At 72.4% G+C, this 57671-nt stretch carries 54 protein-coding genes and 3 tRNA genes (2 of these 57 running past the window's edge); 20 read left to right on the top strand and 37 right to left on the bottom strand.

The window, feature by feature from the left end; genetic code table 11:
• The 3 genes from AC0HI0_RS35970 to AC0HI0_RS35960 form a co-directional block, all read right to left on the bottom strand.
• Positions 1-143: the 5' portion of a CsbD family protein gene (locus AC0HI0_RS35970; RefSeq protein WP_480927933.1), read on the bottom strand. The gene continues 73 nt to the left of window position 1, outside the view; 143 of the gene's 216 nt are visible here — the first part of the coding sequence; the start codon lies at positions 141-143; its stop codon lies beyond the left edge, outside the window.
• Positions 144-236: 93 nt separating this feature from the next.
• A complete protein-coding gene (locus AC0HI0_RS35965; protein ID WP_480927932.1) occupies positions 237-695 on the bottom strand; it encodes a nucleoside deaminase in 459 nt (152 codons plus the stop codon).
• Positions 692-1180 (bottom strand): tRNA adenosine deaminase-associated protein, encoded by a 489-nt coding sequence (locus AC0HI0_RS35960; protein ID WP_480927931.1) that lies wholly within the window; start codon positions 1178-1180, stop codon positions 692-694. Before AC0HI0_RS35960 ends, AC0HI0_RS35965 begins: the two co-directional genes overlap by 4 nt.
• Positions 1181-1269: 89 nt before the next feature.
• Between AC0HI0_RS35960 and AC0HI0_RS35955 the strand changes: the two genes are divergently transcribed.
• Positions 1270-2505, top strand: a complete 1236-nt coding sequence (locus tag AC0HI0_RS35955; protein WP_480927930.1) for a M20 metallopeptidase family protein — start codon at positions 1270-1272, stop codon at positions 2503-2505.
• 78 nt (positions 2506-2583) lie between these two features.
• Here AC0HI0_RS35955 and AC0HI0_RS35950 read toward each other — a convergent pair whose 3' ends face one another.
• Positions 2584-3390, bottom strand: coding sequence for a GrpB family protein (locus AC0HI0_RS35950; protein WP_480927929.1), 807 nt, complete (start codon positions 3388-3390; stop codon positions 2584-2586).
• Positions 3391-3467: 77 nt separating this feature from the next.
• Here AC0HI0_RS35950 and AC0HI0_RS35945 point away from each other — a divergent pair, with 77 nt between their 5' ends.
• The 4 genes from AC0HI0_RS35945 to AC0HI0_RS35930 all read left to right on the top strand — a co-directional run bounded on the left by AC0HI0_RS35945 (position 3468) and on the right by AC0HI0_RS35930 (position 9391).
• Entirely contained in the window at positions 3468-4424 is a 957-nt protein-coding gene (locus tag AC0HI0_RS35945; RefSeq protein WP_480927928.1) for a prephenate dehydrogenase, read from the top strand.
• 10 nt (positions 4425-4434) lie between these two features.
• Complete coding sequence (locus AC0HI0_RS35940; RefSeq protein ID WP_480927927.1) at positions 4435-6207, top strand: fibronectin type III domain-containing protein; 1773 nt, start codon at positions 4435-4437, stop codon at positions 6205-6207.
• 56 nt (positions 6208-6263) lie between these two features.
• Entirely contained in the window at positions 6264-8078 is a 1815-nt protein-coding gene (locus AC0HI0_RS35935) for a fibronectin type III domain-containing protein (protein WP_480927926.1), read from the top strand.
• A gap of 131 nt (positions 8079-8209) precedes the next feature.
• A complete protein-coding gene (locus tag AC0HI0_RS35930; protein WP_480927925.1) occupies positions 8210-9391 on the top strand; it encodes a thiolase family protein in 1182 nt (393 codons plus the stop codon).
• A gap of 1108 nt (positions 9392-10499) precedes the next feature.
• On the opposite strand, the gene AC0HI0_RS35925 is transcribed toward AC0HI0_RS35930, so the two are convergent.
• The 4 genes from AC0HI0_RS35925 to AC0HI0_RS35910 all read right to left on the bottom strand — a co-directional run bounded on the left by AC0HI0_RS35925 (position 10500) and on the right by AC0HI0_RS35910 (position 14462).
• The gene (locus AC0HI0_RS35925) at positions 10500-11096 is read right to left on the bottom strand and encodes a putative glycolipid-binding domain-containing protein (RefSeq protein ID WP_480927924.1); all 597 of its coding nucleotides are present in this window, start codon (positions 11094-11096) and stop codon (positions 10500-10502) included.
• 23 nt (positions 11097-11119) lie between these two features.
• Positions 11120-11293, bottom strand: a complete 174-nt coding sequence (locus AC0HI0_RS35920) for an antitoxin (RefSeq protein ID WP_480927923.1) — start codon at positions 11291-11293, stop codon at positions 11120-11122.
• Between the two features lie 340 nt (positions 11294-11633).
• Positions 11634-12827, bottom strand: coding sequence for a thioester domain-containing protein (locus tag AC0HI0_RS35915; protein ID WP_480927922.1), 1194 nt, complete (start codon positions 12825-12827; stop codon positions 11634-11636).
• 423 nt (positions 12828-13250) lie between these two features.
• The gene (locus AC0HI0_RS35910) at positions 13251-14462 is read right to left on the bottom strand and encodes a DNA cytosine methyltransferase (protein WP_480927921.1); all 1212 of its coding nucleotides are present in this window, start codon (positions 14460-14462) and stop codon (positions 13251-13253) included.
• Positions 14463-14547: 85 nt separating this feature from the next.
• On the opposite strand from AC0HI0_RS35910, the gene AC0HI0_RS35905 reads away from it, so the two are divergent.
• Positions 14548-15294 (top strand): hypothetical protein, encoded by a 747-nt coding sequence (locus AC0HI0_RS35905; protein WP_480927920.1) that lies wholly within the window; start codon positions 14548-14550, stop codon positions 15292-15294.
• A 26-nt stretch (positions 15295-15320) separates the two neighbouring features.
• Here the strand turns inward: AC0HI0_RS35905 and AC0HI0_RS35900 are convergent, their stop codons facing one another.
• Positions 15321-16751, bottom strand: a complete 1431-nt coding sequence (locus AC0HI0_RS35900; protein WP_480927919.1) for a hypothetical protein — start codon at positions 16749-16751, stop codon at positions 15321-15323.
• Positions 16752-16901: 150 nt separating this feature from the next.
• Complete coding sequence (locus AC0HI0_RS35895; protein WP_480927918.1) at positions 16902-17114, bottom strand: hypothetical protein; 213 nt, start codon at positions 17112-17114, stop codon at positions 16902-16904.
• Positions 17115-17231: 117 nt separating this feature from the next.
• On the opposite strand from AC0HI0_RS35895, the gene AC0HI0_RS35890 reads away from it, so the two are divergent.
• A complete protein-coding gene (locus AC0HI0_RS35890; protein WP_480927917.1) occupies positions 17232-18071 on the top strand; it encodes an NAD-dependent epimerase/dehydratase family protein in 840 nt (279 codons plus the stop codon).
• 41 nt (positions 18072-18112) lie between these two features.
• Here AC0HI0_RS35890 and AC0HI0_RS35885 read toward each other — a convergent pair whose 3' ends face one another.
• Genes AC0HI0_RS35885 through AC0HI0_RS35875 form a run of 3 tightly spaced genes read right to left on the bottom strand, consistent with a single transcriptional unit; the run spans position 18113 to position 20016 of the window.
• A complete protein-coding gene (locus AC0HI0_RS35885; RefSeq protein ID WP_480927916.1) occupies positions 18113-18877 on the bottom strand; it encodes a hypothetical protein in 765 nt (254 codons plus the stop codon).
• A complete protein-coding gene (locus AC0HI0_RS35880) occupies positions 18864-19175 on the bottom strand; it encodes a hypothetical protein (RefSeq protein ID WP_480927915.1) in 312 nt (103 codons plus the stop codon). Before AC0HI0_RS35880 ends, AC0HI0_RS35885 begins: the two co-directional genes overlap by 14 nt.
• A gap of 1 nt (position 19176) precedes the next feature.
• Positions 19177-20016, bottom strand: a complete 840-nt coding sequence (locus tag AC0HI0_RS35875; protein WP_480927914.1) for a hypothetical protein — start codon at positions 20014-20016, stop codon at positions 19177-19179.
• Positions 20017-20250: 234 nt separating this feature from the next.
• On the opposite strand from AC0HI0_RS35875, the gene AC0HI0_RS35870 reads away from it, so the two are divergent.
• On the top strand, positions 20251-20565 hold the full coding sequence (locus AC0HI0_RS35870) for a hypothetical protein (protein WP_480927913.1): 315 nt from the start codon (positions 20251-20253) through the stop codon (positions 20563-20565).
• Here the strand turns inward: AC0HI0_RS35870 and AC0HI0_RS35865 are convergent.
• The gene (locus AC0HI0_RS35865) at positions 20448-21344 is read right to left on the bottom strand and encodes a ribonuclease Z (protein ID WP_480927912.1); all 897 of its coding nucleotides are present in this window, start codon (positions 21342-21344) and stop codon (positions 20448-20450) included. The two genes, AC0HI0_RS35870 and AC0HI0_RS35865, sit on opposite strands and share 118 nt — an antisense overlap.
• A gap of 17 nt (positions 21345-21361) precedes the next feature.
• Between AC0HI0_RS35865 and AC0HI0_RS35860 the strand changes: the two genes are divergently transcribed.
• The gene (locus AC0HI0_RS35860; protein WP_480927911.1) at positions 21362-22186 is read left to right on the top strand and encodes a serine hydrolase domain-containing protein; all 825 of its coding nucleotides are present in this window, start codon (positions 21362-21364) and stop codon (positions 22184-22186) included.
• Between the two features lie 51 nt (positions 22187-22237).
• Here AC0HI0_RS35860 and AC0HI0_RS35855 read toward each other — a convergent pair whose 3' ends face one another.
• The 6 genes from AC0HI0_RS35855 to AC0HI0_RS35830 all read right to left on the bottom strand — a co-directional run bounded on the left by AC0HI0_RS35855 (position 22238) and on the right by AC0HI0_RS35830 (position 27189).
• A complete protein-coding gene (locus AC0HI0_RS35855) occupies positions 22238-23218 on the bottom strand; it encodes an NAD(P)-dependent alcohol dehydrogenase (protein WP_480927910.1) in 981 nt (326 codons plus the stop codon).
• Positions 23215-23439 carry a helix-turn-helix transcriptional regulator gene (locus tag AC0HI0_RS35850; protein ID WP_480927909.1) on the bottom strand — a complete coding sequence of 75 codons (225 nt, stop codon included), beginning with the start codon at positions 23437-23439 and terminating at the stop codon, positions 23215-23217. Before AC0HI0_RS35850 ends, AC0HI0_RS35855 begins: the two co-directional genes overlap by 4 nt.
• 5 nt (positions 23440-23444) lie before the next feature.
• Positions 23445-23864, bottom strand: a complete 420-nt coding sequence (locus AC0HI0_RS35845) for a hypothetical protein (protein WP_480927908.1) — start codon at positions 23862-23864, stop codon at positions 23445-23447.
• Between the two features lie 156 nt (positions 23865-24020).
• Positions 24021-25418 (bottom strand): S8 family serine peptidase, encoded by a 1398-nt coding sequence (locus AC0HI0_RS35840; protein ID WP_480927907.1) that lies wholly within the window; start codon positions 25416-25418, stop codon positions 24021-24023.
• A gap of 336 nt (positions 25419-25754) precedes the next feature.
• Complete coding sequence (locus AC0HI0_RS35835; protein WP_480927906.1) at positions 25755-26207, bottom strand: hypothetical protein; 453 nt, start codon at positions 26205-26207, stop codon at positions 25755-25757.
• A 109-nt stretch (positions 26208-26316) separates the two neighbouring features.
• Positions 26317-27189, bottom strand: coding sequence for an AraC family transcriptional regulator (locus AC0HI0_RS35830; protein WP_480934462.1), 873 nt, complete (start codon positions 27187-27189; stop codon positions 26317-26319).
• Positions 27190-27362: 173 nt separating this feature from the next.
• On the opposite strand from AC0HI0_RS35830, the gene AC0HI0_RS35825 reads away from it, so the two are divergent.
• A complete protein-coding gene (locus AC0HI0_RS35825) occupies positions 27363-28442 on the top strand; it encodes an aldo/keto reductase (protein ID WP_480927905.1) in 1080 nt (359 codons plus the stop codon).
• A gap of 243 nt (positions 28443-28685) precedes the next feature.
• The gene (locus AC0HI0_RS35820; RefSeq protein WP_480927904.1) at positions 28686-29576 is read left to right on the top strand and encodes an alpha/beta hydrolase family protein; all 891 of its coding nucleotides are present in this window, start codon (positions 28686-28688) and stop codon (positions 29574-29576) included.
• 309 nt (positions 29577-29885) lie between these two features.
• Here AC0HI0_RS35820 and AC0HI0_RS35815 read toward each other — a convergent pair.
• The 7 genes from AC0HI0_RS35815 to AC0HI0_RS35785 all read right to left on the bottom strand — a co-directional run bounded on the left by AC0HI0_RS35815 (position 29886) and on the right by AC0HI0_RS35785 (position 35927).
• Positions 29886-29961: transfer RNA gene (locus AC0HI0_RS35815), tRNA-Arg, on the bottom strand.
• Between the two features lie 39 nt (positions 29962-30000).
• A tRNA-Ser gene (locus AC0HI0_RS35810) sits at positions 30001-30089 on the bottom strand.
• A gap of 163 nt (positions 30090-30252) precedes the next feature.
• Positions 30253-32226: an acetoacetate--CoA ligase gene (locus AC0HI0_RS35805; protein WP_480927903.1), complete on the bottom strand. Its 1974-nt coding sequence runs from the start codon at positions 32224-32226 to the stop codon at positions 30253-30255.
• Positions 32227-32307: 81 nt separating this feature from the next.
• Positions 32308-33075 (bottom strand): ESX secretion-associated protein EspG, encoded by a 768-nt coding sequence (locus tag AC0HI0_RS35800; RefSeq protein WP_480927902.1) that lies wholly within the window; start codon positions 33073-33075, stop codon positions 32308-32310.
• Complete coding sequence (locus AC0HI0_RS35795; RefSeq protein ID WP_480927901.1) at positions 33072-34391, bottom strand: PPE domain-containing protein; 1320 nt, start codon at positions 34389-34391, stop codon at positions 33072-33074. Before AC0HI0_RS35795 ends, AC0HI0_RS35800 begins: the two co-directional genes overlap by 4 nt.
• Positions 34388-35029 carry a hypothetical protein gene (locus AC0HI0_RS35790; protein ID WP_480927900.1) on the bottom strand — a complete coding sequence of 214 codons (642 nt, stop codon included), beginning with the start codon at positions 35027-35029 and terminating at the stop codon, positions 34388-34390. The genes AC0HI0_RS35795 and AC0HI0_RS35790 overlap by 4 nt, the downstream gene beginning before the upstream one ends.
• 214 nt (positions 35030-35243) lie before the next feature.
• Positions 35244-35927 (bottom strand): dienelactone hydrolase family protein, encoded by a 684-nt coding sequence (locus AC0HI0_RS35785; RefSeq protein WP_480927899.1) that lies wholly within the window; start codon positions 35925-35927, stop codon positions 35244-35246.
• Between the two features lie 118 nt (positions 35928-36045).
• On the opposite strand from AC0HI0_RS35785, the gene hisC reads away from it, so the two are divergent.
• A complete protein-coding gene (gene hisC, locus AC0HI0_RS35780) occupies positions 36046-37113 on the top strand; it encodes a histidinol-phosphate transaminase (RefSeq protein ID WP_480927898.1) in 1068 nt (355 codons plus the stop codon).
• Here the strand turns inward: hisC and AC0HI0_RS35775 are convergent, their stop codons facing one another.
• Positions 37114-37863, bottom strand: a complete 750-nt coding sequence (locus tag AC0HI0_RS35775; protein WP_480927897.1) for a sulfite exporter TauE/SafE family protein — start codon at positions 37861-37863, stop codon at positions 37114-37116.
• A gap of 466 nt (positions 37864-38329) precedes the next feature.
• On the opposite strand from AC0HI0_RS35775, the gene AC0HI0_RS35770 reads away from it, so the two are divergent.
• The gene (locus AC0HI0_RS35770; protein WP_480927896.1) at positions 38330-39313 is read left to right on the top strand and encodes a patatin-like phospholipase family protein; all 984 of its coding nucleotides are present in this window, start codon (positions 38330-38332) and stop codon (positions 39311-39313) included.
• Positions 39310-41769, top strand: a complete 2460-nt coding sequence (locus AC0HI0_RS35765) for a serine/threonine-protein kinase (protein ID WP_480927895.1) — start codon at positions 39310-39312, stop codon at positions 41767-41769. Before AC0HI0_RS35770 ends, AC0HI0_RS35765 begins: the two co-directional genes overlap by 4 nt.
• A gap of 103 nt (positions 41770-41872) precedes the next feature.
• Here the strand turns inward: AC0HI0_RS35765 and AC0HI0_RS35760 are convergent, their stop codons facing one another.
• The 5 genes from AC0HI0_RS35760 to AC0HI0_RS35740 form a co-directional block, all read right to left on the bottom strand.
• Positions 41873-44707, bottom strand: coding sequence for a hypothetical protein (locus AC0HI0_RS35760; protein ID WP_480927894.1), 2835 nt, complete (start codon positions 44705-44707; stop codon positions 41873-41875).
• Between the two features lie 474 nt (positions 44708-45181).
• Entirely contained in the window at positions 45182-45436 is a 255-nt protein-coding gene (locus tag AC0HI0_RS35755) for a hypothetical protein (protein WP_480927893.1), read from the bottom strand.
• Positions 45437-45491: 55 nt separating this feature from the next.
• The gene (locus AC0HI0_RS35750; protein WP_480927892.1) at positions 45492-45701 is read right to left on the bottom strand and encodes a hypothetical protein; all 210 of its coding nucleotides are present in this window, start codon (positions 45699-45701) and stop codon (positions 45492-45494) included.
• Between the two features lie 481 nt (positions 45702-46182).
• Positions 46183-46267: transfer RNA gene (locus AC0HI0_RS35745), tRNA-Ser, on the bottom strand.
• A 20-nt stretch (positions 46268-46287) separates the two neighbouring features.
• Positions 46288-46758, bottom strand: a complete 471-nt coding sequence (locus tag AC0HI0_RS35740; RefSeq protein WP_480927891.1) for a MarR family winged helix-turn-helix transcriptional regulator — start codon at positions 46756-46758, stop codon at positions 46288-46290.
• Positions 46759-46893: 135 nt separating this feature from the next.
• Between AC0HI0_RS35740 and AC0HI0_RS35735 the strand changes: the two genes are divergently transcribed.
• Together AC0HI0_RS35735 and ypfJ are read left to right on the top strand one after the other, a co-directional pair.
• Positions 46894-48615, top strand: coding sequence for a bifunctional metallophosphatase/5'-nucleotidase (locus AC0HI0_RS35735; protein ID WP_480927890.1), 1722 nt, complete (start codon positions 46894-46896; stop codon positions 48613-48615).
• A 643-nt stretch (positions 48616-49258) separates the two neighbouring features.
• The gene (gene ypfJ, locus AC0HI0_RS35730) at positions 49259-50170 is read left to right on the top strand and encodes a KPN_02809 family neutral zinc metallopeptidase (RefSeq protein WP_480927889.1); all 912 of its coding nucleotides are present in this window, start codon (positions 49259-49261) and stop codon (positions 50168-50170) included.
• A gap of 105 nt (positions 50171-50275) precedes the next feature.
• Here the strand turns inward: ypfJ and AC0HI0_RS35725 are convergent, their stop codons facing one another.
• Both AC0HI0_RS35725 and AC0HI0_RS35720 read right to left on the bottom strand, forming a co-directional pair.
• Positions 50276-51811, bottom strand: a complete 1536-nt coding sequence (locus tag AC0HI0_RS35725; RefSeq protein WP_480927888.1) for a M28 family metallopeptidase — start codon at positions 51809-51811, stop codon at positions 50276-50278.
• Positions 51812-51874: 63 nt separating this feature from the next.
• Entirely contained in the window at positions 51875-52522 is a 648-nt protein-coding gene (locus AC0HI0_RS35720; RefSeq protein WP_480927887.1) for a GNAT family N-acetyltransferase, read from the bottom strand.
• Between the two features lie 57 nt (positions 52523-52579).
• Here AC0HI0_RS35720 and AC0HI0_RS35715 point away from each other — a divergent pair, with 57 nt between their 5' ends.
• Entirely contained in the window at positions 52580-53551 is a 972-nt protein-coding gene (locus AC0HI0_RS35715) for an NAD(P)H-quinone oxidoreductase (protein ID WP_480927886.1), read from the top strand.
• Between the two features lie 69 nt (positions 53552-53620).
• On the opposite strand, the gene AC0HI0_RS35710 is transcribed toward AC0HI0_RS35715, so the two are convergent.
• On the bottom strand, positions 53621-54262 hold the full coding sequence (locus AC0HI0_RS35710; RefSeq protein ID WP_480927885.1) for a class I SAM-dependent methyltransferase: 642 nt from the start codon (positions 54260-54262) through the stop codon (positions 53621-53623).
• An 11-nt stretch (positions 54263-54273) separates the two neighbouring features.
• Positions 54274-55473: a cysteine desulfurase-like protein gene (locus AC0HI0_RS35705; RefSeq protein ID WP_480927884.1), complete on the bottom strand. Its 1200-nt coding sequence runs from the start codon at positions 55471-55473 to the stop codon at positions 54274-54276.
• Between the two features lie 211 nt (positions 55474-55684).
• Between AC0HI0_RS35705 and AC0HI0_RS35700 the strand changes: the two genes are divergently transcribed.
• The 3 genes from AC0HI0_RS35700 to AC0HI0_RS35690 form a co-directional block, all read left to right on the top strand.
• Positions 55685-56236, top strand: a complete 552-nt coding sequence (locus tag AC0HI0_RS35700) for a GNAT family N-acetyltransferase (RefSeq protein WP_480927883.1) — start codon at positions 55685-55687, stop codon at positions 56234-56236.
• Positions 56237-56301: 65 nt separating this feature from the next.
• The gene (locus AC0HI0_RS35695; protein ID WP_480927882.1) at positions 56302-56832 is read left to right on the top strand and encodes a bacterial proteasome activator family protein; all 531 of its coding nucleotides are present in this window, start codon (positions 56302-56304) and stop codon (positions 56830-56832) included.
• A 98-nt stretch (positions 56833-56930) separates the two neighbouring features.
• Positions 56931-57671, top strand: the 5' portion of a protein-coding gene (locus AC0HI0_RS35690) for a class I SAM-dependent methyltransferase (protein WP_480927881.1). It continues 135 nt past the right edge of the window; 741 of the gene's 876 nt are visible here — the first part of the coding sequence; its start codon is at positions 56931-56933; its stop codon lies off the right edge, out of view.

Genomic DNA, 57671 nt, shown 5'->3' with positions numbered 1-57671 from the left:
CCGGCTTCCTTGGCCTCGCCCACGGTCTGGTCCTTCTTGCCGGAGTCCTCCAGGCTCTCGTTGCCGGTCACGTGACCGAGCTTCTCCTTCGCCTCGCCGATCAGCTGCTCGGCCTTGTCCTTGGCCTGGTCGAAAACGCCCATGGCGGCCTTCCCCTTCCCGACAAGTGGTCCTTCCACCGGTGGGATGCCTCGTCCGAACGGCCTATAACGCAGATGTGATGGGCGTCACATCCCTCACCTCTCGGCGAAGAAGGCTTCCAGCAGGGCGGCGCACTCGTCGGCCAGCACGCCACCGACCACCTCGGGCCGGTGGTTGAGCCTGCGGTCGCGCACGACGTCCCACAGCGACCCCACCGCACCGGTCTTGGGCTCCCACGCCCCGAACACCACCCGATCGACCCTGGCCAGCACCAGCGCGCCCGCGCACATCGTGCACGGCTCGACGGTCACCGCGAGCGTGCACCCGCCCAGCCGCCACCCGTCGCCGAACACCGCCGCCGCCGCCCGCAGCGCCAGCACCTCGGCGTGCGCGGTCGGGTCGCCGGTCGCTTCCCGCGCGTTGCACGCCCGTGCCAGCTCCGCCCCGTCCGGGCCGAACACGACGGCACCGATCGGCACGTCGCCGGTCAGCGGCGCGAGCCGGGCGACCTCGACGGCCGCCCGGACGAGATCCTGGTCCGCCACGCCGGTCACGCCTGGATGGTGTCCAGCAGCTTGGTGAACTCGTCGCCGAACCCGCAGCGCTGCGCGATCATCTGCAACTGCTCGTCCGGGTAGAGGTCGACCTCGTCCACGATCACCTGGAGTTCGTGCTGCGGCATCCCGAGATCGGCGAGGACGGCCAGGTCGCCCTCGGGCCACAGCTCCTCGTCCTCCTCGTCGGGCGGGTCGACCCGCAGCAGGTCCAGCACGTCCGCCGCGATGTCGTAGTCCAGCGCGGCCGCCGCGTCGGACAGCAGCAGCGACACCCCGCCGGGCACCGGTCGCAGGACTATGAAGAATTCGTCGTCCACCGCGAGCAGTCCGAAGACGGCACCTGTGGAGCGGAGTTGACGCAGTTCCGTGATCGCCGCGTCCAGCTCGGACAGCGCCGAGCTGTCCATCCTGCTGCACCGCCAGCGGCCGTCCTCCCGAACCACCGCGACAGCGAAGCCGTTGACCGGCTCCTGGTGTGCCATGTGCACACCGTAGGGCCACCGGACCGCACCCGGTAGCACGGGGGCCTCGGGCGGAGGCAGCAGGGGCTTTCCGATGCCACTATCGAGGGATGAGCACAACTCTGCCGAACGCACAGACGAGCGCACCCGAGCCCCGGTTCACCGGGCTGGTGGAGGCGGCACGTGCACTACAGCCCAGGACGGTCGCCTTGCGCCGGCAGATCCACCGCCACCCCGAGCAGGGCCTCGACCTGCCCGCGACGCAAGCGGCGATCCAGCACTCGCTGGCGGGTCTGCCGCTGGAGATCACCACCGGCAAGTCCAGCACGTCCCTGGTCGCGGTCCTGCGCGGCGCGAAGCCGGGGCCGACGGTGCTGCTGCGCGGCGACATGGACGCGCTGCCGCTGCAGGAGGAGACCGGCCTGGAGTACGCGTCGGAGACCGCGGGCTCGATGCACGCGTGCGGGCACGACACGCACGTCGCGATGCTGGCCTCGTCGGCCCGGCTGCTGTCCTCCCGGCGCGAGGCGCTGACCGGCCAGGTCGTGTTCATGTTCCAGCCCGGCGAGGAGGGGATGCACGGCGCGAAGCACATGCTCGACGAGGGCGTCCTGGACGCCGCCGGCACGCCCGTGGAGAAGGCGTTCGCCCTGCACATCACCTCGACGCTGCAATCCGGCGTGGTGGTCTCGCGCCCCGGCCCGACGATGGCCTCGGCGGACACGTTCCACGTCACCGTCACCGGGCGCGGCGGCCACGGCGCGATGCCGCACGACGCCGTCGACCCGATCCCGCCGGCCGCCGCGCTGGTCGGCGCGCTCCAGACGATGGTCGCCCGCCGGGTGAGCGTGCACCAGCCGGCCGTGGTGTCGGTGACCAACATCAAGGCCGGCACCACGACCAACATCATCCCGGAGACGGCCCTGGTCGAGGGCACCGTCCGGACGTTGAGCGAGGACACCAGGGCGCTGGTGCACAAGGAGCTGCAGCAGGTCTGCGAGCACGTCGCCGCCGCGCACGGCTGCACGGCGCGGGTGCAGATCATCCCCGGCTACCCGGTGACGGTGAACGACACCGAGGTCGGCCCGCACGTGCTGGACATCACCGCCGCCGCCCTCGGCAACCGCTGGGCGGCCCCGATGGACGATCCGCTGATGGGCGCGGAGGACTTCTCCTACGTGCTGCAACGCGTGCCGGGCGCGATCTCGTTCCTCGGCGCGTGCCCGCGCGGCGTGGAGCTGGCCCAGGCCGAGCCGAACCACTCCAACCGGGTGCTGTTCGACGAGGCGGCGATGGAGCACGGCGTGGTCGTCTACACCGCGTTCGCGCTGGACGCCCTGCGCTGATCCGCCGGCCGGGCCCGGCACCGGGGGCGCGGTTCGCGCCGCGTCCCCGGGTCGGGGCTGGTCAGGGTTCGTCGCCGGTCAGGGCAGGTCGGCGAAGAAAGCGGACTTGGCACGGGTGTAGTCGTCGTAGTCGTCGCCGCTCCCGTGCTCGCGTGCCGAACGCTCCTTCATCTCCTGGTACGCGCGCCGCACGGCCGGGTCGGCGCGCAGCAGGTCGCGGAACCGCACGGTGTCGGCCCACCAGGGCGCGCCGACCAGCCGGACGTGCAGGATGGTCGGGCCGACCGGGTCCGGCCGCACGTACAAGCGTTTGCGGTACGCCTCCGGCGGGGCCAGGCCGGGCTGCCGCTCGTAGTCGCGGTGCACGCCCGGCGCGTCCGGCCGCACGCCGGTCGGCGGCCGGAAACCGGCGGTGGCGAGCAGTTCGTCCACCGGTGAGCCCTCGACGGGCAGCGCGGTCACCCCGACCTGCAGGTCGATGAACGGCTTCGCGCGCAGCCCCGGCACGGCGGTCGAGCCGATGTGGTCGTAGGTCCAGCCGTCGTCGTGCGCGCGCAGGCCCGCCCGCAGCCGGTCGAGCAGCCGCCGCGCCACGACCGGCAGGTCCGGGTCGTGCTCGTGCAGCACGGGCGGGCCCGGCCGGACGTCCCGCAGGCCGGCCCACCACAGCGCGAACGGCTCCACCCGCCGCGCCCACAACCGCAGCACGGCCGGCGCGTCCGGCGTGACCACGGCGTCCGCCGCCGGGTCGGGCCGGGTGCCGACCACGAGCGCCACCGGGCCCGGCCGCGCCACCACCGCCACGTCCACCAGGCCCGCGCCGTAGCCCGCCAACAGCCGGGCGGTCTCCGCCGCGCCCGGTCCGGACAGCACCTCCACCTTCATGCCGTCAGGACGTCCGCGCACCGGCGGCGGTTGCCGCGCGGGCCGGGATCGGGTGCCGCCGCCGGCAGGATGTCCCCGTGCGTGACGTGTGCGTGGTCGGACTGGGGTTGATCGGCGGCTCGGTGCTGCGCGCGGCAGCGGCGGCGGGCCGGGCCGTGTGGGGCGCGACGGCGTCCGAGCAGGACGCGGAGGTCGCGCGCGGCGACGGGTACGCCGTGACGGGCCTCGCCGAGGCGCTGGACCGGGCGCGCGAGCAGGACGCCTTGGTCGTGGTGGCCGTGCCGCTGCCCAACGTGGAGGACGTGCTGCGCGCGGTGCCCGCCGGCGCGCGGCTGACCGACGTGGTCAGCGTGAAGGGGCCGGTGCGGGACCTGGTGGCGCGGCTCGCCCCCGGCGCCCGGTACGTCGGCGGCCACCCGATGGCGGGCACGTCGTCGTCCGGCTGGGCGGCCGGCCGGACGGACCTGTTCCGCGACGCCGCGTGGGTGGTGTCGGCCGAGGACGGGACGGACGTGGACGTGCTGACCGACGTGATCGGGCTCGCGCTGGCCACCGGGGCGCACGTCGTGCCGGCCACCGCCGACGAGCACGACGCGGCGGTGGCCCGGATCTCGCACCTGCCGCACGTGCTGGCGGCCGTGCTGGCCAGCGTCGGCGCGGACGGCGGGCCGCTCGCGCTGGCGCTGGCCGCCGGGTCGTTCGGCGACGGCACCAGGGTCGCGGGCAGCCGGCCGGAACTGGTCCGCGCGATGTGCGAGGGCAACCGCGCGGCGCTGCTGGACGCGGTGGACGACGCGCTCGGGCGGCTCGGCGCGGCGCGCGGCTCGCTGGCCTCGACCGGCGGGCTGGCCAAGACCATCGAGGCCGGGCACCGGGCCCGGCTCGCGCTGGTCGAGCAGCAGGAGGCGGGCGGCGCGGAGCTGACCGTCGACCTCACCTCCCCGCAGGCCCTGGCGGCGCTGCGGGCGCTGGGCGCGCGCGGGGGGCGGGTGGTTGGGCTGAACGGCAGCACCGCGCTGGCGCGCACCTCCTAGAGTCGGGCGGGTGGAGCGCGGCAAGTTCGTCGCCTGGATCGGCGGCCTCGCGGTGATCGCCGGCGCGGTGGTGGCGCTGCGCAACGAGTCCGCGCCGCCCGTGCCGCCCGAGTACACCCGGTCGCTGGACCGGCGGGTCGAGTACGTCTCGGACACCGCGTCCGCGCGGGAGCCGACCGACCTGCGGCTCAGCGCGCTGGACCGGACCAGCCTGCGGGTGGACTGGACGGCCACGGGCGGGGTCGCGTACGGCGGGTTCGAGGTGCGGTGGGCCGACCGGGTCCGGCTGGTGCAGGCCACCGAGACCGAGCTGACCGGGCTGGACGCCAACGCCGAGGTCGCGGTCGAGGTGCGGGCGGTCGACGGCCTGGGCCGGCGGTCCTCGCCCGCCGTGGCGAACGCGGTCCCCCGGCTGCTCCACGACCAGGGGTGGGCCGACCGGCTGGTGCAGCCGGTGGACGTGTTCGACGGCCCGGCCGCGCTCGGCCCGGCCCGCTGGCGGGTGTTCGACGGCGGCAACGCCGACTGCCTGGGCCTGCGCCCGCTCAACGGCAAGCGCCTGGAGATCGGCTGCGACGTGCTGGACCTCCAGTCCAACGTGCCGCTGCGGCTGACCTCGCCCGGTCCGGACGGCGCGGTCGGCCGGGTCGTGCTCGCCACCGACGGCCCGGACACCGCCAGGTCCGGCGACGGCGAGGTGGTGCTCGCGCTGCTGCCCGAACCGTTCCCCGACGTCGGGCGGCTGACCCGGCCGTACCCGCCGGGCGCGCTGGTGCTGCGGATCACCTCGTCCGGGGCGGTGTTCGACGTCGGCGAGGGCGTGCCGGCGACGACCCGGGTGGTGCCGATCAGCGGTACCTCACGGCCGCCCACCCCGGGCGTGCGGCACCGCTGGGAGCTGCGGGTCCTGCCGGACGCCGTGGTGGCGCTGCGCGACGGCGAGGCGCTGGCCGCCGCGTCGGTCGCCGTGCCGTGGTCGGTCGCCCGGCCGCGCCTGGCCTTCCGCAACGCCCGTGGCACCGGGGTCGACCTGTTCGGCGTCGGCGGCGAGCCGGCGGGCCCGGTGCCGTCCTCGGTGGTGCCGCTCGGGCTGGGCGCGGTGCAGTCCGAGACGATCGCCCTGGGCACGGTGCCCGCGCCCCGGCTGGCGGGCGGCACGTCGGCGCGGGTGACGGCGGCGGTGATCGCGGTGAGCGGCGGCGACGTGCGGGACGTGCCGATCACCGTCGAGTTCGGCGGGCGGACCGCGCCGGCGGCGTTCATGGCCTCCGGCGGGTCGGACAAGTCCGCCGTGCTCTACGCCGACTTCCCGCTCACCGGACCACCCGCCGACGCCGAGGTCAGGCTGCGCGGCACGCGGAAGTTCCTGGTCAACGACTCGCACGTGGTGGTCGCCGACGGGCCGGACGCCCGGCGTCCGCTGCCCCGGCTCACCGACCGGGACCTGCCGGACGCGCGGCCGGCCCCGCCGCACCTGGTCGTCGTGCACGACACCGGGCCCACCGACGTGTTCCCGCGCGGCGGCCGGGCGCGGCTGGTGGTCGAGCTGCTCGCCGGACCGGTCCGCGAGGTCGCCGCGATCAAGGGCGTCGAGGTGGAGCTGGACGACCGGCGGATCGTCACCCTGCCCATCGGTGGTGCGGTCGGCGGACGGTACGAGTTCCTCCTGGACCTCGCCGATCTGCCGACTGGCCGACACCGGGTGGCGGTGCGGGTGGTCCCGGTGGCCGAACGCGCCGGTGTCCAGACCGCTGACCAGTCCTTCGAGATCGGCGCGGGCTAGATATCGGGTGCGCAACGGCTAGTGACCGCGATCACCCGGACGCATAGCTTGACGCCATGGACCGTCGCCGGATCGCCGTCATCGCCGCCGGCCTCGTGCTGTTCGGCGGGGTGGTGGCGGTGCTGCGCACCACCGGCACGGGCGCCCCGGCCGCCAAGTCGAGCACGTCTGCGCCGCCGCCCACCTCGCTCGCGCCGTTCGCCGCCGAGGGCGTGCTGGTGCCGACGCCCGGCGCGCCCCCCAAGACCCCCGCCGACCTGCGGGTCGTCGCCGGACCGGGCCGCGTCCAGCTGTGGTGGACCGGCGACGCGCCCGGCTACGAGGTCGCCTGGGGGCGGGACGGGAAGATCGACCGGCACCGGCTGATCGCCCAGTCCGCGACCCAGCTCGACGGGCTGGACGACGGCGCGGAGTACCAGGTCGAGGTGCGCGCCGTGGACGCGTACGGGCAGCGCTCCGAGCCCGCCCGGGGCCGGGCCGCGCCCCGGGCGACGCGGTCCGGCGAGTACGCGCTGCTGGACCTGTTCGACCAGCCCGACGCGCCCGACCCGGCGCGCTGGCGGCTCGCCGTCCGGCCGAACTGCGCCCGCGCCACCCCCGGCCGGGACGACGACGGCAGGCGGCTGGTGATCACCAGCAACTGCGCGGCGGCCCCGGCCGTGCTGCGGTCGCGCACGCCGTTCGTGCTGCGCGACGCCGACGACCTGGGCCGGTTCGTCGTGGAGACCGACGCGCCGGGCGCGGACGGCGAACTCGCGCTGGACCTGGTGCCCGGCCCGGTGAGCACGGTCGCCGGCGACGGCCTGCCGCCCGGCGCGATCCGGCTGCGGGTGGCGTCGGGCAACGGCGCGACGACCGCCGAGGTGCTGACCGCCGACGGCGCGCCGACCACGGTGGTGCGCGCGGTGCCGGTGCTGGACCAGGGCCTGACCCACCGGTGGGAGCTGGCGCTGCGGCGCGACGGCGCGCGCGTGCTGCTCGACGGCGAGGTCGTGGCGACCAGCCCGGCCGTGCCGACGTGGGCCGAGGCGACCGCGCTGGTGTCGGTGTCCGGGCCGACCGGCCAGCGGGTGAACCTCAGCCTGGCCGCGTTCGACGCCGCCCCGGCCACCGCCCCGCCGGCGGTGCCCGCGCCCGAGGTGCGGGTCGTGGTGGCCGCCGAGCCCGCGCCGGTCAAGACCACCCCCATCGCCGGCGTGGCCGGCGGGCAGCTGCGGATGTCCCTGCTGCACTCCGACGAGTCGGCCGCCGCGCCGGAGTTCACCGCCGTCGTGGGCGACCAGCGGGTGCCGCTGAGGCCGGCGGTGCCCGGAGCGCCGTGGCGGGCGGGCGTGGGCTACCCGGTGGTGGCCGACCTGCCGGCGGCGGCCCTGGTGCGCGACGGGGACCACGTGCCGGTCACGGTGGTGACGCCGCTGCGCGTGCAGGCCACCCACGTGGACCTGGAGCTGACCGCCGCGCCCGGTGCGCCTCGGGTGAGTGCGGCCAGCGCCGAGCGGACGCCGTTGAACGGGGTGGAAGAGGTCTTGGCGCGGGCCGACGGCGCGGTGCTGGACGCGTCGGGGAAGCCGGTGCCGGACGGCCTGCCGATCCAGCGCGGCCGGGTGGTGTTCGACCTGGTGCTGGACGGGCGGTCCGGGCAGCGCGGGACGGGCCTCGCGGGCCTGGCGGGGTTCACGGTGAGGCTGGACGGGGACCGCGTGGCCACCGTGCCGACCAACCTGGGCGGGCCGGGTGTCGCGGGCAGCTACCGCCTGGCGCTGAACACCGGCGGCCTGTCGTCGGGGCCGCACATGATCGAGGTACGCCTGTTCGGCACCGACCCCAAGACCCGCCCCGCCTCCGCTTTCGTCTCCTTCTCGGTCGACTAGCTGCCGGGGGTTGCACGCGCGAATGCCTCGCGTCCCCCGCCGGGCACGCCCCCTGTCCGCCCGCCTCTTCTGCCCACATTCCGGCCACGTGGCCGGGGGCCGGCCGCGCCCAGCGGTGTCAAGATGAGGCAATGCACCGCCCGCTGATCCTCGACGCCGCCCGCACCCCGTTCGGCCGCTACCGCGGCGGGCTGTCCGGGGTGCGCGTGGACGACCTGGCCGCGCTGCCGATCACCGAACTGCTGCGCAGACACAACATGGACCCCGCGCGGGTGGACGACGTGCTGTACGGCAACACCAACGGCGCGGGCGAGGAGAACCGGAACATCGGCCGGATGGCGGCGCTGCTCGCGGGCCTGCCGCCGACCGTGCCCGGCGTGGCGGTGAACCGCCTGTGCGCGTCCGGCGGCGAGGCGATCGTGCAGGCGGGCCGGACGCTCGCGATGGGCGACGCCGACCTTCTCGTGGCCGGCGGCGTCGAAGGCATGACCCGCGCGCCGTTCGTCGTGCCACGCGCGGAAAAGGCGTTCGCGGATCGCATGGAGTCGGTCTCCACGGCCCTGGGCTGGCGTCTGGTGAACCCCCGGATGCGTGCCGAGTGGACGGTGCCGCTGGGCAAGGCCGCGGAGGACGTCGCGGTGGCGCTCGGCATCACCCGCGAACAGATGGACTTGTACGCCCTCCGGTCCCACCGCCGGGCGTCGGCGGCGTGGGATGCGGGCGTGCACGAGGGTTTCGCGTTCCCCGTGCAACTGCGCGACGGCGCGGCGGTCCGACGCGACGAGTCCGTGCGACCCGAGACTTCGTTGGAAAAACTGGGGAAGCTGGCATCGGCCTTCTCCGACACCGGCCCGGTGACCGCCGGCAACTCCTCCCCGCTCAACGACGGCGCGGCGGCGGTCCTGATGGGAACCGAGCAGGTGGCCGCGGACCTCGGCATCACCCCGCTCGGCGAAATCCTCGGCAGCACCGTGACCGCCGACGAACCGCACCGCTTCACGCTCGCCCCGGTCGCGGCCATCCGAAAACTGTTGGCCCGTCTACGAATCTCCGGCGCGGACGTGGACCTGTGGGAGATCAACGAGGCGTTCGCGGCGATGGCGCTGTCCGTGCTGCACCACCTGCCCGAGGTGGAACGCGAGAAGGTCAACGTCCACGGCGGCGCGATCGCCTACGGACACCCGTTGGGCGCGTCGATGCCCCGCGTCGTGGTCGACCTGTGTCGCCACCTGCGTGCGCGTGGCGGCGGCCTGGGGATCGCGGCCGCGTGCGTGGGTGTCGGACAGGGCATGGCGATCGCGGTCCGCGTCTAGCGCCGCGCCGCACACTGCCCGCCTGTACCTCGCGTAGCTTCGCACCCACGGCGATTTCCGACCCCACGGCGACCTCGGCACCGCAGCGGCCTACGGCACCACAGCGACCTACGCCACCACAGCGGCCGACTCACGCGCCCACTACGCGACTTCCAGCCAGCACAAGACCTCCAGCCACCACACGACCCTCAGGCAGCGGCAATTCCCGCCCACGACTGGGTTCCCGGCGACGGGTGATTCCCGACAGCACGTGATTCCTGGTAGCAGGCGGGTTCTGACAGCAGGTGATTCCCCGCAGCGGGTGATTCCTGGCAGCGGGTGATTCCTGGCAGCGGGTGATTCCTGGCAGCAGGCGGGTTCTGGCAGCGGGTGATTCCTGGCCTGTACGCGAGCCCGGGATACCGGGCGGCCTCCGGCCAGCGGCGGCTCCCACCGCGCACACGCACTCCTGCCCGCAACGCACGCACCGTCCGCAGCCCGGATCCCGGCCGTCGCGAGAGCCCGCCCCATCGCAAGCACCCGCCCCATCGCGAGAGCCTGGCCCATCGCGAGAGCCTGGCCAACGTGGGACTCCTGCCCACCACCCGCGTGCTGCCATCGCGCGAGTCCCGACTGACGTGGGTCCAGACCTACATGGGGTCGGAGCTGACCGGGTCCGAGCTGACCGGGTCCGAGCTGGCGGGGTCTGGGCTGTCCGGGTCTGGGCTGTCCGGGTTTGGGCTGTCCGGGTTTGGGCTGACCGGCTCCGAGCTGGCGGAGTCCGAGCTGGGGTCGAAGGTCCCGATGGCCTGTCGTTCCGGGCCGTCATGGGGCTCCGGCAATCGCGCGGGCAATCACGCGCGAGTCCGGCAGGCGGGAGGGTTGCGAGCTGGCGCGTGTGGGCGAGGGCGGCGGGTGGCTGGGGGTGGGCTGTCGTTGCGTCGTGCGGGGCGTTGCGGGGTGGGGCGTGGCGGGGGTGGGTGCGGTGGCTGGGTGGTTCGGGGTGACCTCATACTTCACCGAGTATCGGGAACAGTGTTTCCGTACCCATTCATGTTTTGACCACCCGGTTGTGCGATGTGTGCTCGCCGGGCGTGCGGGTGAAGGGGCCCGTCAGGGGCCGTCGGGGTCAGATGCGGTGGGCGATTCGCGGGTAGTCGAGGACCAGGCCGGTCTTGTCGACTGTGATGTCCTGCTGGAAGTCGCCGCTCTCGAACGACACCACGGAACGGTCCTCGCCCACCGACACCGTCCGGTACTTCTGGCGCACCAGGCGCACCGACAGGTCCGGCAGCGTCACGTACACGACCGGCAGCTCCTGCTCGCCCGGCTCGTTCTGCAATCCCAGCCTGCGGATCGGGATCGCGTTGAACAGGACCGCGAACTGCACGTCCACGTCCACCGCGCCGTCGAAGTCCGCGCGTTCCGCGCCCTGCCCCGAGTCGACCAGCCACACGCCCTCCGACGACCGGGACACCGAGATCTGGCGCTCCTCGGACACCGTCGCCGTGCGCAGCAGCAGCCGGGTCACCGCGCCGGTCTCGCCGACCGAGACCTCGAACGACCCGCTGAACTGCTCGTCCGGTCCGGCCGACACCAGTCGGCCGGATGCCCGCAGCCTGCGTTCGGACAGCAGGAACCGGACCTGCTCCAGTCGGGCCACGTCGTAGCCCTGCCAGGTCACGATCTGCGCGGAAGGAGAGCGGGCCTCCCCCGGAGGGGCCACCCGCTCAGCCGTGTTGAACGAATTCACTCTCCACCCGGAAGGATGTCCTTGGCCTTCTCGGCCACGCTCTTGACCTGGTCTTCGTGGCCGAACTTGCCGGCGATGAAGTCGGCCGCGGCGTCGATGCCCTGGTCCACCTTCTCGTGGTTTTCCTCGGCCAGTTCGAGCGCCTTGTTCTTGATCTCGTCGAAGTTCATCGTGCTCCCTCGCACTCCTGACGCAGGCTACCCGAATCGACCTCGCGTCCCCAGCGGCAAACGCTACCTCCGGAGTGCGGCGATAGCCCAGCCGCCGCCCCGTCCGCCACTCGGCGCGTGGTCCCGACCAGCACGTTTCCGCCTCCGGTCACGGCCACGCCGACCGGTGCCGGACGTCCCGATCCGGTCGCGCACGTGACCGCACGCCCGGACGGGTTCGTCGTCCTGGACCTCCACGCAACGGGCTGGGCCGCGGCGACACGCCGCACAACGCGGAACGCCCCCTCCGGCGATGCCGGAGGGGGCGTTCCCGAGCCGAGCTGCCGCAGGCAGGTCGGTCTTACGCGGTCTTCTTGCGGCGCACGATGATCAGTGCGGCAGCACCGGCACCGAGCAGGCCGATGCCGATCAGCAGCGGCACGAAGATGGACGCACCGGTCGAGGCCAGGTCGTCGTCGTTGGTGCCGGGGCCGGCCGGGGCGGTCGTCGTGGTGGGCGCGACGGTCGTGGTCGGGGCGACCGTGGTCGTGGTCGTGGTCGGCGCGGTGGTCGTCGTGGCGGGGGTCTCCGACCACTTGACCTTCGCCTTGTCCTTGGCGTCCACGTCGGTCGGCTTGGCGATCACCAGCGACTGGGTCTTCTTGTTCCGGTCGCTGGCCACGAACAGGCGGCCGTGGTGCAGCTGCGCGGTGGCGTGCACGGTGAACTCCACCGAGCCGGGCTCGACGCCCTCGTCGACCTTGACGAAGATGTCGCCGGTCTTGGTCTCGGCGTTCGCCTGGACGTCGCCCTTCTTGACGACGTCGAGCGGGGTGCCGTCCTTGTCGGTGAAGGTGACGCCGTTGGGGACGCTCGCCTCGATGATGACCTTGTCCGCCGTCGTCTTGACGGTGAACGGGCCGATCAGCGTGCCGGCCTTGCCCTCAAGCTCCTTCGGGTCGATGGACAGGGTCGGGGCCGGCTCCTCGCCGATGCCGACGTTGTCCGGGCCGATGAGCTTCTTGTAGATCGCGAGGACGTCCTCGTCGATGCCGGCGGGCTCGTTGGACGCGTTCGACTCGTCCAGCGTGACCTCGTCGGTGAAGTGCCAGATCGCGGACTGGGTCGCCGCGATCAGCGTGCTCTCCTTGAGGTCGTCGATCCCGTAGCGGGTCTTGGCCTCGGCGAGCGACAGCGTCGGGTAGCTGTTGTGCAGGATCCAGTTGACCTTGGCCGCGTTCTCCTTGAACTTGGTGTCCGGGTTCGGGTGCTCGTTCCACGGCACCTCCTCCAGCGGCGTCCCGTCCATCAGCGGGGTCGGCAGCTCGACGCAGTACGCCGTGGCGGTCTGCTCCTTGCCGTTCTCGATGATCTTGAGGCCGATCAGCTCGGTGTGCACGCCGTCCTTGCGGACCGGCTCGCCCTTCTTGTTCAGAAGGTTCACGCCCATGCCGCTCTGGTCGGCACCGGGGAACGGCGTCACCTTCACGGCGTCGGCCGCGGCCGGCAGGGCGGACAGGAACAGGAGCGAGGCGCCGAGGACCGCAGCCCCCATGCGCTTCAGGGTCAACCGGGGTGCCATGTGTCTCCTTGAGGCTCGCTGGAAGCCCGTGGTGTCGTTCAAGGCGGCGGTCCTGGCCGGATCCGGCGGGCTGCACAGGTACAGGGGCGCGCCGACACCGGATGGTCAGGAATGGCCGGAACACTATCCGATCGAGTTACCCCCGAACGGGGACGGGGGACACTGTCCGTAGCACAGGTCCCGATCAGCCAAAATGGACCGCGTCCGTCCACTGTGGATGATCGAAGACCCGGTCGGAGCAGTGCGGACGGGGCTCCGAACAGCCGTTTCGACTGCCGTCGAACGGCCCGCACCGGGTGGACGTGAAATAGATCACCGCAGGTCAGGGCACGTATGACCCAGGCCACGTCGCAACTGGCGAGCCGAACCGACGCAACACCGTTGCGGAAAAGTGATCTACGCGACGAGTTCCGCCGCCGCCACCGGGCGGACGTCACCCACGCGCAGCGACGTCCCCGGAAGGCACAGGTCCTTGGCCGTGGGCGGCTGACCAGCGAGGATCCACTTGCACAGGGCCGCGAGCTGGAAGGACACCAACGGGGGAACGGCGTCACCCAGATGCCGGTACGCGTTGCCGATGATCGACACGTCGAACCGGAACTTGCGGGGGAAGCCCTGCAGCAGCGCCATCTCCCGGACCGTGCACAGCCGGTCCTGCTCCGGGTGCGCGTAGCGACCGTTGCCGACGTGCCCGCACTCCCGCTTGATGGTCCGCGCCGGCTCGTCCCACCACATCCGCCCGTAGACGTCGGGGTGCGAACCCCACTTCCCGTCCTCGATGATCTTGTGCTGGGCCGGGTTCAGCAGCTGCTCGGCCGGCGACCCGACCAGGTCGCCCCACGACCCGCCGTCCGCCGGGATGGCCTTCATCCGGTCCAGCGACCGGCCGCGCCGGAACGACGGCGACACGTGCATCGGGTCCTCGGGGTCGGCGTCGCCCGCCGCCACGAACGGCAGCTTGCCGATCGCCCGCCGCACCGTCACGGCCGCCGGGCGCACCTCCCAGCCCGCCCACAGGTCGTCCATGGTCCGCAGCGGCACGCCGCGGTCCACCGCGACCACCATGGCCCGCTCGCGCAGCTGGGGCAGCCCGAACCGGGACAGCATGTGCGAGGAGGCGTCCACCTCGTACCCGAGTTCGAGCAGCTGGTCGGCCAGCCCGTCGAGGTGGTGGCGCTGCTTGCCCTTCACCAGCTCGCGGGCGTTCTCCAGCAGCATGACCCGGGGCCGCAGCTCGGCCACGTACGCCGCGACCCGCCCGACCAGCGAGTTGCGCGGGTCGTCGCGCAGGTGGTTGGCGGCGGTGATCCGGGTGAAGCCCGAGCACGGCGGGCACGCCACCAGCACGTCCAGCTCGCCCCGCCGCAGCCCCCACACCTCGCGCAGCACGGCCGGGTCCAGCCGGCCCAGGTCGACCTGCAACGGGTCGACGCCGATGTTGTCCCGGTAGGTCCCGTTGCACCGCAACGACCCCAGCCGCGAGGACGGCTTGCCGATCTGCGCGTCCGCCGCGCCCACGACGGTGAAGTCGCGGTGCGCTTGGAACCCCAAGCTCATGCCGCCCGCGCCGGAGAACAGGTCGACAACCTTGTAGGAGGGTCCGCGCACGCCGATGATCGTACGACCTCGCCGGAACGATCCGTACCCGCGCCGTTACGCCGTTCAGCGGGACGGATCCGTTAGCTTCCCGCACATGGAGCTGCCACCAGCCTGGCAACGGCCGGACCCGTTGCGCGGCTTGGCCAAGACCCCGTGGGCCGAACTCGCCCGCGGGGAGGGTGTGGACGACCTCCTGCGCCGCACGGCGGAGGGCGACCTGGAGGCGTGCGGCGCGCTGGAGAGACGGCTGCTGGACGACGACACGGTGTCCGAGGCGAGCGTGCACGCGGTGCCGTTCCTGGTGGAGCTGGGCGCGAACTACAAGGTCCCCGGGGCGTCCCGCGATCGGGTGATCTTCCTGCTGGCCGCGATGGCGTTGGCGAGCGCGGGTTTCACCGCCGACGGCAAGCGCACCCGCCGGCGCTGGAACCCGCTGCGCCGCGAACTCCCCCGCGTCGCGCCGGACTGGATCACCCACACGCGGTACGCCGTGGCCAAGGGCGCGCCGAAGGTGTTCGACGCGCTGGGCGGCGCGGAGGTGGCGTGTTCGATGGCGCTGGCGATCGCGGTGCCCGAGGTGGCCCCGAAGCACGTCGTGGACGTCGCGCAGGGCATCGCGTTCGCGGGCACCCACCCGCAGGTGCTGGTGGAGGCCGCGTGCGTGGCGCTGCACCTGCTGCTGGACGAGGGCACCGACGACGTGTGGGCGCACGCGATCGCCCAGGGCGACCCGGACCTGTTGCACGACTACGAGAACGGGGTCTACCCGGCCCACCAGCCGGCGGTGGTCACCGCACAGCTGATGGGCTACCGCTACGCCTTCCAGGCCGCCTACGGCTAGCCCGGCGGAGTCCGGCGGGCGCGGCCCTAGGCGGTGACCGCGTCCAGCTCGACCACGGGGGCCGCCGCGACCTCGTCCTCGACCGGCACGGCGGGCTCCAGCGGGCCCATCGCGGTCTGCCACTCCTGGTCGGCCAGGGCGAACGCGGCCACGGTCAGCGCCACCACCGGGCGGCCCGGGGGCAGCTGGTCGGCGACGAAGTCCAGTTCCAGCCGCGCGCCCAGCGGCGAGGGCCGCAGCCGCAGCGCGCCGTGCGGGATCTCCTCGGGGTGGGCGAACCGGCACGACCACTCGGTGAACACGATGGGCCGTTCCACGGTCTCGGTCGGGTTGACCGCGCGGACGTTCGCGCCGACCGTGCCCTGCCGGAACTCGTCGGCCGCGTTGACCAGCAGCTCCTCGAACTCGATGGACGACACGCCCAGGTCGTGCCCGGCGACCAGGGCCACCTGCACCAGGGCCAGCGGGAGCTGCGGGAGGGCGTCCTCGAAGCAGGTCATGGCCCCGCCGTAGCGGGTGTTGATCTCGGTGGGCAGGAAGCCGTCGGCGGTGGCGATGCCGTCCAGGGTGAAGGTGCCCCGGTAGTCGACGGTCTCGCGCAGCCGCTCGCCGACCCGGCGGGCCAGGTTGCGCATCTCCTCGCGGATCCGGGCCGGCGGGTCGTAGTAGGACGCGCAGCCCGCGTAGAGGAACCGGGCCTGGCCGGCGCGGCGCGGGACGACCATCTCGATCGGCCGCAGCACGGCGGTGCCGTCCGGGAACACGATCCCGTGCACGCTCACCGGGATGCCCTCCAGGAACGGCATCACCCGGACGAAGTCGCACTTGGGCCCGAGCACCTCGAACGCGTCCAGCGCCTCCTGCCGGTCGCGGACCCGGCGCACGAAGTTCGCGCCGCCGTTGATGGCGGGCCCGTCGCCGGACCACACCACGCCCGCGCCCCGGTCGAGTTCGAGGGTCGCCTGCCAGAGGCCCTCGAAGTCCAGGTCCAGCACCACGGCGGGGGCGCGCGGGGCGGACAGCTCGTCCCACAGCGCGTCGATCGTGGTCTTGTTCTCCAGTTCCACCCATTCGGGGCGGCGGGCGTTGAGCACCGGCCGGCCCGCGAATTCCGGGGTGTGCACGTAAGGCGTGCTGATCACCAGCGCGTCGCCGGTCGGGTCGAAGTCCGCGAGGACTTCCCGGACCCGGCGGTTGGGCGAGGTGAGCAGCCGGGTGAGCCGGTTCTGCTCGACCGCGACGAAGCCGCCCGCGATGCCCAGCGACACCCAACGCGCCACGTCGGAGTCGTGCAGCGGCGCGTGATCGTCCGTCGACAGCACGAGCGTATGGCGAGCACCGAGCTGGTGCAGCTCACCGGCGCGGGTACTCAGCCGAGTACCGCCCGCGAGCACGACCAGCCGGTCGCCGAACAGGGTGCCGAGGCGCTCTTGGAGCGCGGAAAGGACATGATCCATCGCCGAGAACTCGCTTTATGAGAAGCAGACGAGACAGCCGGCGAGCGCCGGGTGCCACGAACTGTAGAGGCAGGCGAGTGGGATGGCCTAGCACGGTCTGGCAACGACCGGATGAAACTTGCCGATGGCGGCGGGCACGGCCGCGCGAGATCATCGAGCGGCGTCGCGAAGTACCTGGTCAACCCCGTTCAGGAAGGCGCGGCGGGAGTTCGCCTTGAGCGACGGGAGGGTGAGGCCGAACAGCGTGTCGTCCAACGACGGGGGCGCGGCCGCGACGATGGCCGCGGCGGTCTCCAGGAAGCGTTGGCGCTTGGCCTCCTGGACGGCGTAGTCCGCGAGTACGCCCTCGATGCTTGTGTGCATGGCTGGATGCGGGTAACTCACTTGGGTTGTATCGGCCGGGCATGACAACACCTTTAGGGTCAATTTCCACCGGACCGCCGACACCCGTCCGGGTGGCCTCGTGCTGGGATGGCCGCCATGCGCGTTCTGGTCACCGGGAGCCGCGGCTACCTGGGGCGAAGCATTGGTGAACAACTCATCAACGCCGGTCACGAGGTCGTGCCGTTCGACGGGGACATCCGCACGGCGGACATCCCCTCTTCGGATGGTGTGATCCACTTGGCGGCACTGGCCCGAGTGCGGGAATCGTTCAACGATCCCCTCGCCTACTACGACGTGAACGTCGGCGGCACTCTCCGATTGTTGAAATCGGGAACACCGAGGTTCGTACTGGCGTCCACGGCGGGCGTTTACGGCACACCGCGTGGGCACGTGCTCACCGAGGAGCACCCGCGCGTGCCGACCAACCCTTACGCGGCCACCAAAGCCGCCGCCGAGGACGCCCTTACGTGGACCGCCCGAGCCGGCGGGCTCTCCGCCGTGACGCTGCGGCTGTTCAACCTCGCGGGCGGCGGCGACCGCGACGACACCCGCGTGGTGACCAGGGCGTGCGGGGTGGCCGCCGGCCGGTTGCCGCCGATGCAGGTCTACGGGGACGGGTCGGCGGTTCGGGACTTCGTGCACGTCGCGGACGCGGCGCGGGCGTTCGTGCTGGCGCTGGAGACCTGCGCGCCGGGGCACGAGGCGTACAACGTGGGCGCGACCCCGGCTTCCGTCGCGGACGTGCTCGCGGCGGTGCACCGGGTGACCGGCCGCGCGGTCGCCGTGGACCGCAGGCCCGCGCACCCCGGCGAGACCAGGGAGATGCGCGCCGACACCGGCAAGCTGCGGGCACTGGGCTGGCGGCCGGTCGAATCGGACCTGGACTCGCTGATCCGCTCGCAGTGGGCGGCGGAGGGTCCACACCGGACGGCGTGACGCGCTCCCGTGACCCGGCCCGCGCGGCCGGCCCCGCGCGGTCAGCCGGCCGCGAGGTGCTCCAGAGGGATCCGGTGCACCCGCTCGCCCGAGCGGAGCTGACCGAGCAGCACCTCCGTGCGCCGCAGGCGGTCCGCCAGGGCGGTCGGCGGATCGACCTGGGCCGGCTCGAACCGGATCACCTCCGGCGGGCCGGGATCGGCGTGGGCGGGGTCGGCGTGGGCGGGATCGGCGTGGGCGGGGTCGACCCGGGCCGGCTCGGCCTCGCCGGGGTCCGGGTCGGCGGGGTCCGGGTCGGCGGGGTCCGGGTCGGCGGGGTCCGGGTCGGCGGGCGCGACGGGTGCCGGCTCGGGGCGCGGCTGCGGGACCGGGGCGGGCCGGGGCGCGACGGCCACGGCGTCGAGTTGGGCCGCGCGCCGCACCAGCTCCCGGGCCAGCTCGGCCACGGCGTTGCGCTGCAGCTCGGCCAGCCGGCGCAGCTCGGCCGGGTCGTCTCCGTCCGCCTCCCACAGGTGCGGCAGCTGGTGGACGAAGACGCTGTAGCCCTCGACCCGGTCGGCCACCCCCTCGTGCACGGCCAGCGCGGTCCGCCACTCGCCGGTCAGCCGGTGCAGCGCGCCCGCGAACCCCTCGGACGCCTCGCCCTGCCAGTACACCGGGCGCAGGCCCGGCAGCCGGTGCGCGCCGTCGGCGAGCGGTTCGCGCTGCGCCGCCGTCGACTCGGCGAACGCGCGCACCCACCCGGCGTTGCCCGGCGCGGCGCCGAGCGGGTCGGCGCCGGCGGGCCCGGGGTCAGGGTTGGCCACTCCGCTCACCCCCACCGGGGAGCAGGCCGGCGACGTCCCGGTCCACGGCCAGGTAGGTGGCGGTGCTGTCGCGCAGCCCGGTCGCGGTCAGCCCGGTCTCCCGGCACAGCCGGTCCAGCGCGCCGCGCAGGCTGCGCTGGTAGACCTCGACGGCCGTGCGCAGCGGGTCGTCGGCGGGCAGCCGCGCGGTGTCGACGTCGAACTTCCACGCCACGTGGTCGCGCGCGGTGTCCGCGACGTCGTCGAGCTTCCCGGCGAGCACGTCCAGTTCGGCCGGGTCGACCCGGAACCCGGCCACCTCACACCTCCGCGCTCAGCCGGACGACGTCCTCGGGTGTCCAGTGGAAGCACGCCTGCAGGCCGACCGGGTCCACCACCAGGCCCACGCCGGGGTGCCGGGCCAGCGCGCACAGCACCTGCCGGCCGGTGGCCGACCGGACGTGCCCCGGCGGCAGGCCGGCCGCGCGCCGGTACTCGACCGGGCCGTCGGGCCGGAGGAACGCGCACAGGTACTCGCCGAGTTGCGGCGTCCGCACGGTGACCAGCCGGTCGTCCTCGGTGTCGAAGTAGAGCCGCTGCCCGGCCAGGTAGGGCTCCAGCAGCCGGGGGTCGGCGGTGTTGAACGCCTCGATCATCCGCGCGAAGAAATCGACCGGGGCTTCGACCGTGGTCGACCGGACCTGGCCGCGCCGGTAGTCGAGTTCGGCTCGCACGATTTCCCCGAGGTCCGCCTCGGCGGGCCGCGCGAACGTGTCGCGGCAGTGCGCGACGACCCGCCCGGCGAGCCGGTTGATCAATTTGTTGGTGGTGTTCGCGGCCCAGCCCCTGCCGCGCCGCGCGGCCAGCAGCTCCAATCGCCCCTCCAGGTTGCGGCCGAGCAGTTCCGGGTCGCGCGGGAGGTGGTAGCCGTAGCGCAGCACCTCCTGGTTGCGCGGGTCGCGGGTGATCTCGGTGATCGCGTGTTCGAGCCGCCACAGCACCTTGGCCAGCACCGTGACGTCGTCGTCGGCGCGGTCGAGGTCGAGCGGACCCGCCAGCGCGGTGTCCCGCAGGTCCCGCAGGTCGGACCGGCGCACACCTGGCCCCTTGTGCAACTGCATGGCGTTGGGCATCGACACCGACGTCTCCCGGATGCGCACGAGAAAGACCTGATCGGACTTGAATCGTAGCGGATCACGGCCCGTTTGATCATCCGGTTCGGCCGGCCGGGTAGTTCTTTCCGAAGAGTTTCCGCAATACTGCGGACGGCAATTCCTCGGCAATCACCGGGTGCCGCAATTTGCCCGCAGATTGCCTTTGTCGCGCTTTACAGCGCCCCCGACCCGCGTTTTGACTCGACTCGGGACCGTCCGAACAGCCCGAGGAGCACGCCGATGACCGCCCAGCGAGACCCGCGCGACCCGCGCACGTGGCCCGCCCTGCTGCACCGCCTGAGCACCGGTTGGGCCCCGCTGCTGCGCCTGCTGGCCGCGCTCGCCCTGGCGATCTCGATCGTGCTCGGCGCGCTGTGGCTGCTGCCCGAGGTGTCGGTCCACATCGGTCCGGTCGGTGTGGAGCGCCGGGGCCCGGCTCAGCCGTTGTCGACCCGCCGCCTGGGCACCGGCACGCGGTCCAGATCGGCGGCGACCACGACCTCGCCGTCGAACACCTCCGACGCCTCCGCGTGGAACAGCGCCGGGTCGGTGTAGCGCTGGGAGAAGTGCGTCAGCACCAGCTTGCGCACGCCGCACTCGGCCGCCACCCGCGCGGCCTGCGCCGCCGTGAGGTGGCCGTGGTCGGCGGCCAGCCGCTCGTCGACGTGGAGGTAGGTCGACTCGATGACCAGCAGGTCCGCCCCGTCCGCCAGCTCGAACACGCCGTCGCACAGCCGGGTGTCCATGACGAACGCGAACCGCTGCCCCGGCCGGGGCGCGCTGACCTGTTCGAGCCGCTCGGGGGTGAGGTCGCGGACCTCGCGGCCGCGGATGCCCAGTGCCGCCAGCCGCTCGGGCAGGATCCGCCGGCCGTCCGGCTCGACCAGGCGGTAGCCGTAGGTCTCCAACGAGTGGTCCAGCCGGCGGGCCTCCAGCACGCCGAACGGGCCGGTCGCGATCGGACCCGGCCCGGTGACCGGCAGCTCCCGCAGGTCGAGCACGTCGTAGAACGAGCTGGCGTGCCGCAGCCGCTCGAAGAAGTGCGCCCCGGACGCCGGGTAGTGCGCGTGCACGGGGTGTTCCGCGCGGTCCAGCGACAGCCGCTGCACGATCCCGGGCACGCCCAGGCAGTGGTCGCCGTGGAAGTGGGTCAGGCAGATCCGGGTGATGTCCCGCGCGGGGACGCCGGCCAGCAGGAGCTGGCGCTGCGCGCCGTCGCCGGGGTCGAACAGGAAGCCCTCGTCGTCCCAGCGCAGCAGGTAGCCGTTGTGGTTGCGGGTGCGGGTGGGTACCTGGCTCGCGGTGCCGAGCACGACCAGCTCACGTGGGGACACGTGGCAGAGTCTGCGCCATGGATAGCTTGCGCGTGGTGTCCGAGTGGCCGGTGGAGCACGCGGCCGCGGCCGTGGTCGACGCACAGGGCCGCGTGCTGGGCACGTCCGGTCCGGTGGAGCACCGGTTCCCGCTGGCGTCGGTGACCAAGCTGCTCACCTCCTACGCGGTGCTGGTCGCGGTGGAGGAGGGCGCGGTCGAGTGGGAGCGGCCCGCGGGCCCCGAGGGGTCGACGCTGCGGCACCTGATCGCGCACACGTCCGGGCTGGCGTTCGACTCGGCGGACGTGCAGGCCGCGCCGGGCACCAAGCGGATCTACTCCAACACCGGCTTCGAGGTGCTGGCCGACGCGGTGGTCGCGGCGAGCGGGATCCCGTTCGCCGACTACCTGGCCGAGGCCGTGTTCGCGCCGCTGGGCATGGCGTCGTCCACCCTGGACGGCTCGCCGGCGGCGGGCGCCACCTCCACCGTCGCCGACCTGGCCCGCTTCGCGGCCGAGGTGCAGAACCCGAAGCTGGTGTCGGCGGCGCTGGTGGCGGAGGCGACCACCGTGGCGTTCCCCGGTCTGCGCGGCGTGCTGCCCGGCTACGGCTCGCAGCGCGAGAACGACTGGGGGCTCGGTTTCGAGATCAGGGCGGCCAAGTCGCCGCACTGGACCGGCGCGGCGAGTTCGCCCCGGACGGCCGGCCACTTCGGCCAGAGCGGCACGTTCGCGTGGTTCGACCCGGACGCGGGCGCGGCCTGCGTGGCGCTGACCGACCGCCGGTTCGGCGAGTGGGCGGTGGCGGCGTGGCCCCCGTTCACCGACGGGGTGCTGGCCGAACTGCGCCGGATCGCGGGCTAGCTCGTCGGGCCGGGTCGTCCGGGCCGGGTTCGTCCGGGCCGGGTCGTGACGTCAGGTCGTGGGCCGGACGGCCACCACGGCCTGGCCGCGCACCCGTCCGCTGCGGACGTCCTCGATGGCCTCGGCGACCCGGTCCATCCCGTAGACCCGGTCGACGACCGGCGTGACCGCGCCCGATTCGATGAACTCGCGCATGGTCACCAGGTCGTCGCGGCGGTCCTTGTGCACCAGTGCCCGGACCTTGAACCCGCGCCACGGCGCGAGGAGCATCCCGCGCAGCCAGCGGTCGGTGCCCATGAACAGCCGCCCGCCCGTGCCGCCGACGAACACCAGCGTGCCGCCGGGTTCGAGCACCGAGGCGCACTCGCCCATCGTCGGGTTGCCGTAGATGTCGACCAGCACGTCGAACCGCCGGCTGATGTCCCGCAGCCCCTGCGCCCGGTAGTCCACGACCCGGTCCGCGCCCAGCGACCGCACCAGGTCCGCCTTGTCCGCGCCGCAGATCCCGGTGACGTGCGCGCCGAGCGCCTTGGCGATCTGCACGGCGTAGGTGCCGACGCACCCGGACGCCCCGGAGATCAGCACCCGCTGCCCCGCCCGCACCTTCCCCAGGTCCCGCACGGCCTGCAGCGCGGTGAACGACGCGATCGGCACGGCCGCCGCCTGCGTCACGGAGATGTTGCGCGGCTTGTGGGTCATCTGCCCGGCGGGCACCGAGACGTACTCGGCGAACGCGCCGCCGTGCCAGCCGAACACCTCGTCGTCGACCCGGAAGTCCGCCACGCCGGCCCCGACCCGGGCGACCGTGCCCGCGAACTCCAGCCCGAACACCAGGTTGGCCGGTCTTCGCAGCCCGGTCACGAACCGCGCGGCGTAAGGCAACCCGAGCACCAGGTGCCAGTCCGTACCGGACACCGGCGACGCGCCGACCCGCACCAGCACCTCGCCCGCCCCGACCTCGGGCACCGCGATGTCCTTGAGCCGCAGCACTTCCGCCGGAACCCCGTACCGCTCCTGCACGACCGCCTTCACGCTTCCTCCTCCGGGTACTGGAAGACCTCGACCAGCGGGACGCCGAACACCCGGGCGATCTGGAACGCCATCTCCAGCGTCGGCGAGTACTTGCCCTGCTCGATCGCGTTGATCGTCTGGCGGGTCACGTCGACCCGCGCGGCCAGCTCGGCCTGCGTCATCTCGCCGTGCGCGAACCGCAGGGCGCGGATGGTGTTGGTGACCTTCGTGGGCTTGCCCAAGGCGTTCAGAACCCCCGCCGGTAGGCGTGCAGCTTCACCAGCGAGCCGACCACCGCGCCGAGGGTGAACACGGTGTACATGGCGTTGGCGATCCAGAAGTGCCGCGCCTCGGCCAGGGCCAGCCCGAACGGCAGCACCATGCCGACGGCCACCAGCAGGCCGCCGAAGTACTCGCCGCGCCGGTCGATCTCCCGGTCCCGCACGTCGCCGCGGTGCCGCTCGCTCGGCTTGACGATCTCCAGCACCACCCGGCCGACCACGGCCAGCGCGACCGAGATGCCGATCGCCCACAGCAGCGCCCCCGCGTAAGGCGTGTCGGCCAGGTCGCGGCCGGTCGACAGGCCGGCCAGCCGGACCAGGTAGCCGGCGTAGGTCACCAGGCTCACCACCAGGTAGACCCACGTCCCCTTCTCCTCGTAGGACAACGTCCCCCCTCGATGTAAAGCATCTTTGACACGGCCAGTGTCAAGCAGGAGCGACACCATGTCAAGCATCTTTGACATCACCGGGGCGGGAACGCAGTCGTGCCGGGGTCGCCGTGGCGACCCCGGCACGATGGCGTGCGGGTTGGAGCTACCCGATCAGGCGGCCTTGCGGTGCCAGAGCACCTGGTTGGCCGGGCCGTACAGCACGACGTTGCCGTCGTTCTGCACCACGAAGTTCACGCCGATCGAGTTCGGCGTCCTGGTGGACCAGCGCGCCACACCGGTGTTGGAGTAGAGCACCACGTTGCCGTCGTACTGGAAGTACAGCCGGCTCGCGTCGGTGTTCCAGGTCTTGCTGGACCACTGCGCCGCGCCGGCGCGGTTGTAGAGCACCAGGTTGCCGTCGTTCTGGAGCACCAGCAGGTACTCGCCGTTGAACGACGTGCGGGACTGGCCGCGGACCAGCTCCTCACCGGGGTTGACCCGGTCCTGGCGCGCCCCGAGGGTCGGCAGGACACCCGAGTGCAGCAGGACGTTCGCGGTGCCCGCGGTCGGGTTGGTGATCTTGTCCTTGGTGCCGGCGTTCACGATCGCCGTGCGCACGGCGGCCGGCGTGGCCGTCGGGTTGCCGCGCAGGAAGATCGCGGCGGCACCGGCGACGTGCGGCGACGCCATGGACGTGCCGCTGCCCTCGACGAAGTCCGTGTCGCCGCTGATCGCCGCCGAGTTGATGTCGACGCCCGGCGCGTACAGGTCGACGCACGAACCGTAGTTCGAGAACGAAGCCTGCGCGTCGTTCACGTCCGACGCCGCCACCGTGATGGCGTCCGGCACGCGGGCCGGCGACTGGTTGCACGCGTCGGTGCTGGAGTTGCCCGCCGCCACGACGACCGTGACACCGGCCGCGATCGTCCGGTTGATCGCCGCGTCGAGGGTCGGGTTGGGCAGGCCGCCCAGGCTCAGGTTCGCCACCGCCGGCGCGACCTTGTTGGCCACCACCCAGTCCAGACCGGCGATGACGCCGCCGACCGTGCCGCTGCCCGCGCAGTCCAGCACCTTCACGCCGTGCAGCCGGGCCGCCTTGGCGACACCGACCGTCGCGCCGCCCACGGTGCCGGCGACGTGCGTGCCGTGGCCCTCGCAGTCGGTGTTGTTCGTGTCGACCGCGTTGAAGTCGAACGACGCCCGGCCGCCGAACTCGCTGTGCGAGGTCTTGATGCCGGTGTCGACCACGTAGACGTGGGTGCCCTCACCGTTGCCCTGGTAGGCGTACTGGTGCTCCAGCGGCAGGCTGCGCTGGTCGAGCCGGTCGATCCCCCACGACGGCGGGTTCACCTGCACGTCCGTCTTGCGCACCTTCTGGTCCTGCACCACCGCCGCGACCGACGGGTCCGCCGCCAGCGCCCGCGCCACGTCCTCGGACATGGCCGCCGCGAAGCCGTCGACCACGTGCTGGAACTGGTGGGTCACCCGCACGCCGTCACGGGTCGAGGCAGCCTCGATCCCCGCGCGGTCCTTGAGCACCACGATGTAGTTGCCCGCGACAGCGTCCACGCTGTCCGCGCCCGAGATTGTGCCCCCCTGAGCCGAAGCCGGTACCACGCTCAGCCCCACGATCGCGGCCGTGGCGACTCCCACACCGGCCAAACGTCTCCAGGGCGCGCCGAACTCTCCCATGCCTGGGTCCCCTCATGCAGGTACTGGACTACGAGAGGTTCGCGCGAACCGTGGTCAACTCTAGGGATTCGGGCGCAACCGCACACTCGCATTCCCGAAGATGATCCACCGGAACGGGAATTCCGCCCGTGCGGGCAGCCGAGTTGCTCCGGACAGCCGAACAATGCGTGCGGACCGCCGATCAACGAGCCGACTGTCAAGGCCCACAACGGGTTACGCCTGCCGCGGTGATGAGTCGGCGGTCGTCAACCGGCCCGACCGCACAACGCGACGGACGCGATTCCGGTGCGCCGCGTCGAACTTCTCGCGGGAAGCGGGATCCCCACCGTCCAAAACACCGTGCGTGATCGAGAATTCGACGCGCTTGGTGCGATCGGGTGTGCTGAACATGTACGACGTCACGCTCTGAGTTCCCCCGGTGTGGCCGAGCACCGCGCAGTCCGGGGTGGTGCCGCCCGCCCGGAACCTCCAGTCGGGAGAAGGCTTGCCGCCCCGCCCGAGTTCCGCGACCCCGGCGCTCCCGGCCCGGTCCCCGCGCCGGTCGTGCACCCGCACCACCACCCCGGCCCCGCCGGCCGCCACGACGTCGTCCATGGCCCGCCGCAGCTCCGACCTGTTCCCGGATGCCCGCGCGGAGTCGTCCGGCGAGTCCCCCGCCTGCCCCACCACGTCAAACCCCGGAAACCTCTCGGGGACAACAAGAATCTCGCCGGCACCCCATCGGGGCAGCGCCCACACCACCCCGCAGACGCGACCGTCGGGACAGCCGCCGCGCTCAGGGAAGGTGCGGCACGGCGTCGGCGCGCAGCCGGGCCGCGTCCTGGCCGGGCGGTGCGCCGAACAGCCGGCGGTACTCGCGGTTGAACTGGGACGGGCTGTCGTAGCCGACGAGGTGGCCGACCCCGGCGACGTCGCCGGGACGCGCGGTGAGCAGCGAACGCGCCTCCTGCAACCTGATGCGCTTCTGGAACTGCAACGGGCTCATGGCGGTGATCGCGCGGAAGTGCCGGTGGAACGCCGAAGGGCTCATCCCGGCCAGCCGCGCCAGGTCGGCGACGCGCATCGGTTCGGCGTAGTTGTCGCGGATCCAGGTGATCGTGCGGTTGACGTGCGCCAGGCCGCTGTCGGCCAGACCGATCTGCCGCAGCACGCCGCCGTCCGGGCCGGTCAGCACGCGCCACAGGATCTCCTTCCGCACCAGCGGCGCGAGCACCGGCGCGTCCATCGGGCTGGAGAGCAGGCGCAGCAGGCGGGCCACGGCGTCGAGCAGGTCGACGTCCGCCTCCCCGGTCGCCATCGCGGGCGGACCGGTCCTCACGCGCGTGCGCGGCGCCGGGGCCTGCGGCAGGAGCGCCGCGATGGCCGCCGGGCGCAGCACCAGGCCGACCGCGAGCGACGGCGTGGCCAGGTAGTGCCCGGTGACCGGCAGGTCGGCCGTGACGACGAGGTACTGCCCGGCGCGGTACTCGTGCACCTGCTCGCCGAGCAGCAGGCTCTTGCCGCCCTGCGCCATCACCACCAGCAGCGGCTCGGTGAGCGAGTAGTCCGGCGCGGCGGCGTCGACCCGGGACAGCAGCAGGCCGTCGACGGGCGTCCGCAGGTCGGGGCGCGCGTGGACGGCGATCCGGTCGCGGATCTCGGCCAGCAGGGCGGCGGTGGTGCGCACCCGCCCACGCAAGCACCCCGGACGGCCGCGAGCAAGCCCGTCCCGGGCGGAGTCGGCAGGATCGTGCAAGAACCCGCGCGGATCGAACTACCCCGGCGAGCGTGCCCGCGATGGGATGGAGAAGTCCCCCGATCGACCTCCACGAGGAGCACGCCATGCCACTGGACCACTACGTCACCCTCGGCCGCTCCGGCCTGCGCGTCAGCCCGTTCGCACTGGGCGCGATGACCTTCGGCGAAGACCCCGGAGCCGCCGGGTGCAGCGTGGCGGAGTCGGAGCGGATCCTGGACGCCTACCTCGACCGAGGCGGGAACTTCGTCGACACGGCCAACTTCTACACCAACGGGCACTCCGAGAAGATCCTCGGCGACTACCTCGCGGCCCGCCCCGGCCGCCGCGACCGGCTGGTGCTGGCGTCGAAGTTCTTCGCCAACATGCACCCCGGCGACCCGAACGGCGGCGGCGCGGGACGTGGGTCGATCGTGCACCAGCTCCACGACAGCCTGCGACGCCTGCGCACGGACCACCTGGACGTGTACTGGCTGCACAACTGGGACCGCAACACCCCGGTGGAGGAGACCATGCGGACGCTGGACGACCTGGTGCGCGCGGGCAAGATCCGCTACCTCGGCTTCTCCAACACGCCCGCGTGGGTGACCGCCCAGGCCCAGACCACCGCGCTCCTGCGCGGTTGGACGCCGTTGATCGCGCTCCAGGTCGAGTACTCCCTGCTGGCCCGCACCGCGGAGGGCGAACTCGCACCGCTGGCGCGGGACCAGGGCATGGCGCTGGTGCCGTGGAGCCCGTTGAAGAACGGCTTCCTGTCCGGGAAGTACCGGCGCGGCGAAGCGGTCGACTCGGCGCGGGCGGCGTACGTCGGCGGGCCGACCGAGGCGCAGTACGCGGTGATCGACGCCGTGCGGGCGGTCGCGGACGAGATCGGGACCGGCCCGGCGGCCGTCGCGCTGGCGTGGCTGCGGTCGCGGCCCGGGGTCGTCGTCCCGATCATCGGGGCGAGGCGGCCGGCGCACCTGGAGGACAACCTGGCGGGCCTGGACGTCACGCTCGACGCGGAACACCTGCGTTCGTTGGCGAAGGTGTCCGAACCGGACCTGGACTACCCCGCGCCGTTGAACGGCGCGATGCGCGCGATGCTCCAGTTCGCGGGCTCCACCGTGGACGGCGAAGAATCCGACGTGTACCCGCCCCTGCTGGCGAGCGACGTCCGCTATTGAGGACTGATCGGTTCCGACGTCGTTGCCTCCGCGCCTGGCGTGTCCGGCATTTCGGCCGATCAAGGGCGCGAACGTCTTGGCCGCGTCGCCCCGTATCTTGATTGACCCGCGCAGGACAATGGGCGTTGGGCGAGGCCGCGGAGGGATCCGGTACCTCGGAACGGAGCCGCCGGCACCGCGCCGGTGATCGTCGTCGGTGCAGGGGGAGTCTTGTCGGAGAACGTCACTTTCGCCAATGCCGGAGTGGTGCTGGCAGGTTCGCTGACCGTGCCCGACAGCGGCGCGCCGGTGCCGGGCGTGGTCATGGTCGGCGGGTCGGGCCCGTCCGACCGGAACAACGACACGCACTTCCCGCCGATCCGGCGGCACCTGGTGGACGCCGGGATCGCCGTGCTGTCCTACGACAAGCGCGGCGTCGGCGAGTCCTCCGGCGACTGGCTCGACGCGACGATCGACGACCTGGCGTCCGACGCCGCCGCCGCGCTGGACTTCCTGCGCGCACGGCCGGAGGTGCGCAGCGAGTCCACCGGGCTGTTCGGGCACAGCGAAGGCGGCTGGGTCGTCCTGCGTGCCACCACCCTGCGGACCGACGTGCCGTGGGTCGTCACCAACGGCGGCCCCGGCACGACCCCCGCCGTGCAGGACCGCTACGACCTGGCCAACGGCCTGCGGCGCAACGGGAACACCGACGACGAGGTCGAGGCCGCGCTGGCCGCGTACGACCGCGTCGTCGAAGCCGGCCGCCGCGACGCCGACTTCGCCGAGACGGTCCGGATCACCCAGTCCCCGCCGACCGCGTTCACCGAGGTCGCGGCCGAGGTGGACGAGCGCCTCTGGACGTTCCTGAAGCGCAAGCAGGACCACGACCCCATCCCGGACGCGCTGCGCCTGCGCTGCCCGCACCTGGCGATCTTCGGCGCGGCCGACCACGTCGTCCCGGTGGCCGACAGCGTCCACCTGTTCACCGCCGCCGCCTGCCACCCCGACCGAGACAGCCGGGCACCGCTGACCGTCGAGGTGTTCCCCGGCGCCGACCACCGCGTCCAAACCGACAACGCCACCCGCCTGGCCCCGGGCTACCTCGAAACCCTGACCCGCTGGATCACCGACCGGGCCGCCGACCAGGACTCCTGAACCCGTTCGTCACCAAGAAGGACGGCCACGCGTCTCCACGGAATGGGCGACGACGATTCAGGACGACGGCCGGGGTGAGGTCCAAGTCGCCTTGGCTGTGGCACGCCGCGATCGCGGTGGCAACGGCGCCCGGAGTCGGGCTCAGCGTTCAGGCTCGCCCTGCTCCCGCCTCCTGCCACCGACAGGAAGTGGACGAGGCGACGAAGTTCCCGGCCGCACAAGGCACTTTAGGCCGGTGAACCTCGGAGTGAACTGCGGTCACAATTGCGCCAGAGCCCCGGTGGAAACTTCTCCACCGGGGCTCTGAGCTGGCGCGCTCGGCAGGATTCGAACCTGCAACCTTCTGATCCGTAGTCAGATGCTCTATCCGTTGAGCTACGAGCGCATCGATTTTCAGTTGTCACCCTGCCGAAGCCGGGTGTTGCGGAGGCTCCGGGATTTGAACCCGGGATGGGGGTGAACCCAAACCGCATTAGCAGTGCGGCGCCATAGACCAGACTAGGCGAAGCCTCCCGGAGCCCTCGGCTACGACGCATAGATTACACAGGTCGGTGCGCCGGTGGCAAAACGCCCCCCTCGGCACCCCATCCGCGCTGGTCAGATGGGGTGCCAAGGGTGTTCATCGGGGGTTCAGGAGGGCGTCTTGTGGTGTACGTCTCGCCCGAAGATCGTCGGCTCAGCCTTCGACCAGCGCGAGGAACGGGGTCAGGGCGTCCGGGTTGCGCAGGGCATCCCGGCTCACGGCCTGGTCGGGCGGGGTGCCGGCCAGGATCTTCTTGACCGGGACCTCGCACTTCTTGCCGTTGAGGGTTCTCGGGATCTCGGCCACGGCCACGAACCTGTTCGGGACGTGCCTCGGGGACAGGTTGGTCCTCAGTTCCTTTTTCAGGGTGGGTTCCAGGTCCGCCAGGGTCACGTCGTCCTCCAGCACCAGGAAGCAGAGGAGTTCGCCGTCGGACCGGCCCGCGCCCGAGGTGTCGATGACGAGGGAATCGACCACGCCTTCCAGTGCCTCCACGACCCGGTAGAACTCGCTGGTGCCCATCCGGACGCCACCTCGGTTCAACGTCGAGTCGCTGCGGCCGTAGATGACCGCCGAACCCCTTGGCGTGATTCGGATCCAGTCTCCGTGCCGCCACACGCCGGGGTACACCTCGAAGTACGCCTCGCGCAGTTTCGCGCCGTCCTCGTCCCCCCAGAAGAACACCGGCATGGACGGCATGGGCTGGGTGATCACCAGTTCGCCCACCTGGTCGATCACCGGCTCGCCCTGCTCGTCGTAGGCGTGCACCGACGCGCCCAGCGCCCGGCAGGACAGCTCGCCCAGCCACACCGGCAGGTCCGGGGACGCCGCCACGAACGCCGTGCACAGGTCCGTTCCGCCGGACACGGACGCGATCTGCACGTCCTTCCCGATGGCGTCGGCGATCCACCGGAAGCCCTCAGGGCTCAACGGGGCACCGGTCGAGCCCACGACCCTCAGCGCGGTCAGGTCGTAGCGCTGCGCGGGCTTCAGGCCCTCCTTGAGGCACGATTGGATGTACGGCGCGGACGTCCCGAAGTACGTCACCCGGTGCTGCTCGGCCAGGTGCCACAGCACCGACAGGTCGGGGTGGGCGGGGCTGCCGTCGAACAGGACGATCGTGGTGCCGACCAGCAGGCCGGACACCAGGAAGTTCCACATCATCCAGCCGGTGGTGGTGAACCAGAAGAACCGGTCACCCGGGCCGAGGTCGCTGTGCAGGGCGAGCATCTTGAGGTGTTCCAGCACGATCCCGCCGTGCCCCTGCACGATCCCCTTCGGCAGGCCCGTCGTGCCCGACGAGTACAGGACCCACAGCGGGTGGTCGAACGGGACCGGTTCGAACGCCAACTCCGCGTCGGCGTGCTCGGACAGCAGCGCGTTCCACTCGACCGCGCCGGGCAGCGTGCCGCCGAGGTAGTCGATCAGCACGGTGGCCTTCAGGGACGGGATCGCCGCCCTGAGCTGCTCGACGGTCGGCCGCACGTCGAACCCGCGCCCGTTGTACCGGTACCCGTCGACGGCGATCAGCACGGTCGGCTCGATCTGGGTGAACCGGTCGGCGATGGCGCGCGCGCCGAAGTCGGGCGAGCACGACGACCACACCGCGCCCAGCGACGCCGCCGCCAGGAAGGCGATCAGGGCCTCCGGCGAGTTCGGCACCAGCGCGACGACCCGGTCGCCGCGCCGCACCCCCGACGCCACCAGACCGGCCCGCACGGCGGCCACCCGGCGCCGCAACTGGCGGTAGGTGAGCTGCTCGGACCGGCCGTCCTCGCGGTGGAACACGACAGCCAGGTCGTCGCTGTCGCGGCGCAGCGCGTGCTCGGCGTAGTTGAGGGTGGCTCCGGGGAACCACTCCGCGCCGGGCATCACCCGTTCGGTGAGCACGGCGGTGGGCTCGGTGTGGAACACCACCTCGAAGTACTCCGCGACGGCACCCCAGAAGGACTCCAGCTCGGTGACCGACCACTCCCACAGCTCGGAGTGGTCGGCGAACTCCAAGCCCTTCTCGGCAGCGAGCCACGAGCGGAACGCGGCCAGGTGGCTGTCGGCCACCCGGTCGGGGCTCGGACGCCACAGCAGCTCTGCCTCGCCGGCGACGGTGCCGGTGCGCGTGTCGGTCATACCTGCGTTCCTAGCTCATAACGCGGCCCGGAACCACAGTCGCAAAACACACATTCCCGGAGGTCCGATAGTCGGACGCCACTACTGGTTGCGGCCCGCCGTCGCGACGAGTTCGTCCACGGCCGAGGTCAGGCGGGCCGCGTCGGTGGGCGCGATCACCAGCCACGCGTCGTTGCGGCGCACGAGGTAGCGGCCGTCGGCGGTGTCCAGCCACGAGATGGCGGCACCGGTCGGGTGCAGGTAGCCGGCCCGGTTGCGGGCGATCACGGCGACCTGGCCGCCGCCGCTGCGGGTGGTGACGGCGCGCAGGAGGGTGTTGACCTCGGGCTCGCGCATCCCGACGTCGCGCAGCACGTCGAGGAAGCCGTCCGCGCCCTGGGCGACGCCCGCGCGGCCGGCCGCCAGGTAGTCCTCCCAGCGCACGTTCACCGAGCGGCCGCTGCCGGGCGGCGCGGCGGGCAGGGTGGACACGGTGCGCGAGGCGAGCGCGGTGGGCCGGAAGCCGGTCACCTGGACCTGGTCGCCGAGCCGGCCCGCGAACGCGCCGTGCCACGCCGCCGTGGCCAGGCCGCGGGCCTGCTCGCCGTTGAGCGTGAACACGACTTCCAGGCCGATCTCGAACTCGGCCAGGCCGCGCAGGACGCCGTACAGCTCCTCGTCGGGCCGCTGCACGGTGCCGAGCCCGCGGGCGAACAGGTCGCGGGACGCGGTCTCGATCAACCGCGCCCGCTCGACCTGGGTGTGTCCGTAGTGCCTGGTGCCGAGCGGTACCGGGTGGGCGTCGCGGTGGACCGCCTGCCAGAGCAGGAAGAACTCCAGGGCGCTGAGCCGGAAGATGCGCTCGGTCACAGGCCGATCACCGGCGGTGCTGCCTTGCGGTCCACGCCGAACACGTTGTCGTCGTCCTCCAGGTATCCCGGCCGGCTCCGCTCGCTGCCACCTCCACCGGGGGTCGACGCGACGGGCGGCGGCGCGGCCATCGGGGCCGCGCCGATCATGCCGTGCTGCGGCGTGACCGACTTGGGGGCCTGGAACTGGCTGGTCACGCCGCCGGGGTTGGCTCCGGAGGAGCGCTCGCCGGCGATCGCGCCGCTGCCGATCCCGGGCGGGCCGAGCGGGGCGGGACCGCCGCCACCGCCGCCGGCCGAGCCGACCGGCACGGGCATCGGGCCGCGCCCGCCCGCGAAGCCGCCACGCGCGAACGACCCGCCGCCACCGCGCCCCTGGGACGGGGTGGTGGTGGCGCGGTCCTGCTGACCGGGCTGGTTGGGGTTGACCACGACGGGACCGCCGTCCACCGGCGGTGGCGGCGCGACCGGGCCGGGCGTGACGACCACGGGCGGCGGGGGCGGCGGCGCGACCGGGTTGGTCGGCGGGCTGAACGACGGCACGGTGCGGTCGACGGCGTAGGAGTTCTGCTGGAACAGGGCCATCACCTCGGCCGCCTGCCGGTGCGTGGCGTCGGCCGTCACGACCGAGTCGACGACCGGCGCGGCCACGTTCTCCAGGCCGACGAACGGGTTGGGCGCCGCGACCTGGCGGGCGGCGTGGAAGTCGACCGGCGCGCCCAGGTCGCTCGCGCTGTCGGCGAGCAGCCGCTGCTGCACGCCGGGGTGCGAGGGCACCTGGAACGCGGGCTGCTGCTGGACCAGCGCGGCCCGGGTGTCGGGCGGAGCCGCCACGGGCGGCGCGGTGCCGCCGGTGACCGGTGCGACGGTGGGCGGCGCGGGCGACGGCGCGGGCATCATCTGCCGCGCGGTCTCCACGTGCTGGATCTCCTCGCCGATGCACTTGGCGACGTTGTCGGCGTGACCGCTGGTGTTCAGCGCCCACTTCTCCACCGACTCCAGCGCCTCGCGGGCCCGGTCGGCGGACTCGCCCGACCACGCCTGCTGCGACTGGGTGATCGCCTTGGCCAACAGGCCCTGCACCTCGTCGAGCGCCTTGCCGACCATCGCCCAGTCGGCCTGCGCGGAGCCGGCCGCCTTCAGGTCGACGCCGGTGTGCACCATGTTGTAGAGGTCCTCGTGGGAGAACCTCATCCAGTCGACCTTCTCGCCCAGGTTGCTGGGCGGCGGCTCGCGGCGGTCGTCGCCGTTGCCGCCACCGCCACCGTTGCCGCCGTGGTTGCCGTGACCCCGGCCGCCGCGCCTGTCGTCGCTCACGAGCCCTTGACCTCCCCAGCCGAGTTGAAGGCGTCCGCCGCGTCGTCGTCGGCCTCTTCGAGGTTGCGCGCCGCGTCGCGGATGGTCTCCTCGACCTCGAACAGCACCTGCATGAAGTCGCCGATCACCCGCACCGCGGACGCGTCGTTGCCGACCGCGACCTCGCGCAGCCGGCGGCTGATCGCCTCGCCGACCCAGTTCCTGCCGAACTGGAGTTCGACGTCGAGGCTGGTCACGGCCTTGGTGTGGACGTTGTCCACCAGGCCGCGGGCCTGCGTGATCAGCTTGAGCAGGCCCTGCACGGCCTCCTTGTCGAGGTCGAGCTTCACCTGCCCCTTGTCCACCGCGTCCAGCGCGGTGGTCGCCTTGGCCAGGTCGGTCTGCGCCGCGGCGGTGAAGCTCCCGCCCGGCAGGACCGCCGGTCCGGTGGCGTTCGGGTCGGGTGGTGTCACCACCTGCGTCACGACCGGGTCGGGTGCGCCGGCGGGACCTCCGGCGGGCACGCCGTCGACCGGCGCGGCCGGTGGCACCACGTGGCCGGCGTCCGGGACCACCGGCGCGGGCGGCCCGGAGGACACCAGAGGCGGCAGCACGTCCGGTGTGATCACCTGCGTCGTCGAGGTGTCGACAGCCGGCACCGGGGTCGGTGTGGCGACCGGTGCGGGCTGTGTCAGTGGAACGGTGTTGCCGTCGCTCATAGTTACCCCCTGCACTGCGACCTTCGTCGCAGCCGCGCCGCGCGTTACCCAGCAGCGTCCGCATCGGCGTACCGGACGCTCCCCTTAGATGTACCGGGAAGGCCGTCTGGTTCCAAGCCGCTGGAAAGACTCTCTACCGCCAGTGGGTGGCCGATCACCGCAGATGCGAGTCGAACCAGTTCAGCGCCCGCTGCCACGCCTCGGCGCTGGCCTCGGGCGTGGTGTCGAACCGGTGGCTGGTGTCGCGGAACCGGACCACGTCCGTGGCGACCGGCGCGGCGGCCGCGGCGTCGCGGAGCTTCTCCACGTCGCTGAACGGGATCTCCTCGTCGTCGTCGCCGTAGAGCCCGAGCCACGGGCAGGCCAGCTCCTCGGCCACCTCGACCAGCGACGGCAGCCCGTCGGACAGCGGCGCCAGGATGCCGCCGCCACCGACCGTGACGGCCGCGCCGATGCTTCGGCTTCCCGCAACCACCATCGCGACCGATCCGCCCAGGTCGAAGCCCATGACCCCGAGCCGGTCGGTGCTCACGCCCTGTTGTCCCAACCAGACGAAGGCGACGTCCGTGTCGGCCAGCACGGATTCGCCGGACAGCTCGCTGACCCGCTCCGCCGCGTCCACCGGTTCGTCCTCCGCGCCGCGGTAGAGGTGCGGCGCGACGGCCAGCCACCCCTCCGCCGCGAGTCCGCTCACCAGACCGCGGACGGTGTCGGTCACGCCGCGCGCCTCGTGCAGCACGACCAGGCCGCCGCGAACGACGTTCTCCGGCTCCGCGACGGTCAGCCGCAGGGTGCGGCCGTCGGTGAGCGAGAGCGTCTCGGTGCGGGTAGGTGTCATGGGGCAACCCTTCCATGTGGGGGTGAACGGCAGTCAACGTGAGCAACCGAACGGCAGGTATGCCCCATCCGGGTGTTGAGCGGCTAACGTCCAGCTCAGAACCGGAAGGAGTCCTTGGATGACGGTGCGAACCCGCGCAGACCTCTCCGCGCTACCCAGTTATGTCCCCGGCAAAACCATCCCGGGCGCGATCAAGCTGGCCAGCAACGAGGTGTCGGCCGGACCGCTGCCCAGCGTGGTGCGGGCGATCGCGGACGCGGCCACCGCCGTGAACCGCTACCCCGACACCGCCGCCACCGACCTCGTGGCGCGGCTGGGCGACAAGCTCGGCGTCCCCGCCGCCCAGGTCGCCGTGGGCTGCGGTTCGGTGACGCTGTGCCAGCAGCTCGTGCAGGCGACCTGCACGGAGGCCGACGAGGTGGTGTTCCCGTGGCGGTCCTTCGAGGCGTACCCGATCATCACCGCCGTCGTCGGCGCGGGCCAGACCAGGGTTCCGCTGACCGCGGGGCACGGCCTGGACCTCGACGCCATGCTCGCCGCGATCACGCCCAAGACCCGGCTGGTGTTCGTGTGCAACCCGAACAACCCGACCGGGACGGCGCTGCGGCGGGCGGAGATCGAGCGGTTCATCGAGCAGGTGCCGGCGGAGACGCTGGTCGTGCTGGACGAGGCGTACAAGGAGTTCGTGGACGACCCGGAGGTGCCCGACGGCGTGGAGCTGGCCAAGGCCCAGTGGGCGGCCGGGCGGGACAACGTGGCGGTGCTGCGGACGTTCTCCAAGGCGTACGGCCTGGCCGGCCTGCGGGTCGGCTACGCGGTGGGCTCCCCGGAGCTGGCCGAGACGCTGCGCAAGGTCTACGTGCCGTTCAGCGTGAACGCGCTGGCGCAGGTCGCGGCCCTGGCGTCGCTGGACGCCGAGGACGAGCTGATGGTCCGGTGCCGGGCGATCGTGGCCGAGCGGAGCCGGGTGCGCGACGCGCTGCTGGCCGCCGGGTTCGAGGTGCCGGTGACCCGGGCGAACTTCGTCTGGCTGCCGCTGGGCGAGCGGACGGCGGCGTTCAACGAGCACTGCCTGGAGCACAAGGTCGTGGTGCGCGCGTTCGTCGGCGACGGCGCGCGGGTGACCATCGGCGAGCCCGAGGAGAACGACGCCTTCCTGGCGGCCGCCCGCTCCTTCAGCGGGTGATCAGCGGGTAAGGATCTGGACGATGGCCACGGCTCCCACCAGCACGATCACCGCGCGCAGCGCGACCGGTGGGAGCCGGCGGCCGACCTTCGCGCCGATCTGGCCGCCGACGACGGAGCCGAGCGCGAGCAGCAGCACGGCGTCCCAGGCGACGTCGGCGATGAAGATGAACAGCACGCCCGCGATCAGGTTGACGAACGCGGTCAGCACGTTCTTGAGGGCGTTCATCCGCTGGATGTGCTCGTTCATCAGCACGCCCATCAGGCCCATCACCAGCACGCCCTGGGCGGCCCCGAAGTAGCCGCCGTAGATGCCGCCGAGGAACACGCCGATCCACAGCGCGATGCCGCCGTGCTCGTGGCGCTCGCGCTCGGCGAGCTTGCGGTTGAGCCACGGCTGGAGCACCACCAGCACCAGCGCGATCGCGATCAGCACCGGCACGATCGCGGCGAACGCGTCCTCCGGCAGCTTGATCAGCAGGATCGCGCCCACCACGCCGCCGAGCAGCGACGCGGGCAGCAGCCGCTTGATCCGGGGCCCCTGGCCGACGAGTTCGCGGCGGTACCCGACGGCCCCGCTGAAGGACCCGGGCACCAGGCCGAGGCTGTTCGACACGTTCGCGGTGACCGGGGGGAACCCGACGGCCAGCAGCACCGGGAAGGTGATCAGGGTGCCCGAGCCGACGACCGTGTTGATGCCGCCCGCCAGCACCCCGGCCAGGACGACGAGGACCGCTTCCACCGTAGTCACGGCCACGTCTCCCTCGTTCGGCGCAATTGGTTAGCGACGCTAACACTCTGCGCGCCCGGCCGCGGTGTGGCCCGCGCGACACCCCGGCCCGTCCCGGGCGCGGCCCGCCGGCAGGGCGGGGGTGCGCCGACCCAGGACCCGCCCGGCCCGGCCGACGCGATTCGAAACTGCCGCGAATCCCCGCGAATGCGCTCACCCGGATAATGATCCGCAGAATTGCGGAAACGCCCGGGCGCGTGGGTTGATCACCAAAAGTTCCCCCTGTCGACTCATGCCGACCGCAAGTCGGGACAACGGGCGATCCGCTATCTTGACCTCACCACACGCCTACCGGAGAGGCTGCCAGCCGATGGCCCGGTCCAATGAGCGCGCGCGGCGCGAATTTCCGCAATCGGGACCAAGTCGATTAGCAGCGCACGACCCCGTCCCGGCCCTCCCGTGGTCGCCGACGCACCCCGTCCGCGAGGTGCTGCGGGCCCGCCGCGCCGCCGGCAGCGTGCCGGGCGAGCGGGCGGACGGGTTCAAGGTCGGGCTGGCGGTCGAGGGCGGCGGCTTGCGCGGGGTGGTCTCCGGCGCGATGTTGTCCGCCGTGGAGGACCTGGGGTACGCGAACGCGTTCGACGACGTCTACGCGTGCTCGTCCGGCGCGGTCAACGGCGCCTACTTCATCACCCGCCGGACCTGGTTCCCGCTGTCCATCTATTTCGACGACTTGACCACGGGAGCATTTCTCGACTTTCGCCGGGTGCTGCGCCGGGAAGGCCCGATGAACCTGGAGTACGTGTTCGAGGAGGTGCTCGCCCGGCGCAAACCGCTGGACTACGCGGCGATCATCGCGCACCCCCAGCGGCTGCACATCATGGTGACCGACGTGGACGAGCTGAAAACCCTCGACGTGAGCGATTTCCACTCGCCGGAGGACATGCGGGAAGCGCTGCGCGCCAGCACCTGGCTGCCCCTGGCGATCAAGGGCACCACCCGCTTCCGGGGCAACCGCGCCATCGACGGCGGGGTGCTGCGGTTCCACCCGTTCCGCGCGGCGGTGGAGGACGGGTGCACGCACGTCCTGTCGCTGAGCACCAGGCCGATCGCCCCGACGCGGTCGAAGATGTCGTGGACCAACCGCCTGGTCGCCTGGCACCTGGAGAAGATGCGCCCGGGCCTGGGCGACGGGTTCGTCGCGTCCACCATGCAGTACCTCAAGCAGGACCGCCCCTACCTCAACCACAACCGCCTGCACCCGCAGAGCGACCCCGCGGTCATGGACCTGGCGCCGCTCGCCGGCACGCCCGAGGTCAAGCGGCACGAGGTCGACCGCGGCAAGCTGCTCGACGGCGCGCGCTCGGCCTACCGCCTGACCCACCAGGTCCTGGAGGGCGAGGACGCGCTGGTCGTGCCGAGGTTGACGGTCTACCCGCCCCGGCCGGACAGCGGGGGTACTCCCCCGTGAGCGAGGCGATACCGGTCCGCCGGGTCGAGTCGGACGCCCTCCGCCAGGTGTTCCGCTCGGTGATGGCGCTCGACCTGCGCAGAGCCGACGCCGAGCAGCTGCGCGACATCCGCGGCCTGTGCCCGGACGTCGCGTCGTGGCGGAGGCTGCTGTCCGCGATCCCGTTGGACAAGCTCTCGTTCCAGCTCGAAGTCGGGGTCCAGCGCACGGACGCGGTCGACGCGCTGACCCAGTGGTGCGGGCGGTTCAAGACCAGCAGGGTCGGCGGCCACACCAAACGCGAAGCCGAGACGCACGGCTACCTGTCGGTCCTGCTGATCACGCTGATCACCATGGAGCGGGCCGGCCAGGCCACGACCACCGTCCCGCCCGGCGACGACGCCCCCGAGGACGACGCCGGGGACACCGCCGGCGACCGGCACGACTGCGGGAAGCTGTGCGGGCGGCTGGTCCGCGACGCCTCCGTCCGGGCGGCGCTGCTCGCGCTCTACGCGCCGCCCGGCGACGAGTACCAGCCGCACGACCCGCACGTCGTGGAGTGGAACCGGGTGCAGGGTTCCGAGTTCGAGTTCCACCGGCACGGGTCCACCTCGTTCATCCTGCGCGGCCTGCCCACGCAGTCCGCCGGGCGGCGGATCGCGTTCGCGCTCAAGTGCGTGCTGTTCCCGTACTCGAACATCCCGGTCATCGCGATGAAGACCCGGGACTACGCGGTCGACCACAACGCCCTGGACGTCGACGGGCGGCAGGTCGAGCACATGGTCCAGGTGTGGGCGAGCACCGGGAACTGGATCCTGATGGACTTCGCCGAGGGCCGCACCCTCGCCGAGGAGATCGAGCTGATCAAGCGGGACTCGGCCGCGCCGGTCGGGTGGCGGCGCAGGCGGCGGGTGTCCCCGGCGGGCAACGTCCGGCTCGACGTGCTGCGCAAGATCGGGCTGCCCCTGCTCACCGCGCTGAGCGAACTGCACTCGCGCAAGAAGCGCCACGAGGACCTGTCGACGACCAACATCATCGTCCGCCGCCGCGATCCCGGCCAGGACGGCCGCGAGTACGACGTCACGTTCATCGACTTCGGCCGGAACTACCTCTACAGCAGGGCCGTGGCCGGCACGGAGAGCCCGCAGGGCGCATTCGTCGCCCCGGAGGTGCGCGCGAACGCCGACGACGTCACCAAAGCCGACCTGTACTCGCTCGGCCGCATCCTGATCGCGCTGGGCGACGTCGGCGACAACCGGGACGGGACCATCCCGGACCGCTTCTACGGGCAGGCCCCGCTGATCGCGCGGCTGGTCGAGGACCTCATCGACGAACGCCCGGAGCGCCGGCTGCTGGTGTTCCGCATCGCCGCCGACAACCCGCAGGTGTACCGCCTGCTCCGGCAGGTGCTGGAGCAGGAGCTGGACGTGACCCAGGCGGGGCTGGTGGCCGACCCCCTGCTGCGCGCGCAGGCGATCCCGTACGACCGCATCAGCGTCGTGGAGACGGTGCGCGCGCTGGTGCCGCCGTCCAGCGAACCCCGCAAGCGCCGCCGGATCCACCGGCTGCGCAAGGAGCAGGGCGTGCTGTCGGACCCGCGGCGGTCGCTGCACGCGCGCTGGCTGCTGACCTTCTCGACGATGTCGTCCGTCGGGTTCTACGTGAGCTTCACGATCTGCTTCTACTGGTTCCTGCGCGACATCGGGATCGACGTCCTCGGCCCCACCGACCAGCTGGTCCTGCGGGCGATCGGCGCGCGCCCCGACGTGATCCCGCTGCTGGACGACCTGCGCCAGGACGGCTACCGGCTGGGCGACGTGTGGGCGAACCTGCCGGCCCGGGTGATCGGGCTGAGCTTCGCCCTGGCCGGGGTGCGGTACTACCAGAACATCCTCAGCGGGCTCACCACGCTGTCCGCGCACTCGCCCGCGCTGCCGGGCACGGCCATGCGCCTGAGCACCGAGTTCGCGATCCGGACGATGGCGGTGTGGCCCTGGTGGCTCATCCTGTCCGCCAACCTGGTCAACAACCGCTGGTGGCCGATCGCGAGCGCGATCGGCTACAGCGGCGTGCTGTTCGCGAACGTGCTCAGCGCCCGGTACGCGGGCCACTACCTCGACCTGGCGCGCCGCCGGAAGCTCAGCACGGTGCCCCCGGAGCACCAGACGATCACCGGCCTGGACGGCTACCGCCAGTGGGGGCCGACGATCACGATCTACAGCCTGACCGTGTGGATCTTCGCGATCCTGATCTACACCAACGTCCTGAAGGACACCTACGTCTACGCCGCCGCCGTGGCGGTGGTCAACGTCGGCCTCTTCTACGTCATCAAGACCGGCATGAACGCGCTGGACGTCCGAACCGGGCTCAACCGCTGCTTCCTGGCCGCGGAACGCCTCCGGTACGAAGCCGAGTCCGTGCAGAGCCTGGCCCTCACGCCGAAGCGACCACGCCTGGTGCTGGCCAACCCCGACTAGTCCCGGCCCGACCGGTCGCGGTGCGGTCGCCGGAAACCCCCGGACGCGCGGGAGGGGCGCAGCGTCGGCCACGCCCCTCCCGCGTTCGATCACACCCGTCCCGCTAGGCCGTGCGGCGACGCCCCAGCACGCGGGAGCCGACGCCGAACGCCAGCACCAGCAGCCCGACCAGGCCGAGCCCGACGACGCTCGCGCCGGTCGCGGCCAGGGCGGTCTCGCCACCGGACGCGGTCCCGCCGGTCCCGCCGGTCGCGCCGGTCTCACCGCCGCCGGCGGCCGGGTCCTGCCCGGTGCCGGGGTCGGCGACCTCGGGACCCGGGTCGACCAGGATGTCGAGGTCGGTCCTCCCGCCCCGCACCACCTTGAAGCTCGGGTACGGGCCCCAGGCGGTGTTGAACGTCCACGGCCCCACGACGACCGGCGTGTAGTAGCCCACCGGGATGTCGGCGAACGTGAAGCGCCCGTCCGGACCGGCCACCGCGCGCGTCACCGGCCGCTTGGTGAAGTAGTCCGTCAGCACGATCGTCACGTTCGGCACCGGGACCACCTCGGGCCCGGACGGCCGGGTGACCACGCGACCGGACACCGTCCACACCGCACCCGGCACGCGGGCGAACTCCTCGACCCGGGGCAGACCGTTGCGCACCGAGCCGGGACCGAACTCGCACCACATGCCGAACATGCCGTAGTCGGCGGCGATGTCGGGCACCGGGCTGGAGAACGTGAACACCCGGGTCTCACCGGCCGCCAGCCACACGCCGGCGCCGTCCTTCCAGTAGAACTCGTGCCACTCCGGGCCGTTGACCAACGACGGGAGTTCCGCGCTGCCGCACGACGCCTTGACGTGGACCTTTTCGGACCCGCTGTTGGACAGCGTCAGCGTGACGCCCACCTGGTCGTCGGGGCCGTAGGTGTCGCGGTCGAACACCAGCGAGGCGTGCAGCTTGTCGGACAACGGGCGCACCAGGCGGTACTGGACCTGGATCTCCTGGCCCGCGACGACGACCAGTTCGGCCGCGCCGTGGTGCACCCAGCCGGTCTTCTCGTCCTCGACGTACACCACGTACTTGCCGGCGGGAGCGTCGTCCAGCCGGTAGCGGCCGGACTCGTCGGTCTGGCCGGCGTACCACTTGCGGGGCAGGCCGCCCTCGAAGGTGACCCGCGCGCCGGAGATCTCCTCGCCCTCGTCGTAGGCGCCGTCGTCGTCGCGGTCGCCGTAGACCAGCGCCACCGCCTTGCCGGTGCGGAAGGTGATCGCCGAGGTCAGGTCGATCAGGTTGTCGCTCGGATCGGCGTCACCACTGGCCGAGATCCGACCCTTCAGCCGCACCGAACCCGAGACCACCGCCCACAGCAGGGTGCCGGTCAGCGTGACCACGTGCTCCTCGCCGGGAGCGAGCGAGAGGCCGTTGCCCGACGAGGCGAGCGCGCCCCACTGGTTGCGGTCGTAGTACAGCTCGTTGGGCACCCACTCGGTCTGGAACATGACGTGGTGCGCCACCTGGTTGCCGATGTTGGCGACCTTGACGGTGACCTTCGCCTCGTCGTTGACGTCGTAGGTCGCCTTGTCGAACGCCGCGGTGACCCGCACGTTCGGCGCAGGCATGGGCGGCTGCGGCTCCACGACGTCCGGGCCGTCCACGAGGTCGTAGCTCGCCCCGGAGGTGTACGCGGAGTGGATCCGGATGACCATACCGTTGTTGTAGCGGGACTTGTACGGGCCGATCACCAGCACGTCGAAGGTGCCGACCGGCACGTTCGACAGCGTCCAGGCGCCGTTCGCGTCCGACCGCGTCCGCGCGACCACGGCCTTGGTAGACCGGTCGACCAGGACCACCGGGGTGTCGGCCAGCCGCCGCGACGGGCCCGACGCCGGGTGGTAGGTCAGGTCGGCCTCGACCGAGCCGAGCGCGCCGAGGACCCGCGCGCTGTCCGACGAGCCGACGTAGCCGTGGCCGGAGTCGCCGTCGTTGCCGAACTCGCACGACGCGAGCAGCGTCCCGCCCTGGTAGGCGGCGTCGGGCACCACGTCGGGGATGGTCAGCACCTTGGTCTCGCCGGCGGCCAGCGCGATGCCGGGGCCGTCGTAGCGCAGCGGCGCCCAGCCGGGGCCGGTGCCGTCGAGGACCCAGTCCTCGCCCACCCGGTTGCACACCGCGATGACGTTCGCCAGCGGCGCGGTGCCGTTGTTGGTGAGCGTGATCCGGACGTTGACGGGGTCGGTGCGCTGGTAGCTGTCCCGGTCCAGTTCGAGCCGCGCCGCGAGCACGTCGGACACCGGGCGGGTGATCGGGATGGCCAGGTTCGTCGTCGTGTCGCCGGCGACGGTGAACTTGCCGAAGCCCGGCCGCACCACGGTAGCCGGGTCGGCCAGCCAGAACCGGTAGTCCCCGGCGGGCACGTTCGTGAAGCTGAACTCGCCGTTCGCGCCGGTCACCGCGGTCAGGTAGGCGGAGGGTCGACCGCCGCTCGCCCGCACCTCGGCACCCACGCGCTGCTCACCGGCGTCGAACCGGCCGTTGCCGTTGCCGTCGGTGTAGAGCACGCCGGAGACGGTGCCGCGCGGCTGCGGCACGTTCGCGGTGGCCGTCGCCTGGTTGTCGGCGGGCGTCGGGTCGGGAGCGGAGTGCGAGAGGTAGAACGTGGTCTCGGCCCTGGTGCCGTTCTGGTCGACCTGCCGGCCGACGAACGCGAACCGCCGCTCGTCGCCGGGCTCGATGGTGTACGCGCCGTCGAACTGCTCACGGCCGGTGTGCACGGTGACGTTGCCGCCGTAGCCGAGCTTCACCTGCTGGGCCGCGAGACCGCCGACGTTGCGCACGGTGACCGTGATCGGCAGGTCGGAGGCCGGCAGGTACTCGGGCCGGTCGAACGCGACCGAGACCCGCAGGTCGGCCGGCGCGGCCTGCTCGCCGACCTGCGCCGGGGCCTTCCGCACGGGCGCTTCGGACCCGGCGGGTTCCGGCGTGCCGGCGGGCTGCTCCGGTGTGGTGGCCGGGGATTCCGGTGTGGTGGCCGGGGTCTCCGGGGTGGTCGTGGTGGGCTCCGGGGTCGTGCTCGGAGCGGGTTCGGGCTCCGCGGTGGGAGCCGGAGTTGCCGGTGGCGCAACGGTTTCCACGGGAGTCGTGGCCGGCGCGCCGGTGTCGGTGTCGTCCGCCCAGGCGGGCTGAGCACCGAACGCGAGAACGCCCGCCAGCAAGGCGGCGGTGGTCGTTCTCAACACCTGTCTGGCCGCACGAGGGCGTGCGGCAGCGCTGTTGGACAAAGAAACTGTCCCCCCAATTAGGACCGGTAGCCGGCGTGCGCGGTCCCCGAGCCGCCAAGCTGGCCATACACATCGTTCGCAGGGGAAAGTACTTGAAGCGGGACGGATTGGACAGCACTTTCCGAACAATCTTCACAAACCCCGCCACTAACCGCGATCGACCGACGACCTCGCGCGACGACCCGTGCCCTCCTCGACGGCCAGGGCCCGTTCCACCCAGTCGAGGAAGGCCGGGAGACGGCTGTCGGAGCCGTAGCAGTCCCGGTCGGTGTCCACGATCTCGTCCTGGAGGTGCGGCCACTCCAGGCGCAGGGCGTTGTAGTGCGCCTGCCCCTCGCGCTGATCGGGGTGCGCGCGCCAGTACTCGTCCACCAGGTCGAGGTACCGGCTGACCGGATCCACGACTCCCCCTCCCGACCGCACCCCGGCCGGGGCGCGCAATGGCCGGCCCAGGGTGCTACAACGCGGGCAGCACACCCAAATCGGTCAGCTTCAGCGCGAGCACGATCACCCCGGTGCTGCCCGTGACCGTCGTCCAGACGAGTTTCAGCACGCGACAACCCGACGTGCGGTGCTCTTCGTCCCGCCCGAAGAGCGCGACGAAGCAAGCGGCGGCGATCAATACCGCGCTGAAAGCCGCATAGCCGCCGATCAACCATGGCCACACAGCGTCCCTGCCTTTCAAAGGGGTACGCCGGAGAAGACGGCCATGAACACCAAAACCTCCTCCTCTCCCGCTGAGGAGAGGAGGAGGCCCGGTGTACCCGACAACAAACCCCGGTATGACGCGCTCGACCACCTCGACGCCAGTGAGCACCCCTCCAGGCAACTCGGGAGCTGCGTCAAACCGAGGCCGATCCCCCGCAGGTTGTGCCGCCAACGGCCTGGTCCGTGCCGTCGGCGACCTTCCCGCTTGCCGGCCGGCCGGAACCCGTTCGGCTTGATCCGCGCCGGCACCCAGTCCAGCGGCAAACCGCGTGAACGGCATTTCCCGGCTTGCAGGTACGGCAAACCCTTCAACGGGTCGGCACTCGTCGAGCACTGGGACGATCTCACGGACGAGCTGGGTTGACCCCGTTGCCACACCCGTTGCTACACGGAGGGGGTGCGGAGGCCCTCAAAGGACGTACCGCACCCCCTCTGAACTGCGGAAGCGGAGGGATTTGAACCCCCGGACGGTTTCCCGTCTCCCGCTTTCAAGGCGGGTGCATTCGGCCGCTCTGCCACGCTTCCCGGTGTCGCGGTCCAGCAGGTTACCCGTCCAGGCCGCGCAGGTGCGTGATGACCCGGTCGAAGACCTTCGCCAGCACCTCCTGCTCCTCACGCGTCAGCAGGTCGACCATGTGCGCGCGCACGCCCTGGACGTGCGTCGGCGCGGAGCCCTTCAGGGTTTGTACGCCCTTCTCGGTCAGTTCGGCGAACACGCCGCGCCCGTCTTCCGGGCACTCGCGCCGGCGCAGCAGGCCCTCCCGCTCCATCCGCGCGACCTGGTGCGACACCCGGCTCTTGGAGGACGCCACCTCGTCCGCCAGTTGCGACATGCGCATCCGCAGCCCGCGCCGTTCGGACAACCGCACCAGCACCTCGTAGTCGGCCAGCGACAGGCCGTGGCGGTCCTGCAGTTCGCGGTGCAGGCGGTCCTCCAGCATGGACGCGCCGACCACGTAGTTCCGCCACGCCCGCATCTCGCCGTCGTCGAGCCATCGGGGTCCCTGATCCGTCACGTACTAAGGCTATGCCGCACATCTCCGTTAACGGACGATCCACACGCATGTCTGGTGCCGGTCAGCTGCGAGAGGCAAACTCCCTGCCCTGGTGCGCCCTCCTACCGGGGCGCCGTCAGGGAGGGGACCCCTGTTATGACCTCGTTCAGACGGACCACGGCCGCGCTGGCGCTCAGCGCCGCGGCCGGGCTCGCCGTCACCCTCGCGCAGACCCCGGCCCAGGCCGACGACAAGCCCCTGCGCACGGTCGACGTCCGGCTGATCGGCATCAACGACCTGCACGGCAACATCGAGCCCCCGACCGGTTCGTCCGGGCGCGTCACGCTGTCCGACGGCACCCAGGTGGAGGCGGGCGGCGCGGCGTACAACGCGACGCACATCAAGAACCTCCGGTCCCAGGTGCGCAACTCGGTGATCGTCGGCCAGGGCGACCTGATCGGCGCGTCGCCGATCGTGTCCGCGCTGTTCCACGACGAGCCGACGCTGGAGATCCTCAACCGGGTCGGGCTGGACGCCACGGCGGCCGGCAACCACGAGTTCGACGAGGGTTACAAGGAACTGCTGCGCGTGCAGCACGGCGGCTGCCACCCCACCGACGGCTGCCAGTTCCGGGACCGCTACGACGGCGCGAAGTTCCCGATCCTGGGCGCGAACGTCACCCTGGCCAAGAGCGGCCTGCCCGCGCTGCCGCCGTTCTGGGTGGAGTTCCGCGACGGCGTGCCGATCGGCTTCATCGGCATGCCGCTCAAGGACGTGCCGATCCTGGTCGACCCGAACGGGATCAAGGAGCTCAAGTTCGGCGACGAGATCAAGGCCGCCAACCAGTACGCCGACCTGCTGAGCTGGCTGGGCATCAAGTCCATCGTGCTGCTGGTCCACCAGGGCGACAACACCACCGGCGGCGGTCCGGACGACTGCCGCAAGGGCGCGGACAAGGGGCCCGGCCAGATCATCGCCGAGGGCGTCTCGCCGAAGATCGACGTCGTCTTCTCCGGCCACAGCCACCAGCACTACAACTGCGTGGTCAAGGACCCGGCGGGCAACCCGCGCCCGTTCATCGAGGGCCTCGCCTTCGGCCGCGAGCTGTCCGTGGTCGACGTGAAGATCGACAAGAAGACCCGCGACATCGTCCGCTCGGCCACCGTCGCCAAGAACCACGTGGTGACCAAGGACGTCACGCCGGACCCGGCCGTCCAGTCCGTGATCGACCTGGCCAAGACCAAGTCCGGCCCGATCGCCAACCGCCAGGTGGGCACGATCTCCGCCGACGTCCTGCGGGCCCAGAACCCCGCCGGCGAGTCCGCGCTGGGCAACCTGATCGCCGACTCGCAGCTGGCCGCCACGACCGGCAACGGCGCGGTGCTCGCGCTGATGAACCCGGGCGGCGTGCGGGCCGACCTCACCTACGCCTCGTCGCCCGCCGGCGAGGGCAACGGCGTGGTCACCTACGGCGAGACGTTCACCGTGCAGCCGTTCGGCAACATCCTCCAGACGGTCACGCTGACCGGCGCGCAGATCAAGGCGGCGCTGGAGCAGCAGTGGCAGGTGGTCAACGGCGCGCCGCGGCAGATCATCCTCCAGCCGAGCGCGGGCCTGACCTACAAGTGGTCGACGTCCGCCGCGATCGGCTCGAAGGTCTCCGACGTCGTCCTGAACGGGACGCCGCTGGACCCGGCCGGGAGCTACCGGGTCACCATCAACTCGTTCCTCCAGGGCGGCGGTGACGGCTTCAGCGTCTTCACCGGCGGCACGAACATCACCGGTGGCGGCATCGACCTGGACGCGTTCAGCGCGTACCTGGGCGCGCACCCGAACACCGCTCCGCCGGCCCTCGGCCGGATCAGCACGGTCGCGTGACGCGTCGCGCGCGGTGAGCGGGGGGCCACCTCCGCCCACCGCGCGCGACCACCGTCCCACCGGGACGGTCCGTTCGTGTTTCACCAGTTCAGGGACAGCGTGAACAGTTGTGTAACGGGCTGATCAAGCGCATCCTCAAGGCAGGACCTGCCGCCGGGCGACGCGAGACCTGGAGCCGCGGCCGGCACGCCCGGAAGGGGTAGGTGGTGCGGTGCAGAGAAGTCCTCGCTGTGACGATCCGCGTTCGGCCGCGACCCCGCGGGCGGGATGGACTAGACCGTCCTGATCGCGAACGTGAGCGGTTCCGCGAGGTTCCAGGCGCGCGGCGCTTCTGAGCGCGCACGACGCGCTTGACGCTGTTGACCACGGACGACTCAGGTGCCCGTCTCGCACGGCGGCACCCGCCGGGGTCCACGCCACCTCGCCGACGAACCGGATTGCGTCACTTCCACAAGGAAAGAAACCCAGGTGCGGCACCCCGACGTCGGGTCCCGCACCTGGGCTTTGCGCGTACCGGGGCCGGACCGACGCCTGGCCGGGCACCGGGCCGGGGGCAACCGTGTTCGTGGCGAAACCCCCGCGACGCCCGCGCCCGGTTATCGTGGTGCCGCCTTATGTGGGGCCCTTGGTTGGAGGACACGCGGTGCAGTTCAACGAGGACGCCGAACTCGACACGTCCCAGGTCTCCGACCAGCGGGGAGGCGGCGGCGTCGGCGGCCGGGTGGCGCTGGGCGGTGGTGGCCTGGGCATCGTGGGCCTGATCATCTACTTCGTGCTCTCCCAGCTCGGCGGCGGCGCGCAGCTGCCGACCGGCTCGGGTTTCCAGGACGTCGGCCGCAACCAGCAGGTCGGCTCCGAGGACCTCAAGGCCAAGTGCAGGACCGGCGCGGACGCCAACCGGAACGCGGACTGCCGCGCGGTGGCGTTCATCAACTCGATCCAGGGGTACTGGACCGACCAGTTCGCCCGCTCCGGCCGCACCTACCAGGCGGCGCAGACGAACTTCTTCTCCGGCGGCGTGCAGACCCGCTGCGGCAACGCCACGTCCGCGGTGGGCCCGTTCTACTGCCCGGCGGACGCGCAGGTCTACATCGACCTGGGCTTCTTCCAGGAACTCCGGACGAAGTTCGGCGCGACCGGCGGGCCGTTCGTGGAGGCGTACGTGCTGGCCCACGAGTACGGCCACCACATCCAGAACCTGCTCGGCACGTCGGACCGGGTGCGCACGCGCAGCGGCCCCAAGTCGGACTCGGTGCGGCTGGAACTCCAGGCGGACTGCTACGCGGGCGCGTGGGCCAACCACGCGAGCACCGTGCCGACCGCGTCCGGCAAGCCGCTGATCACCGGCGTGACCCGGGACGACATCGCGGCGGCGCTGGACGCGGCGGCCCGGATCGGCGACGACTTCATCCAGAAGGAACTCGGCGGCGGCCGGATCGACACCACGCAGTTCACCCACGGCACGTCCGCGCAGCGCCAGAAGTGGTACACGACCGGCTACGAGACCGGCGACCCGGCGCGCTGCGACACGTTCGGCACCGACAACCTCGGCTGACCTCGGACCGCCGAAGGGGAAGGGGCCGGTTCCGCGACGGAACCGGCCCCTTCTCCACTGCGACCGCTGTTGCGACCGCTGTGCGATCGCCGTGCCGTGCGACCGCTACGCGACGACCTCGTGCGAGTGGTCGTGGGTGTCGTGGGTCTCGACGCCCAGGGTCTTCGCCGCCGCCGCGCGCTGCGCAGCGCGGGACTTGCGCGGCGGGACGCCGTTCACGTCCTCGGTGCTGATCGCGTAGGACGCGGTGACCCAGGCCAGGGCGTCGGAGTTCCGGTCCAGCGCCTGGCGGTCGATGTTGCCCAGGTTGTCGCCGACCTGGTGGTAGTTCGGGTCGTAGGCCACGCCCGCCGTGCCGCCCCACTTGGCCACCTGCGCCGCGGTCTTGAGCACCTCGGCACCGGTGAACAGGCCGCCGGCCGGGATGCCCTGGCGGATGAACTCGCCGTAGTCCGAGCGACCGGTGAAGTCCGTGCCCTCGACCTGGACCTTCTTCTCCACGGTCAGGTAGTCCACGAACGACTTCTCGATCTGCGCCGAGCCGTACGGGCCCGCGCCCGCGCCGACGCCGTCGGAGTTGTCGCCGTCGTAGACGAAGTAGCCCGCGTTCGGCGAGCCGATCATGTCGAAGTTCAGGTACAGCGCGATGTCGAGCTGCTGCTCGAAGGTCAGGCTCTTGACGTAGGCGGTGGACCCGAGCAGGCCCAGCTCCTCCGCGCCCCACCAGCCGAACCGGACCGCGTTGCCGACCCTGGGCGAGCCGCCCAGCTGCAGCGCGGTCTCCAGCAGGCCGGCCGAGCCGGTGCCGTTGTCGTTGATGCCTGGACCGGCCGGGACGCTGTCCAGGTGCGCCCCGGCGAACACCAGGTTGTCCTTGCGACCGGTCTTGGTGGTCGCGACGATGTTGCGCGACACCCGGTTCTCCGAGTGGTAGCGCAGGTCGACGGTGACCGGCTGGCCCGCCTTGGTGAACAGCGCGTTGCCGTCCGCCAGGGACACGCCGCCGGTCGGGATGACGCCCGGCGCGCCGAGCGTGAAGCCGGCCAGGCTGCCCGCGACGTTGTTCGCCACGATCACCGCGATCGCGCCGGCCGCCGCCGCGTTGCGGTGCTTGATGTCGAACGTGCACGCGCCGCGCCGGATCAGCGCGATCGAGCCGGTGAAGTCCTGGCCCGCGAAGTCGGACGCCTCGCAGCCGGGCGTGGCGTCCTCGGGCACGGCCTTGAGCGTGCCGGTGACGCCGCCGACCGGGGTCTGCGGCGAGAAGGTGAGCGCGTTGTTCTCGTAGGTCGTCGTGCCGACCTTGGCCACCGCGGCGTCGGTGACCTGCACCGGGTAGGTGAACTCCGGGGTGCTGACGTCGAAGCCCGCACCGCGCAGCTTGCCGGCGACGTACTCGACGCTGGCGTCGTAGCCGGCGGTGCCGGCCGCGCGGTTGCCGCCGTTGCGGTCCGCGATCCGCTGGAAGGCGATCAGGTGGCGGTTGACCCCGTCCACGGTCACGTTCTTGGTGAGCTTCTTGGCCAGCGCCGGCCCGTCGAGGCCGGCGGGTGCCGCGTCGGCGACCGGCGCGACGGCGAGGGCGAGGGACGCGGACGCGGCGATGACGAGCACGCGTCGGATCCCGGTTCTACCTGACATGAGCGAGTTCCCCTTCACTCGGATGCCGAACCCTCACCTCTGACACGCGGAGAAATCAATCCGTCACTCGGCGGGTTCTCGCCCAGTGAGCAGTTCCAGACACGACGTGACACCCGTCACGCCCAACGCCCAGCCGGGTCGGACGAAGTCCTCGCGGGCCAGGACCAGCCGCGTCTGCCGGGCCGGCGCACCTCTGCGGACCTGCGTGAACGTGCCGTCCGGCCGGTAGCCCAGCCGCCGGCTGACGGCGAGCGAGGCCGGGTTGTCCTCGAACGCGCTCGACCGGGCGACCATCGCGCCCAAGTGGTCGAACGCGAACGCCAGCACGGCCGCGCGCATCTCCGTGCCGATCCCCCGGCCCTGGTGGCGCAGCCCCAGCCACGAGCCGGTGGCGACCTCGCCGAGCACCGCGAACGACTCGGCGGACAGTCCCTGCGTGCCGATCACCCGGCCGTCCAGCCGGACCAGGAAGTTCACCACCCACCAGGACGGCGACAGCCGGGCCCGCGCCGACCAGTAGTGCTGCACCGTGTTGAGGCCCAGGCGTTCCGGCGGCGCGTCGGTCCACTCGACGCCGAACGGCATCTGCTCGGGCGGGTGCACGCCCAGCCGCGCCTGCTCCGCCAGTTCGCGCAGGCCGGCGTCGTCGTCCGGGCGCAGTTCGAGGCGGGGCGTGCGGAGCAAGAGGTGTCGCAGGGGCCACGGGTCCATGACCGTCGATGGTGCCCAGGACGCGGCGGCCCGGCGACCGGATTACCGTCGGGGGCCATGCACGCGATCACGATTCGTGAACCAGGCGGCCCCGACGTCCTGCGGTGGAGCGAGGTACGGGATCCCGAACCCGGACCCGGCGAGGTGCTCGTCGCCGTGGCGGCGACCGCGGTCAACCGCGCGGACCTGCTCCAGCGGCAGGGCCTCTACCCGCCGCCGCCCGGCGCGTCGGACGTCCTGGGGTTGGAGTGCTCCGGCACGGTCGCCGCGCTCGGCGAGGGCGTCACCGGGTGGCGGGTGGGCGACGAGGTGTGCGCGCTGCTCGCCGGCGGCGGCTACGGCGAGCGGGTCGCCGTCCCGGCGGCCCAGCTGCTGCCGGTGCCCGACGGCGTGGACCTGGTGACGGCCGCGTCGCTGCCCGAGGTGGCCTGCACGGTGTGGTCGAACGTGGTGCTGCTGGCCCACCTGTCGGCCGGCGAGACGCTGCTGGTGCACGGCGGCGCGGGCGGCATCGGCACGCACGCGATCCAGGTCGGCAAGGCGCTCGGCGCGCGGGTGGCCGTGACGGCGGGGTCCGACGAGCGGCTGGCGCGCTGCCGCGAGCTGGGCGCGGACGTCGCGGTGAACTACCGGACCCGGGACTTCGTGGCCGAGGTCGGCGCGGCGGACGTCGTGCTGGACAACATGGGCGCCTCCTACCTGGCCCGCAACGTCGACGTGCTGGCGCGCGACGGCCGGCTGGCGATCATCGGGATGCAGGGCGGGGTGCAGGGCGAGCTGAACATCGGCAAGCTGCTGGCCAAGCGCGGCACGGTCACCGCCACCGGCCTGCGCTCGCGCCCGGTCGACGGCCCGAACGGCAAGGGCGCGATCGTCGCCGACGTGCGCGCCCGCCTGTGGCCGCTGGTGGCGTCGGGGCGGGTGAAGCCGATCGTGCACGAGGTCCTGCCGGTCCAGCGGGCGGCGGACGCCCACCGGGCGCTGGAGGACGGCAAGGACGTGTTCGGCAAGCTCGTCCTCGCGTTCTGAGGTGGTCCGGGCGGCTCGCGGGGCCGCCCGGCACCACGGGTCCGGTCCCCGGGTCGGTCCGAACCCGGGTCAGTCCAATGCGGTCGCGGAGGCCAGGGACGTGCGGGGCGTGGGGCGGAAGCGGAGGGCGAACTCGGTGGACCAGCGGACCAGGACGCCCTGCTCGTCGGGGCGTTCCGCGTCGTCCACCAGCACCGCCGCGCCGGGGGCGAGCACGCCCCGGAACACCGGCAGCGCCGGGTAGCGGGCGTCCGCGGGTAAGGGGCCGTCGACCAGCAGCAGGTCGACCAGGCCGTAGCGCTCCACGTAGGCCGTCACCTCGTCGTGCACCAGCTGGGGGTGGTACCACTGCGCGCCGCCCAGCGCGGCCGGGTGCGGGGCCAGGGGCGCGTGCACGACGCGGGCCACGTGGCCCAGGCCCTCGCGGCGCAACTGGCTGGCCACGAACGCGGCGGTGCGCTCGTCGTGCTCCACCGACAGCACGTGGCCGAAGCCGCGCCGGGCCAGCAGCCGCGCCAGCAGCACCGACGACGAGCCGCAGCCGCACTCCACGATGACCGTGCGCGAGCCCAGCAGCACCTCGTCCACCACGGCCGCCAGCGCCGCCGGGCGCAGCTCGTGCGCCGTCGTCGGCAGGTACTCGGACATCAGCGGGCCCAGGCGGTGCAGTGCGGCGAGGTCGGCCAGTTCACGGGACAGAGCGTCGTCCACCACACCTCCGGCTACCCCAGCTCGGCGACCGCCCGCACGAGTTCGTCCACTTCGACCGCGTTCGTGTAGTGCGCGAGGCCGACCCGGATCGCTCCGCCGACCTCGCCCACCCCCAGGACCGAGAAGACGCCGTGCTGGCCCGAGTCGGCGAAGGCGCAGACGCCGCGCTCGGACAGGTGCTCGACACCGTCGGTCGACTTCACGCCGGCCACCGTGAACGCCAGCGCCGGGACCCGCCGCATGGCGTCGCCGATCACCATGACGTGACGGAGCGATCGCAGTTCGTTGATGAGATTAGCCAGAAGTCCGGCTTGGTAAGCCTTCACCGACCCGAGAGACGTGAGCAGGCGTTCCCGGCGGGGGCCGACGGCGGCGTCGTCCAGGCCCGCCAGGTACTCCACCGAGGCCACCAGGCCGGCCAGCAGCGGGTAGGCGTGCGGGCCGAGTTCGAGGCGTTCCGGGCCGCGCGCGCCGGGCTCGACGGCGACCGACGGCAGCAGGTCCAGGCGCGACGGGTCGCGGAACACCAGCGCGCCCACCGGCGGGCCGCCCCAGGCGTTCGCCGAGACCGCGACCACGTCGGCGTCCATCGACGTGATGTCCAGCGGCACGAACGGCGCGGCCGAGGAGGCGTCCACCACGACCAGCGCCTCGGTGCGGCGGGCGGACTGGGCGATCTTGGCGAGGTCCGGGCGGGAGCCGACCGAGCCGGACGCGGCGGTCACCGCGACCAGCTTGCACTTCTCGGTGATCAGCTCGTCGTACTGCCACGCGGGCAGCTCGCACGTCTCGATGTCCACCTCGGCCCACCGGACCACGCTGCCGGTGCGCTGGGCCGCGCGCTGCCACGGCGCGATGTTCGACGGGTGGTCCAGGCGCGACACCACGACCTCGTCGCCGAGGAACCAGTTGTCGGACACGGCGTCGGACAGCCGCTGCAGCAGGACGGCGCTGCTCGGCCCGAGGACGACCCCGGCCGGATCGGCCCCGACCAGGTCCGCGACCGCCCGGCGGGCCGCGTCCACGATGGCCTCGGCGCGTTGCGAGGCGGGAAAGATGCCACCCGGTCCGGAGACCGGTGCGCGCAGCGCGGTGGAGACGGCCGTGGCCACCTGCTCGGGGACCTGCATCCCCGCCGGCGCGTCCAGATGTACCCAGCCGTCGCCGAGCGCGGGGAACAGCCCACGGACCCGTGCGACGTCGAACGCCATGCCGCACACCGTACGGAGGAGACCGGGGCCGGCGACAGGAGGGGGCCGGGGCCGGCCGCCGACGTGACCCGGCGCACCACCGCTTTGCGACGCCTTGATCGGTTTGCCGGGCTTCGCGCGACTTCGGTCGGCGCTTCGGCCCGGCCCGGCGCGGGCACGGCGCGCCAAACCCGGGTGAGGGTTGCGCTGCGTTGTGCTGGAATGGCCGACTGTGACCAACCTGGCTTATCCGGCCCGGCTCGACGACGGCGTCGTCCGCGTGCGCCCGTGGCGCGAAGCGGACCTGCCCTGCGTCGAGCAGGCGTCCCTGGACCCCGGGATCCCGCAGGGCACCACCGTCCCCGCGCACTACACCCGCGAGGCGGGCCTGGCCTACCTCGCCCGCCAGCACGAGCGGCTCGCCTCGGGGCAGGGCGTGTCGATGGCGATCGCGACCGGGCCCGACGACGAAGCGGTGGGCCACATCAACCTGATGCTGCGCCCGCAGGAGGGCGTCGCCGGCATCGGCTACTGGATCGTCCCCGCCGCCCGACGCCGGGGAATCGGCTCCCGCGCGATCGCGCTGACGACCGCCTGGGGCCTGGGTCCCGCCGGCTTCGCCCGCGTCGAAGCGTGGGTGGAGCCGGACAACCACGGGTCGCAACGGGTGCTGGAACTCAACGGCTACCTGCTGGAGGGCAGGCTGCGCGGCTTCCTCACCTTCGGCGACCGCCGCGCCGACGTGCTCGTCTACTCCCGGCTCGCCTCGGACGCCGAGCGCTGAGCGCGTTTCCGGCGGGTTCGGCACCCGGTTCGCGTCGTGGGGCCGGGTCGCGTCAGGATGGACGCATGAGCGAGGCAGCGGAGAACGAACGGCAGGTCGTGGTGGTCGGGCCGGACGGCACGCCGGTCGGCGCCGCGCGGGTGCCGGTCGGCCCCGACGGCGGCGGCCCGGACGTCACGGACCTGGTCGAGCAGCCGGCCAAGGTGATGCGGATCGGCACGATGATCAAGCAGCTCCTGGAGGAGGTGCGGGCGGCCCCGCTGGACGAGGCGTCGCGCAACCGGCTCAAGGAGATCCACAAGCGGTCCATCGACGAACTGGAGGACGGGCTCGCGCCCGAGCTGCGCGACGAGCTGGAGCGGCTCTCGCTCCCGTTCACCGAGGAGGGCACGCCGTCGGACGCGGAGCTGCGCATCGCGCAGGCTCAGCTGGTGGGCTGGTTGGAGGGTCTGTTCCACGGCATTCAGACCGCCCTGTTCGCCCAGCAGATGGCAGCGCGCGTCCAACTGGAGCAGATGCGCGGCCGCGCCCTGCCCGCGGGCTCGTCCGCCGAGAGCACCGAGCACCCACCGCTGCGGGGCGGGCAGTACCTGTAGCAACGCGGCGATCGGATAACGGCCACTGGACAGCGTCCGGCCGTTGCCCGAACGTGTGTCGCGTCTTTCGGCGGTGAAGGTGTGAAAGGAGCGTTCACGTGCTCGACCGGGTGCGACACATTCGCTTGGTGGAAGAGGTGCGCAGCCGGCTGCGCGGCAAGCTGATGAGGGCGATCGACGACGTCGTCGGCCCTTACCACCGGGCCCACACCGAGCGGCTCGACCGGCTCCAGGGCGAGTTGGACGGCCTGCGCGAGGAGCTGCGGCACCGCTCCGACCGCGTGGCCGAGGACATCCGGCAGTTCGAGATCCGGGCCCGCCGCGACATCGTGTTCGCCGGCGAGCGGGAAGCCGCCACCGACAGCGCGCGGTTCGTCCGGGACGAGATGACCTCGGCACCGCACTTCGGACACCCGCACGCGACCCTCGAACACGCCCTGACGCTGGTCGAGCACGACGGCCTGGCGTTGGAGTTCGGCGTCTACGCGGGCAGCACGCTGAAGATCATCGCCGCCGCCCGCGAGGGCTCCGAGGTGTACGGCTTCGACTCGTTCGAGGGCCTGCCCGAGCACTGGCGCAGCGGGTTCCCGGCGGGCATGTTCAACGTCGACGACCTGCCGGACGTGCCGGGCGCGGAACTGGTGGTGGGCTGGTTCGACGACACGCTGCCGGGCTTCCTGGCCGAGCACCCCGGCCCGGTGACGTTCCTGCACGTCGACTGCGACCTGTACTCCTCGACCAAGACCGTGCTCGACCTGGTCGGGCCGCGACTGGTGCCGGGCAGCGTCATCGTGTTCGACGAGTACTTCAACTTCCCCGGCTGGCGCGAGCACGAGCAC

Source organism: Saccharothrix sp. NBAS 001 (assembly GCF_056640475.1).
Note: the sequence above shows the minus strand (reverse complement) of the source record. Positions and strands in the feature narration are given on the sequence as shown.

Bases quoted from the DNA above. Each gene is read 5' to 3' on its own strand.
- AC0HI0_RS35960 (WP_480927931.1), bottom strand. From the start codon at position 1,180: ATGGCACACCAGGAGCCGGTCAACGGCTTCGCTGTCGCGGTGGTTCGG.
- AC0HI0_RS35955 (WP_480927930.1), top strand. From the start codon at position 1,270: ATGAGCACAACTCTGCCGAACGCACAGACGAGCGCACCCGAGCCCCGG.
- AC0HI0_RS35950 (WP_480927929.1), bottom strand. From the start codon at position 3,390: ATGAAGGTGGAGGTGCTGTCCGGACCGGGCGCGGCGGAGACCGCCCGG.
- AC0HI0_RS35935 (WP_480927926.1), top strand. From the start codon at position 6,264: ATGGACCGTCGCCGGATCGCCGTCATCGCCGCCGGCCTCGTGCTGTTC.
- AC0HI0_RS35930 (WP_480927925.1), top strand. From the start codon at position 8,210: ATGCACCGCCCGCTGATCCTCGACGCCGCCCGCACCCCGTTCGGCCGC.
- AC0HI0_RS35920 (WP_480927923.1), bottom strand. From the start codon at position 11,293: ATGAACTTCGACGAGATCAAGAACAAGGCGCTCGAACTGGCCGAGGAA.
- AC0HI0_RS35915 (WP_480927922.1), bottom strand. From the start codon at position 12,827: ATGGGGGCTGCGGTCCTCGGCGCCTCGCTCCTGTTCCTGTCCGCCCTG.
- AC0HI0_RS35905 (WP_480927920.1), top strand. From the start codon at position 14,548: ATGGAGCTGCCACCAGCCTGGCAACGGCCGGACCCGTTGCGCGGCTTG.
- AC0HI0_RS35900 (WP_480927919.1), bottom strand. From the start codon at position 16,751: ATGGATCATGTCCTTTCCGCGCTCCAAGAGCGCCTCGGCACCCTGTTC.
- AC0HI0_RS35895 (WP_480927918.1), bottom strand. From the start codon at position 17,114: ATGCACACAAGCATCGAGGGCGTACTCGCGGACTACGCCGTCCAGGAG.
- AC0HI0_RS35890 (WP_480927917.1), top strand. From the start codon at position 17,232: ATGCGCGTTCTGGTCACCGGGAGCCGCGGCTACCTGGGGCGAAGCATT.
- AC0HI0_RS35870 (WP_480927913.1), top strand. From the start codon at position 20,251: ATGACCGCCCAGCGAGACCCGCGCGACCCGCGCACGTGGCCCGCCCTG.
- AC0HI0_RS35860 (WP_480927911.1), top strand. From the start codon at position 21,362: ATGGATAGCTTGCGCGTGGTGTCCGAGTGGCCGGTGGAGCACGCGGCC.
- AC0HI0_RS35825 (WP_480927905.1), top strand. From the start codon at position 27,363: ATGCCACTGGACCACTACGTCACCCTCGGCCGCTCCGGCCTGCGCGTC.
- AC0HI0_RS35805 (WP_480927903.1), bottom strand. From the start codon at position 32,226: ATGACCGACACGCGCACCGGCACCGTCGCCGGCGAGGCAGAGCTGCTG.
- AC0HI0_RS35785 (WP_480927899.1), bottom strand. From the start codon at position 35,927: ATGACACCTACCCGCACCGAGACGCTCTCGCTCACCGACGGCCGCACC.
- hisC (WP_480927898.1), top strand. From the start codon at position 36,046: ATGACGGTGCGAACCCGCGCAGACCTCTCCGCGCTACCCAGTTATGTC.
- AC0HI0_RS35735 (WP_480927890.1), top strand. From the start codon at position 46,894: ATGACCTCGTTCAGACGGACCACGGCCGCGCTGGCGCTCAGCGCCGCG.
- AC0HI0_RS35725 (WP_480927888.1), bottom strand. From the start codon at position 51,811: ATGTCAGGTAGAACCGGGATCCGACGCGTGCTCGTCATCGCCGCGTCC.
- AC0HI0_RS35720 (WP_480927887.1), bottom strand. From the start codon at position 52,522: ATGGACCCGTGGCCCCTGCGACACCTCTTGCTCCGCACGCCCCGCCTC.
- AC0HI0_RS35715 (WP_480927886.1), top strand. From the start codon at position 52,580: ATGCACGCGATCACGATTCGTGAACCAGGCGGCCCCGACGTCCTGCGG.
- AC0HI0_RS35705 (WP_480927884.1), bottom strand. From the start codon at position 55,473: ATGGCGTTCGACGTCGCACGGGTCCGTGGGCTGTTCCCCGCGCTCGGC.
- AC0HI0_RS35695 (WP_480927882.1), top strand. From the start codon at position 56,302: ATGAGCGAGGCAGCGGAGAACGAACGGCAGGTCGTGGTGGTCGGGCCG.